Origin of the sequence: Brevundimonas sp. NPDC058933 (assembly GCF_049315965.1) — a bacterium.
Lineage (GTDB): Bacteria > Pseudomonadota > Alphaproteobacteria > Caulobacterales > Caulobacteraceae > Brevundimonas.
Window position 1 is genome coordinate 53396 of sequence record NZ_JBMOSL010000008.1, and the last position, 55331, is coordinate 108726.

Annotated in this window: 61 protein-coding genes (2 of these 61 running past the window's edge); 37 read left to right on the forward strand and 24 right to left on the reverse strand. The window is 63.4% G+C overall.

Features of this window, described 5'->3' with window-relative positions:
• The 3 genes from ACOZBP_RS13160 to ACOZBP_RS13170 all read right to left on the reverse strand — a co-directional run.
• Nucleotides 1-693 carry the 5' end (the start) of a strawberry notch-like NTP hydrolase domain-containing protein gene (locus ACOZBP_RS13160; protein ID WP_422676834.1) on the reverse strand. 3654 nt of this gene lie to the left of the window's left edge, so the window shows 693 of its 4347 coding nt (coding positions 1-693); its start codon is at nt 691-693; its stop codon lies beyond the left edge, outside the window.
• A gap of 219 nt (nt 694-912) precedes the next feature.
• Entirely contained in the window at nt 913-1368 is a 456-nt protein-coding gene (locus tag ACOZBP_RS13165) for a hypothetical protein (RefSeq protein WP_153923424.1), read from the reverse strand.
• Between the two features lie 368 nt (nt 1369-1736).
• A complete protein-coding gene (locus ACOZBP_RS13170; protein WP_153923423.1) occupies nt 1737-2222 on the reverse strand; it encodes a hypothetical protein in 486 nt (161 codons plus the stop codon).
• A 460-nt stretch (nt 2223-2682) separates the two neighbouring features.
• Between ACOZBP_RS13170 and ACOZBP_RS13175 the strand changes: the two genes are divergently transcribed.
• The 20 genes from ACOZBP_RS13175 (at nt 2683) to ACOZBP_RS13270 (ending at nt 23506) form a co-directional block, all read left to right on the forward strand.
• On the forward strand, nt 2683-3009 hold the full coding sequence (locus tag ACOZBP_RS13175) for a hypothetical protein (RefSeq protein ID WP_194943555.1): 327 nt from the start codon (nt 2683-2685) through the stop codon (nt 3007-3009).
• A 155-nt stretch (nt 3010-3164) separates the two neighbouring features.
• Nucleotides 3165-3449: a type IV conjugative transfer system protein TraL gene (gene traL / locus ACOZBP_RS13180; protein ID WP_153923422.1), complete on the forward strand. Its 285-nt coding sequence runs from the start codon at nt 3165-3167 to the stop codon at nt 3447-3449.
• Between the two features lie 2 nt (nt 3450-3451).
• On the forward strand, nt 3452-4051 hold the full coding sequence (locus tag ACOZBP_RS13185; RefSeq protein WP_316629594.1) for a TraE/TraK family type IV conjugative transfer system protein: 600 nt from the start codon (nt 3452-3454) through the stop codon (nt 4049-4051).
• On the forward strand, nt 4048-4773 hold the full coding sequence (locus ACOZBP_RS13190; RefSeq protein WP_153923420.1) for a TraK domain-containing protein: 726 nt from the start codon (nt 4048-4050) through the stop codon (nt 4771-4773). Before ACOZBP_RS13185 ends, ACOZBP_RS13190 begins: the two co-directional genes overlap by 4 nt.
• Complete coding sequence (locus tag ACOZBP_RS13195; protein ID WP_404419797.1) at nt 4770-6218, forward strand: TrbI/VirB10 family protein; 1449 nt, start codon at nt 4770-4772, stop codon at nt 6216-6218. The genes ACOZBP_RS13190 and ACOZBP_RS13195 overlap by 4 nt, the downstream gene beginning before the upstream one ends.
• Nucleotides 6219-6247: 29 nt before the next feature.
• Nucleotides 6248-6655, forward strand: a complete 408-nt coding sequence (locus ACOZBP_RS13200; RefSeq protein ID WP_153923418.1) for a hypothetical protein — start codon at nt 6248-6250, stop codon at nt 6653-6655.
• Between the two features lie 33 nt (nt 6656-6688).
• Nucleotides 6689-7552 carry a DsbC family protein gene (locus tag ACOZBP_RS13205; protein WP_153923417.1) on the forward strand — a complete coding sequence of 288 codons (864 nt, stop codon included), beginning with the start codon at nt 6689-6691 and terminating at the stop codon, nt 7550-7552.
• Complete coding sequence (locus ACOZBP_RS13210; protein WP_153923416.1) at nt 7552-7974, forward strand: TraV family lipoprotein; 423 nt, start codon at nt 7552-7554, stop codon at nt 7972-7974. The genes ACOZBP_RS13205 and ACOZBP_RS13210 overlap by 1 nt, the downstream gene beginning before the upstream one ends.
• A gap of 5 nt (nt 7975-7979) precedes the next feature.
• Entirely contained in the window at nt 7980-10568 is a 2589-nt protein-coding gene (traC, locus tag ACOZBP_RS13215) for a type IV secretion system protein TraC (protein WP_153923415.1), read from the forward strand.
• Entirely contained in the window at nt 10568-10936 is a 369-nt protein-coding gene (locus ACOZBP_RS13220; protein WP_153923414.1) for a hypothetical protein, read from the forward strand. The genes traC and ACOZBP_RS13220 overlap by 1 nt, the downstream gene beginning before the upstream one ends.
• On the forward strand, nt 10920-11423 hold the full coding sequence (locus tag ACOZBP_RS13225) for a TrbI F-type domain-containing protein (protein WP_153923413.1): 504 nt from the start codon (nt 10920-10922) through the stop codon (nt 11421-11423). The genes ACOZBP_RS13220 and ACOZBP_RS13225 overlap by 17 nt, the downstream gene beginning before the upstream one ends.
• Nucleotides 11424-11427: 4 nt before the next feature.
• Entirely contained in the window at nt 11428-11691 is a 264-nt protein-coding gene (locus ACOZBP_RS13230; RefSeq protein WP_153923412.1) for a hypothetical protein, read from the forward strand.
• On the forward strand, nt 11691-12200 hold the full coding sequence (gene lepB, locus ACOZBP_RS13235) for a signal peptidase I (protein WP_153923411.1): 510 nt from the start codon (nt 11691-11693) through the stop codon (nt 12198-12200). Before ACOZBP_RS13230 ends, lepB begins: the two co-directional genes overlap by 1 nt.
• Nucleotides 12197-12829: a type-F conjugative transfer system protein TraW gene (gene traW / locus ACOZBP_RS13240; RefSeq protein ID WP_153923410.1), complete on the forward strand. Its 633-nt coding sequence runs from the start codon at nt 12197-12199 to the stop codon at nt 12827-12829. Before lepB ends, traW begins: the two co-directional genes overlap by 4 nt.
• 76 nt (nt 12830-12905) lie before the next feature.
• Nucleotides 12906-14018 (forward strand): conjugal transfer pilus assembly protein TraU, encoded by a 1113-nt coding sequence (gene traU, locus ACOZBP_RS13245; RefSeq protein ID WP_228763675.1) that lies wholly within the window; start codon nt 12906-12908, stop codon nt 14016-14018.
• Between the two features lie 11 nt (nt 14019-14029).
• The gene (trbC, locus tag ACOZBP_RS13250) at nt 14030-14878 is read left to right on the forward strand and encodes a type-F conjugative transfer system pilin assembly protein TrbC (RefSeq protein ID WP_153923409.1); all 849 of its coding nucleotides are present in this window, start codon (nt 14030-14032) and stop codon (nt 14876-14878) included.
• Nucleotides 14879-14902: 24 nt separating this feature from the next.
• Nucleotides 14903-18061, forward strand: coding sequence for a conjugal transfer protein TraN (gene traN, locus ACOZBP_RS13255; protein WP_219352618.1), 3159 nt, complete (start codon nt 14903-14905; stop codon nt 18059-18061).
• Between the two features lie 35 nt (nt 18062-18096).
• Entirely contained in the window at nt 18097-19038 is a 942-nt protein-coding gene (locus tag ACOZBP_RS13260; RefSeq protein ID WP_153923407.1) for a conjugal transfer protein TraF, read from the forward strand.
• Between the two features lie 13 nt (nt 19039-19051).
• Nucleotides 19052-20518, forward strand: coding sequence for a conjugal transfer protein TraH (locus ACOZBP_RS13265; RefSeq protein ID WP_153923406.1), 1467 nt, complete (start codon nt 19052-19054; stop codon nt 20516-20518).
• Between the two features lie 9 nt (nt 20519-20527).
• Entirely contained in the window at nt 20528-23506 is a 2979-nt protein-coding gene (locus ACOZBP_RS13270; RefSeq protein WP_404419792.1) for a conjugal transfer protein TraG N-terminal domain-containing protein, read from the forward strand.
• A gap of 68 nt (nt 23507-23574) precedes the next feature.
• On the opposite strand, the gene ACOZBP_RS13275 is transcribed toward ACOZBP_RS13270, so the two are convergent.
• On the reverse strand, nt 23575-23913 hold the full coding sequence (locus tag ACOZBP_RS13275; RefSeq protein WP_153923404.1) for a hypothetical protein: 339 nt from the start codon (nt 23911-23913) through the stop codon (nt 23575-23577).
• 158 nt (nt 23914-24071) lie between these two features.
• Here ACOZBP_RS13275 and ACOZBP_RS13280 point away from each other — a divergent pair, with 158 nt between their 5' ends.
• Nucleotides 24072-24722, forward strand: a complete 651-nt coding sequence (locus tag ACOZBP_RS13280) for a hypothetical protein (protein WP_422676835.1) — start codon at nt 24072-24074, stop codon at nt 24720-24722.
• 373 nt (nt 24723-25095) lie between these two features.
• On the opposite strand, the gene ACOZBP_RS13285 is transcribed toward ACOZBP_RS13280, so the two are convergent.
• Both ACOZBP_RS13285 and ACOZBP_RS13290 read right to left on the reverse strand, forming a co-directional pair.
• On the reverse strand, nt 25096-25584 hold the full coding sequence (locus tag ACOZBP_RS13285) for a Rap1a/Tai family immunity protein (protein WP_367118267.1): 489 nt from the start codon (nt 25582-25584) through the stop codon (nt 25096-25098).
• Nucleotides 25502-26452: a chromate resistance protein ChrB domain-containing protein gene (locus ACOZBP_RS13290; protein ID WP_176695932.1), complete on the reverse strand. Its 951-nt coding sequence runs from the start codon at nt 26450-26452 to the stop codon at nt 25502-25504. The genes ACOZBP_RS13285 and ACOZBP_RS13290 overlap by 83 nt, the downstream gene beginning before the upstream one ends.
• 157 nt (nt 26453-26609) lie before the next feature.
• On the opposite strand from ACOZBP_RS13290, the gene ACOZBP_RS13295 reads away from it, so the two are divergent.
• A complete protein-coding gene (locus tag ACOZBP_RS13295) occupies nt 26610-27866 on the forward strand; it encodes a chromate transporter (RefSeq protein WP_157105659.1) in 1257 nt (418 codons plus the stop codon).
• Between the two features lie 3 nt (nt 27867-27869).
• Nucleotides 27870-28844, forward strand: a complete 975-nt coding sequence (locus ACOZBP_RS13300) for an LppY/LpqO family protein (RefSeq protein WP_205751310.1) — start codon at nt 27870-27872, stop codon at nt 28842-28844.
• Between the two features lie 450 nt (nt 28845-29294).
• On the opposite strand, the gene ACOZBP_RS13305 is transcribed toward ACOZBP_RS13300, so the two are convergent.
• On the reverse strand, nt 29295-29876 hold the full coding sequence (locus ACOZBP_RS13305; RefSeq protein WP_165118089.1) for a class I SAM-dependent methyltransferase: 582 nt from the start codon (nt 29874-29876) through the stop codon (nt 29295-29297).
• Nucleotides 29877-29963: 87 nt separating this feature from the next.
• Between ACOZBP_RS13305 and ACOZBP_RS13310 the strand changes: the two genes are divergently transcribed.
• A protein-coding gene (locus ACOZBP_RS13310; protein ID WP_156796487.1) for an IS5 family transposase occupies nt 29964-30721 on the forward strand; the annotation gives its coding sequence in 2 pieces (ribosomal slippage) (nt 29964-30285 and nt 30285-30721; 759 coding nt in all).
• On the opposite strand, the gene ACOZBP_RS13315 is transcribed toward ACOZBP_RS13310, so the two are convergent.
• The 8 genes from ACOZBP_RS13315 to ACOZBP_RS13350 form a co-directional block, all read right to left on the reverse strand.
• Entirely contained in the window at nt 30652-31614 is a 963-nt protein-coding gene (locus tag ACOZBP_RS13315; protein WP_422676836.1) for a hypothetical protein, read from the reverse strand. The genes ACOZBP_RS13310 and ACOZBP_RS13315 overlap by 70 nt on opposite strands.
• 81 nt (nt 31615-31695) lie before the next feature.
• Nucleotides 31696-32946, reverse strand: a complete 1251-nt coding sequence (locus tag ACOZBP_RS13320; protein ID WP_205751311.1) for a type II restriction endonuclease — start codon at nt 32944-32946, stop codon at nt 31696-31698.
• A complete protein-coding gene (locus ACOZBP_RS13325; protein ID WP_165118093.1) occupies nt 32933-33403 on the reverse strand; it encodes a very short patch repair endonuclease in 471 nt (156 codons plus the stop codon). Before ACOZBP_RS13325 ends, ACOZBP_RS13320 begins: the two co-directional genes overlap by 14 nt.
• Entirely contained in the window at nt 33393-34661 is a 1269-nt protein-coding gene (gene dcm / locus ACOZBP_RS13330) for a DNA (cytosine-5-)-methyltransferase (protein WP_165118095.1), read from the reverse strand. The genes ACOZBP_RS13325 and dcm overlap by 11 nt, the downstream gene beginning before the upstream one ends.
• A gap of 125 nt (nt 34662-34786) precedes the next feature.
• Nucleotides 34787-35074, reverse strand: coding sequence for a hypothetical protein (locus ACOZBP_RS13335; RefSeq protein WP_165118097.1), 288 nt, complete (start codon nt 35072-35074; stop codon nt 34787-34789).
• Nucleotides 35075-35116: 42 nt separating this feature from the next.
• Complete coding sequence (locus tag ACOZBP_RS13340; RefSeq protein ID WP_165118099.1) at nt 35117-35737, reverse strand: hypothetical protein; 621 nt, start codon at nt 35735-35737, stop codon at nt 35117-35119.
• A 61-nt stretch (nt 35738-35798) separates the two neighbouring features.
• A complete protein-coding gene (locus ACOZBP_RS13345; protein WP_165118101.1) occupies nt 35799-36365 on the reverse strand; it encodes a recombinase family protein in 567 nt (188 codons plus the stop codon).
• A gap of 156 nt (nt 36366-36521) precedes the next feature.
• Nucleotides 36522-37700, reverse strand: coding sequence for a zinc-dependent alcohol dehydrogenase (locus ACOZBP_RS13350; RefSeq protein WP_165118103.1), 1179 nt, complete (start codon nt 37698-37700; stop codon nt 36522-36524).
• Between the two features lie 88 nt (nt 37701-37788).
• Here ACOZBP_RS13350 and ACOZBP_RS13355 point away from each other — a divergent pair, with 88 nt between their 5' ends.
• A complete protein-coding gene (locus ACOZBP_RS13355) occupies nt 37789-37947 on the forward strand; it encodes a hypothetical protein (RefSeq protein ID WP_165118105.1) in 159 nt (52 codons plus the stop codon).
• 36 nt (nt 37948-37983) lie between these two features.
• Here the strand turns inward: ACOZBP_RS13355 and ACOZBP_RS13360 are convergent, their stop codons facing one another.
• The 3 genes from ACOZBP_RS13360 to ACOZBP_RS13370 all read right to left on the reverse strand — a co-directional run bounded on the left by ACOZBP_RS13360 (nt 37984) and on the right by ACOZBP_RS13370 (nt 39074).
• Nucleotides 37984-38292 carry a plasmid stabilization protein gene (locus ACOZBP_RS13360; protein ID WP_165118107.1) on the reverse strand — a complete coding sequence of 103 codons (309 nt, stop codon included), beginning with the start codon at nt 38290-38292 and terminating at the stop codon, nt 37984-37986.
• A gap of 20 nt (nt 38293-38312) precedes the next feature.
• A complete protein-coding gene (locus ACOZBP_RS13365; protein WP_165118109.1) occupies nt 38313-38495 on the reverse strand; it encodes a hypothetical protein in 183 nt (60 codons plus the stop codon).
• A 102-nt stretch (nt 38496-38597) separates the two neighbouring features.
• Nucleotides 38598-39074, reverse strand: a complete 477-nt coding sequence (locus ACOZBP_RS13370) for an ATP-binding protein (protein WP_422676837.1) — start codon at nt 39072-39074, stop codon at nt 38598-38600.
• Between the two features lie 64 nt (nt 39075-39138).
• On the opposite strand from ACOZBP_RS13370, the gene ACOZBP_RS13375 reads away from it, so the two are divergent.
• From ACOZBP_RS13375 to ACOZBP_RS13405, 7 genes are all read left to right on the forward strand, one after another.
• On the forward strand, nt 39139-39906 hold the full coding sequence (locus ACOZBP_RS13375; RefSeq protein WP_066521070.1) for an IS6 family transposase: 768 nt from the start codon (nt 39139-39141) through the stop codon (nt 39904-39906).
• Nucleotides 39893-40705: a FecR family protein gene (locus tag ACOZBP_RS13380; RefSeq protein ID WP_422676838.1), complete on the forward strand. Its 813-nt coding sequence runs from the start codon at nt 39893-39895 to the stop codon at nt 40703-40705. Before ACOZBP_RS13375 ends, ACOZBP_RS13380 begins: the two co-directional genes overlap by 14 nt.
• 134 nt (nt 40706-40839) lie before the next feature.
• The gene (locus tag ACOZBP_RS13385) at nt 40840-43320 is read left to right on the forward strand and encodes a TonB-dependent siderophore receptor (protein ID WP_165118083.1); all 2481 of its coding nucleotides are present in this window, start codon (nt 40840-40842) and stop codon (nt 43318-43320) included.
• Nucleotides 43320-44522 carry a PepSY-associated TM helix domain-containing protein gene (locus ACOZBP_RS13390; RefSeq protein WP_165118081.1) on the forward strand — a complete coding sequence of 401 codons (1203 nt, stop codon included), beginning with the start codon at nt 43320-43322 and terminating at the stop codon, nt 44520-44522. Before ACOZBP_RS13385 ends, ACOZBP_RS13390 begins: the two co-directional genes overlap by 1 nt.
• Nucleotides 44522-44737: a hypothetical protein gene (locus ACOZBP_RS13395; RefSeq protein ID WP_062126525.1), complete on the forward strand. Its 216-nt coding sequence runs from the start codon at nt 44522-44524 to the stop codon at nt 44735-44737. The genes ACOZBP_RS13390 and ACOZBP_RS13395 overlap by 1 nt, the downstream gene beginning before the upstream one ends.
• Nucleotides 44727-45491, forward strand: coding sequence for an energy transducer TonB family protein (locus ACOZBP_RS13400; RefSeq protein WP_062126528.1), 765 nt, complete (start codon nt 44727-44729; stop codon nt 45489-45491). Before ACOZBP_RS13395 ends, ACOZBP_RS13400 begins: the two co-directional genes overlap by 11 nt.
• Nucleotides 45488-45928: a hypothetical protein gene (locus tag ACOZBP_RS13405; protein ID WP_062126531.1), complete on the forward strand. Its 441-nt coding sequence runs from the start codon at nt 45488-45490 to the stop codon at nt 45926-45928. The genes ACOZBP_RS13400 and ACOZBP_RS13405 overlap by 4 nt, the downstream gene beginning before the upstream one ends.
• Here the strand turns inward: ACOZBP_RS13405 and ACOZBP_RS13410 are convergent.
• From ACOZBP_RS13410 to ACOZBP_RS13435, 6 genes are all read right to left on the reverse strand, one after another.
• Nucleotides 45923-46195: a WGR domain-containing protein gene (locus ACOZBP_RS13410; protein ID WP_062126535.1), complete on the reverse strand. Its 273-nt coding sequence runs from the start codon at nt 46193-46195 to the stop codon at nt 45923-45925. The genes ACOZBP_RS13405 and ACOZBP_RS13410 overlap by 6 nt on opposite strands.
• 381 nt (nt 46196-46576) lie before the next feature.
• A complete protein-coding gene (locus ACOZBP_RS13415) occupies nt 46577-46840 on the reverse strand; it encodes a DksA/TraR family C4-type zinc finger protein (protein WP_024310576.1) in 264 nt (87 codons plus the stop codon).
• Nucleotides 46841-46967: 127 nt separating this feature from the next.
• Nucleotides 46968-47864, reverse strand: coding sequence for a bestrophin family protein (locus tag ACOZBP_RS13420; protein ID WP_062126538.1), 897 nt, complete (start codon nt 47862-47864; stop codon nt 46968-46970).
• 67 nt (nt 47865-47931) lie between these two features.
• Entirely contained in the window at nt 47932-48048 is a 117-nt protein-coding gene (locus ACOZBP_RS13425) for a DUF2474 domain-containing protein (protein ID WP_082824896.1), read from the reverse strand.
• Entirely contained in the window at nt 48048-49058 is a 1011-nt protein-coding gene (gene cydB, locus ACOZBP_RS13430; protein ID WP_205499249.1) for a cytochrome d ubiquinol oxidase subunit II, read from the reverse strand. Before cydB ends, ACOZBP_RS13425 begins: the two co-directional genes overlap by 1 nt.
• Nucleotides 49055-50470, reverse strand: coding sequence for a cytochrome ubiquinol oxidase subunit I (locus ACOZBP_RS13435; protein ID WP_205751450.1), 1416 nt, complete (start codon nt 50468-50470; stop codon nt 49055-49057). Before ACOZBP_RS13435 ends, cydB begins: the two co-directional genes overlap by 4 nt.
• A 285-nt stretch (nt 50471-50755) precedes the next feature.
• Between ACOZBP_RS13435 and ACOZBP_RS13440 the strand changes: the two genes are divergently transcribed.
• The 5 genes from ACOZBP_RS13440 to ACOZBP_RS13460 form a co-directional block, all read left to right on the forward strand.
• The gene (locus tag ACOZBP_RS13440) at nt 50756-51046 is read left to right on the forward strand and encodes a metal/formaldehyde-sensitive transcriptional repressor (RefSeq protein WP_062126547.1); all 291 of its coding nucleotides are present in this window, start codon (nt 50756-50758) and stop codon (nt 51044-51046) included.
• A 326-nt stretch (nt 51047-51372) separates the two neighbouring features.
• A complete protein-coding gene (locus tag ACOZBP_RS13445) occupies nt 51373-52293 on the forward strand; it encodes a LysR family transcriptional regulator (protein ID WP_062126550.1) in 921 nt (306 codons plus the stop codon).
• A 165-nt stretch (nt 52294-52458) separates the two neighbouring features.
• Complete coding sequence (locus tag ACOZBP_RS13450) at nt 52459-53736, forward strand: glutathione-independent formaldehyde dehydrogenase (protein WP_257903726.1); 1278 nt, start codon at nt 52459-52461, stop codon at nt 53734-53736.
• A 341-nt stretch (nt 53737-54077) separates the two neighbouring features.
• On the forward strand, nt 54078-55187 hold the full coding sequence (locus tag ACOZBP_RS13455) for an S-(hydroxymethyl)glutathione dehydrogenase/class III alcohol dehydrogenase (protein ID WP_017980840.1): 1110 nt from the start codon (nt 54078-54080) through the stop codon (nt 55185-55187).
• A 52-nt stretch (nt 55188-55239) separates the two neighbouring features.
• A protein-coding gene (locus tag ACOZBP_RS13460; RefSeq protein ID WP_062126553.1) for a VOC family protein crosses the window boundary here: on the forward strand, nt 55240-55331 show its beginning. It continues 307 nt past the right edge of the window; only the first 92 of its 399 coding nucleotides appear in the window; it begins with the start codon at nt 55240-55242; its stop codon lies beyond the right edge, outside the window.

Sequence of the window (55331 nt, forward strand, 5' to 3'; positions counted from 1 at the left end):
CCGGAAGTCTGCGCCCTGAGCCCGCCCAACGACATCTGGCGTGACGGAGAAGGGTGGGTTCATCACGACCAGGTTCGGCTGGACCGACGCAGGAAGGCGATCGTTGATCTGTTCCGCGTTCAGGCGGGTGACGGGCGTGTCGCGAAAGAGAGTGTCGAGCAACTCGGCGCGGCGCGGGTCCAGCTCGTTGAGGTGGACGCGCGCGCCGGCCATTTCGGCAAACACGGCCAGAAGGCCCGTGCCGGCGGAAGGCTCGAGGACCACGTCACTGGACCGGGTGTCGAGGGCGATGCTGGCGACGAAGGCGAGGTCGACCGGCGTGGAGAACTGCTGGAAGGCGACCTGGTTCTCCGACCGGCGCGTCTGGGACGGGGTGAGCGCCAGAAGATCGCGTAACTCCGCGAGAATCTCGAAGGGCGCGTCGCGCCGCCCAATCAGGGCGGAAGCCTGCCGGCGAAGGTAAAGGACCTGGGCCAGCTCCGAGGCCTCGTAGGCGTCCTTCCAGTCCCACGCCCCTTCGGCGTCGCTTGCGCCGAAGGTGTCTTCCAGGGTCGTGCGGAGGAGCCGGGCGTCGAGTTGACGACCCTTGCCCAGGGCGACGGCCAGCACCCAAGCGGCGGCGATCAGTGCATCTGTCCGGCTGGGGGCGTCGAAAAGCGAACCTGTGATCAGGCGAGCGGAAGCGTGGGTCATCGGAGGTCTCCGGAAAGGGTTGAACCGGACCGGAAGGGCTCTCTTCTCTCGCCCTATCGATCTTGCCCCTCTCGAATCCTCCTCTCCCTCTCGCTCTGTCCGCCTGCTCCGGCGGTTGACGATCGGCGCGGTCGGAACGGCGGCGTCAGGCCGGAAACCCAGACGCAAAAAGGCCCCGCTCCAGTTGCCTGGGCGGGGCCTTGTTGGGCCGGGCGGGTGTTAGATGGCGAGGCGGTGTGGCTCGTCGTAGATCGGTTCGTGAGAAATGACCTGGTCGGTGGCGCGTGTGCGCGGCACTGCGAGGGCTTGTGGCAGGAGGCGGCCGCCCGCGAGGCGGTCCTCATTGGTCGCACGGATGGCCAGCTGCTGTTGGGCGACCAGGACGCAGTGCATCATCGCCCAGAAGGTCGCCTCATCGGTCGAGTTCTGAGCGGCGTACATCACCTGGGCGAAATCGTCGCCGGTTGCGCCGAGAATGGCGAGGGTGATGTCTAACTTCTGAGGCCCGCCTTTCGACCCGTAATTGGGATCGGCGTAGGCGCTCACTGTATCTCGATTGAAGCCCGCCTTCTCGGCGATGTTCTTGATGCCCTGCTGGCGACACCGAACGGCAATCAAGTAGGCAACGCGACGCTTGATCTGATCAGGCGACGGCGTCTTGTCTTTCCACGGCATAAGGCCCCCAAAAAACTACTGGCCGCGCGCTGCGGCGTAACCCCAACTTATCTGGCCGAGTCCCCCCTCATCTAGGCCGCCCCCGCAGCAGAGGCGTCTGTGATGTGCGCAAGGCAGAGGGGTAGGTTGCTCAGCCTGGCTTCATTGGCGCTGGGGTCCGGGGCCGCGGATCAGCGTAGAGGCCATTCGTCCGCCAGTTGCAAATCAGCGGAGCCCTAGAATCACCAAATAGGCGAGCGGAAGCAAGCGGAAAGCGGAGCGGAGTCCGCACGATGCCCAAAAAAAGACGCATCCCGTGGCTGGAACGCCGCACAGACGCGGCTGGCGGGTCGTTTTAAGAGACTGAGGGGCCGCAACTTAAGGTATTGTTAAGGACGGTCGGGCGGCGGGAAGTCGTCCTTGCCGTAGGTCGATATCAAAATGGCACGGCAGGCGAGGCCGTACATGTAGAGGGCGACCAGCACGACGGCGCGCGTGGTTCTCCAATAGTGCCGGCGGTGTCCAGGGGCCGAACCGGTGCGACGTGCATCAGTGGCCATGAGGTGCATAGCGACCTCGTCGGCCAAGGGCTTGGTCGACAGCGGGAGCCGCAGCGTGCCCTTGCGCGAGTAGTAACCGATGTCGAGCGCTTCGAGACGCTTCGTCGCGATGGCGCCGGTGCGCTGCTTCAGGGCCTGGAGGGCTGGACCGACGAGGTCCAACGTCGACAGCTGCCGACCTTGGGTGACGCGGTGAAAAGCCTTGGCTGCGTCAACTGCATTCCAGAACACAGGATCGGCCGTGAGCGGGATTTTGAGGACCTGCGGCTCGCGCACGGGTTCGTCCCCACCCGATGAAATGGTGTCGTTGCCCAAAAGATATCCCGTCCTCCCCCCGGACCACTGTTCTTCCGCCCGGGGCACCAATGCGGCGTAACAGATTCCGCCATTAACCGCGCCCCCCGAATGCGGCCCGGACAACGCAACGCGCGGGGCTGAACGCGCGAAACGCAGCAACGCAGCAGTATTACGCAGGCCGAGGGCGGACGGATGCGGAAGCGCGTCCGCATGGCGCGGATGCCGACGGGCGAAAAGCGGGGAGGGGGCCGCATCGCACGGAGTCGCGCGGGCGGCGGGCGGCTTCGAATACGCAAGAAGCGGAAGTAAGACCGCAGCGTGTTAAGTAATCGGAAAGCAACAAAACGCCGATTTCAGGGCGCAACGCAATAAAAAGGATTGCGTTGCTATCCGAACCATGAGTTTTTAGGTCGGGCCGAGGCGGCCTAGCGCGTCGGCTCATCTAGGAACGAGGTTTATAACTATGAAGAGGAATGTGATGACGCTGGGTTCGGCCGCTGTGCTGTCCGACCCGAAGGTTATCCGCAACGTCGAGCGCGCCCTGCTTCTGGGCGCCGTCGCTGTCGCGGTGACCGCCACCGCCGTTGCCGGCACGGACAACACGTTCGACTCGACCGTCTCTCAGCTGACCGACTGGACCGAAGGTTCGCTCGGCAAGCTGGCGGGTGTGGCCGGTGTCGCCGTGGCCCTGGTCGGCATGGTGATGAAGTTCGACTGGCGTCTGATCGGCGGCGCAGCGGGGATCGGGCTGACAGCAGCCACGGGCCCGGGGATCGTCTCCGCTCTGGCTTCGGCCGTTTTCTAAGAGAGGGGAGCATCCCCCCTTTACTCTCAGAGCGATGAGGGCGGGGCGGCGTCGGAAGGGGTTCCACGTCGCTCCGCTCCCTAGCTCAGCAATCCCAAGTACAGCGCGTAGCTTGCAAACCGGCGCACTGTTCTTCGGGGCAACCAGTTAGGCCCATGAAAGACACATATATTCCGCAACACCTCGACGCGCCAGAGCGCTATTTGGTGTTTACTCCGGACGAGCTGGCCGTAGTCGTCGCTCCTCTGTTGATCTGCATTCTGGTTTTCAACTTCCTGGTCGGCCTCATCGTGGCGGGCACGTGCCTGTGGGCGCTGCGGAAGTTCAAACAGGGCAGCTCCCTCAGCCGACTGAAATGGGCGGCCTACTGGCTTCTGCCCTCGGACGTCTTCCGGCTGAAGGCGACGCCGCCCTCCCATCTTCGCGAGCTGGCGGGCTGACCATGAAAACAATGAACGTGAACAATCAGGCGCGTGTGCTGAACCGGCGCCTGACAGCGGTGTCGATTATGCTGGCCGCGAGCATCACCGCCAACGCCGCGATGGCGGTTTCGGTGGCGACGATGAACAAGGTGGTTCTGGTCCCCAGCCTGTCGGACTCGGTCGAGATCTCGGCGCACGGTGGCGTTGACCGTGACTACCTCGAACGTCTGGCGCGGGATGCGACCTACCTGTTCCTCAACAGGACGCCCGAGAGCGCCCGGTATTTCGAGCGGAACCTTGAGCGGATCACCGAGCCGGAAACCTATCAGGAGATCAAGGCGGCGCTGATCCTTGACCGCCAGGAGCGGCAGAACACGCGAACGTCGCAGACCTTCTATCCGAACGACTTCTTCGTCGACCCATCGAAGCTCTACGTCGAAGTCGTCGGTGAGCTTGAAACCAGCAACGGCACGCGGATCGTCGAGACCAAACGGGCGACCTACGGCCTGACCTTCAACAAGCGCGGTTCGATGCTTCGTCTCGCCAGCTTTGTCCCGGTCGAGAAGGACCAGGCGCAGGGCACCCGCGCTCCAGTTTCCAACAAGGATGAACAGCTATGAAGCGTGCGCTTCTCACGGGCGCCGCGTTCTGCGCCGCGCTGCTGGCGACCAACCCAGCCCATGCCGATCCCGTCCAGGTCCGCAACGGACAATTCGAAGCCGTTGTATCGGCCGACCAGATGTCCCGCATCGCAATCGAGGGCGACAAGATCGTCTCGGTGCGCTCGATCAGCGAACCTGACGGCCCTCAGATGATGGTCGAGGCCGAGGAGGCCACAGGTGATGTCTATGTCGCCTTTGACGGCGACGTCCTGGGGCGGACCTTCACCCTGTTCCTGGTCACGCAGTCAGGCCGAACGGTCCAAGCGACCCTCTCGCCCGCTGCGGTGGCGGGGCAGACAGTCACGGTGAATATGGGCGCATCGGCCTCGTCCGGTTCGGGGGAGACCGTCCAGCGCTCCGAACGCCGCAGCGGCTACATGGAAACCGTGACGGCGCTCTTCCGGCTGATGTTCAACGGAGAGGCCCCCGAAGGCGTGCGGCGCGAAGCGCGGGCAGGCCAGGCGACACGGGTCGGGCCGTTCGAACTCCGTGTGGTCGAGACTTACGAAGTCGCGAACCTGCGAGGTCAGGTCCTCGCGATCCGCAACGCCTCCGAGGCGACCGTCCCGGTCGTCGTGGACAGCTTCCTGGTCGCTGGGGTGATGGCCGCCGCCGCCGACCGGGTGGAGCTGCTCCCGGGCGCTGATGGACGGGTCTTCGTCGTGGAGGAAGTCCGTTGAGCCATGAAGTTGAACTGCCGGCGGCCGAGCCCGCCTTTGACGGTCCCATTCCCGGCGACTCCAATCGCGCGGCCAAGCGGCGCCAGACGATCATCTGGGGTGCGATCACCGCGTTGGTGCTCGCGGGCGGCGGCTTCGTAATCTACCAGATGCTCAAGCCGGTTCCTTCGCGGGATAACCCGGAGGCCGCGCGGCGTATTCTCGCAACGGCTGACCTGGCTCGCGGCCAGAACATGTCCGGCGAGGCGCAGGCCTCCGAGCTGGCTGTGCGTGTCCAGGAGTTGGATCGCCAGATCGCCGAACTAAATGGGCAGAACGTGCAATTGAGCGCGGAGGCCCAAGGCGCCCGGCAGCAGCTGGAAGACGAGCGCGCCGATGCCTTGCGCACGATCGACGCGCTGAACAATCAGATTCAGACTCGCGGTAGCAGTGCTCCCCCCGGGCCGGGCGGGGTTGCTGTGAACGCGGGAGGGGCCGCGCCGGCCATGCAAGCTAACGGCGTAGCTCCGGCTCCGATGGGTGGCGGTGATCCGTTTGCACCCGTCGGGGCTGGCGCGGGCGGACAGATGGCTCCCGGCGTCGCCGGGGCAGATTCTGGCGTCCGTCCGCGCCGGTCTCTTTCGACGGTCAGGGTGGCTGGCGCCGCTGGCCCAGGGGGCGCTGCGGGCGGCCCGACCGTCTCCACCTCGCGCACCTCCGGTGGCGCTGCGGGTACGCAGGCAGGCGGAACGGGCGGCACGGGGCAGGGACAGTACATGTCGAGCTCGATGCAGGTGTTCGACACCGAACGGTTCGTGCCCCCCAACGCCTACACCCGAGCGCGTGTTCTGGTCGGCGTGGACGCCGCGACTGGCGTCACCAGCACCTCGGACCCGAAGCCGGTCCTCTTTCGACTGACGGGCCCGGCGATCCACGTCGGCGCGGATGGCCGCTATCAACGCACGGATCTGACCGGCTGCCTGGTGAACGGCGCGGCCTATGCCGAACTGTCTTCGGAGAAGGTCTACATCCGGCTGCAGCGTATTTCGTGCCCGGCGGGGCCGCGGCAGTTTTCGGTCGCGACGGTCGAGGGTTACGCGTCCCACCTGGGCAAGGCCGGCGTGCGGGGCAATGTGATCTCGCGTGAAGGCGGGCTGACCGGCCGCGCCATGATCGCCGGAACGCTGCAGGGCCTGGGAAACAGTCTGTCTCGCTACACCGATCAGATGTCGAGCTCGATCGGCATCGGGGCAGGGGGGTCGCTGACCGCGCCGCCCCGTCTGGAAGCGGGTGACGTAGCGGCTGGCGCCGCCGGTTCCGGCGTCGCCAACGCCGCCGAGATGCTGGCCGACTACTACGTCAAGCGGGCCGAGCAGTACCAGCCGGTCGTGGAAATGCCGACCGGCATCGAGGTCGAACTCGTCTTCCTGAGCGGGTTCGAAATTGGCGGCCCAGCCCGCCGTTGAACCTGTCCTTCAAATCAGAAAGTCACGCCATGAAATACCTCCGTACCGCCGCCGCGCTTGCCGCGTTCGTCCTGACCGCCTCGCCGGTCGTCGCACAGGTCGCGACGGCCTGCGACTGCCCTCATCACGGGCAATCCGCGTCGTCTTCGCAGGTCTGCCCCGATAAGGGCGCTGGAAGCGCTGCGCCGAAGTCGGCCGAGGGTCACGCCCCGCACGACCATTCCGCCAAGGAAAAGACCACGCTGTCTGCCCCGACCGACGCGCCGGGCCAGAATGCCGCAGCCATCGCCATCAAGAAGGCCATGGCCTCGGTCGCCGGAATCCTCGCGTCGCTTCAGGGCGACGATCACTGCTGCGAGGACCCGGCGTGCTGCGACAAGGCCAGCACCGTCGCGGCTGAACCTGTCTGCCTAGACGCTGACGCCGTCACCGCCTGATCGTCCGTCTTCCATTCAAGAAAGCCAGATCTCATGAAAATCTCTCTCCAATCCCGCCGCGCGAAGATCCTCGCCGGTGTTTCCGGCCTGGCGGCGCTTGCCGTCATCGGTGTCGCCACCGTGGCGGTGGCCAGCGGCTTCGGGACTAGCCTGAAGGACAAGGTCCAGAAGGAATTCCCCAACACGCCGATCACCTCGGCGGACTGCGACAAAGGCCCCGCCAACCTGTGCGAAGTCGTCGCCGGTTCGAACGTCTTCTACGTCACTCGCGACGCGAAGTTCGCCTTCGTCGGGGCCGTCCTGGACCTCGAAAACAAGGTGGACGTGACAGACGTCCGACTTCGTGAGCTGGCGGCCGTGGGTCAGGCCGAAGCCCGCATTCGCGGCGCGGCGCCTGCCGCCCCGGGCGCAGCGGGCGCTCCGGGCGTGGAGCCCGCTTCTGCGCCCGCTGCGCCGGCGGACAGCCCGATCATTCGCGTGACCCTGCCGAAGGCCAACGCCGTCGTCCATAACCCGGGCGCGCCGCTGAAGATGACCATCTTCACGGACCTCAACTGCGGCTTCTGCAAGCGTCTGCATGATGATCTGAAGAACGTCCGCGACATCGAAGTCACCGAATATCCGATCGCGTTCATGGGCCCGGATAGCCCGGAGAAGGCCAAGCTCGCGCTCTGCGCCAAAGACCGCGTGGCGGGGATCGATGCGATCTACAGCGGCGGCGAAGTCGTCACCTCGGGGGATTGCGCGGCCGCCGAAGCTGCAGTCGCGGCCAACGTCGAGTTCGCCCGGCAGAACGGGATCAACGGCACGCCGATGATCGTGCGCGCGGACGGCCGGACCAACAGCGGTTGGATGCCGGTCAACGAGCTCCGGGCGTTCCTGGGCGGGGCCAGCTGATGCGGGTAGCGCTGATCTTGCTGGCAGGAGCAAGCCTCGCGGCTTGCTCCACCAACACCAAGGGCAGCTGGGCCTGCGGTGGAGTGGGCGAAGGTCAGACCTGCGCGTCGATCGCGCAGATCGACGGCACTCGCTCCTCGGGGACCGCCAACCCGGAATCGCCCGGTATCGAGAATGCCGTCCCCGTTCGCTGGTGGGAACCGCAACCGTTCGTCTTCTCGGACGGCACAGGCCCCCGCCGCGAAGGCGATCAGATCCTCCCCGTCGTGTTCGCGCCGTGGGTGGATGCGCAGGGCGACTATCACCAGCGGTCTGAGGTCTGGGCGGTGATGCGCCGCGGGGGTTGGTGGGTGCCCGCCCCGAACGCGCCGCGCCCCGGTCCGTCCGCCTCGGAAATCGGCCGCAACGCGGTCCAGGAGTAGCCGGTATGGCTGGCAAGATGGGGGACGCGGTCAAACGCGTTCTGGAACAGGTCGGACGGACGGTTTTCGAAGAGCCGCCGCCCCCTGACATGCCTCGGGGATACTTCTCGTCGGCGCGGTTGAGCGACTTCCTGCCCTACCGCAGCTACGACGAGACGAAGGGCCTCTACGAGCAGAACTCGACGATCGGCTGGATCCTTGAGGTCGTGCCGTTGATCGGCGCGGACGAGGCTACCAGCCGCAGTTTGGCGGAGCTTTTCACGCACAGCGTGCCGCAAGGCGCGACTGTCCAGGTCATCTCCTACGCGTCACCGAAGATCGGCGACGTGATCGATCCATGGGCGACCGAACGGGCGAAGCAGGGGGGTGTGTTCGACACGCTGGCCCGGCATCGGCGCAAGCACTTCCGCGACGCGGCGTGGCGGACGGCCTCAAGCCAGGCGCCCTTCTATTTCCGGGATTTCCGGATCTTCATCGCTGTCGAGATGGAGGGGTCGAACACATCGGTCGCCGCCGAACAGATGATCGAGGCGCGCGAGAAGTTCATGGCCGATATCCGGGCCATTCGGAGCGACTCAGCGATCGTCACGCCCCAGCAGCTGATCTCCCTGGTCGGGGATATTCTCAATCCGACGACCAACATCCGCCCGCGCGAAAACGTCTTCCGTGAAGACCGCTGGCTGAACGAACAGATGGTGGATGCGGAGACGACCTGGACCCGGTATCGGGATCGGATCGAAGTCCAGAGCCGCGCCCAAGGCGACGACCTTCTCCGGCCGGAGCTGTCGGACGATGTCGTGGCGCTGGCGCGTGATGGCGCCTCGCGGGATGAGCGTTTCCAGATCCGCGGCTTCTCGGTCAAGGACTACCCCGAACACTGGACCCAAGGGCTGATGTCCCGGGTCCTGGGCGACATGTTCAACGACCAGCTGCGGCTGATCGGCCCGACCGTGATGTGTCTCTGCTTCTCGCCGATGACGGCGGAAAAGACCCGGTCGACGGCCGAATTCAAACGCCTCCGGACCAACCAGGCGGTGAGCAATCCGATCGGACGCATGTTCCCGGAGTCGCGCAAGGCGGCCGAGGACTGGACGATGGTGATGGAGGACGTCGCGGAAGGCGCCCTCTTGGCTCGCATGGGGATGTTCATCCTGTCGGTCGCGCCGATCGCGGATGCCGAGCGGGCCGAGCGAAGCCTCCGCTCGGTCTTCCGCAACAGCCGGTTCGTGCTTCAGCGGGACGACGACATTCACCTGCAGACGGTTCTTGCCTGTCTGCCCTTGAGCCTTGGCGGCGGCCTGTTCGAGGACCTGGCGACGATGGGCCGGCTTCGTCGGATGCCCACGACGGTCGCGGCCCGCCTCGCTCCGCTGCAGGGCGAGTTCCTGGGCATGGATCTTCCGCACATGCTGCTGGTCGGCCGGCGCGGTCAGGTGATGACCTACAGCATCTTCGCGAACAAGGCGGGCAACCACAACACGGCCGTCGTCGGCGCGTCAGGCTCCGGCAAATCCGTGTTCATGCAGGAGACAGCGGCCTCGCTTCGCGGCGCCGGCGCCGAGGTCTTCGTCATCGACGACGGGGAGTCGTTCAAGAACAGCTCGATCCTGTTGGGCGGGGCGTTCGTGCGTTTCAATCTGGACAAGCGGACCTGTATCAACCCGTTCTCGATCATCGACCCGTCGCAGGCCTCTGAGGAAAGCGCTCAGGAGTATCTCCTGGAAGGCGTCGAGATGATCCGCCTCATGATCGAGCAGGCCGCTCGTGGGGCGCAGGGGTGCAGCGACGAGGAAAAGGGGGCGATCGAGAAGGCGGTCATGACCGTATGGGCCGACAAGGCCCGCGACGGCTCCTTCGCCGATGTGATTGACGTCCTCGCTCGGGACTACGGCGAGCGCGGCCAGAATCTGGCGCTCGCGCTGGGCGCCTACGGTCGCGACGGATCCTATGGTGGGTTCTTCAACGGCGCGACCACGCTGCAGATCGACAACCCCTATACCGTCTTCGAGATGAGCGATCTGGAGAGCAAGGCGGACCTGCGGGCCGTCGTCGTGCTCGCGATCCTCTTCCTCGTCCGCCAGCGTATGAAAAAGGGCGGCCGCGGGCTGAAGAAGGCGCTCATCATCGATGAGGCCTGGCAGCTCCTGTCGGACGGCGCGGCCGGGAAGTTCATCGAAGGGTTCGCGCGCCGTTGCCGCAAGGAAGGCGGCGCGATCATCACCGGTACGCAGTCGATCAACGACTACTACAAGACGGACGGTGCCCGCGCCTGCCTTGAGAACAGCGATCACCAGGTCGTCTTGCGTCTGAAGGAAGAGGCGCTGGAGCAGCTGCGGACGAACGACCGGATGAAGGTCGACGACGCCACCATGACGCTGCTGAAGTCGCTGAAGGTTGTGGACCGGGAATACTCGGAAATGGTGGTGATGGGACCGGACGCGCGCTTCCTGGCGCGCCTCGTCCTCGATCCCTACTCCGCGACGCTCTACTCCACGACACCGGCGGTCTTCGACAAGATCAAGCGCCTTGAGGCGAGCGGCGTGCCGCTGTCGGAAGCGGTGGCGCGAGTGGCCTACGAAGGTAGCCGTCGCTGATGGCCGCAGGACTTACAGCATGGGCGGCGGCGCTCGACGACGCGCCTGCGCTGAACCGGGTTCGCCGCCTAGTTCACGCGGCCGGTCGCCGGGTAGCGTTCGCCGTCGACTGCGCCTGCATCGCTGCCTGCGTGCTGGGGCTGCTGACCTTCTCCCTCGCGGGTTTCGAGCTCCCCACGGCTGCGCGGCTGTGGGGCGGTTTCTGGACCCACTACGCCGACGCCCCGCCCGCTGCCCGCGAGCCGGTGCTGATCTTCATGATGGCGGTGTGGCTGATCGCGACCGTGCTGGTCGGCTTCTGCCGCTTCCCCCGCAAACAAGCCGTCCTGAGCGGGACGGAAAGGAAAGCCGATGACAACCGAGCCTGAACACGAGACCGCCCAGCCCACGCCGCCTCCGCTGCCGCCGGCACGCCAGCCGACGATGCGCGAGAAGCTGGAAAAGTGGATGCCCACGAAGGGGCAGGCCGCCGTTGCGGCGATCGCTCTGTTGGCGGTCTCGAATGTGGCCGCATGGGTGAAGATCGTCCGCGAGGACCAGCCGATGATCGTCACCGTCGGCGTCCGCGAGATGAGCCAAGGCTACGTCTCCCGCCTGGCGCTCTCGGATATCACGCCGGAGGAAGCGCGCGTGAAGACCGAGATGTTCCTCGCGGTGACGCAGGACACAGTCAGGCGCGCTGCGGCGAGCAAGAACGTCCTTTTGCTGGCGCGGGAATGCGTGCTGGCCGGCGAGACGGCCGACATCACCAAGGAGGTGGGCGACGCCGTACAATTGGCGCTGGCGGAAGCCTCCGGAGGCAGCAGGCCGGCCGCACTGGCCGCCCCGACGCCGACTGCAGCGGGAGCGCCGTAAGAGAGTGGGCGAAGGCTGGGTTCTGGATAGCGCCGAGATGGCATTCCTGCGGTTTCATTTGACCGAACCTCTGCCGGAGGCGTGGCAGTTCGTGCCCACTACACCGGGGAGCGACGCCATCTTCCAGGCCGTGAAGGTCCTGGCCGATGGCAAGGTGGTGTCCGCTCAACTGCCGATCACGAGCTTCAGCCGGATCGAGACGTTTTTCGACGACGAGTACCGCGTCACCATGGCCGGTCGCCTTCTTCTGGACAGGGAGAACGCGTGATGCCGTTGGAACCTGACCCCAATCCGCCCTCATGGCGCCGGGTGGGGATGCTCGTCCTTTTCCTGGGCGGGGTGTTGGCCTGGAAGGGTGGCGAGGGCGTGAGCGCCCGCTACGGCTTCGGGATCAATGTGACGGAAAGCTTGCCGCATTGGGCCTTCATCACGGACCGGTCCGACAAGGCCGTGGCCCGTGGTGATCTGGTCGAGTTCGTAGCGCCGCCGACCCCCTATTACCCGGAGGGACAGCGCTTCGTGAAGCGGGTCGCCGGCGTGGCGGGCGACCGTGTCGAGACGCAGGCGCGGAATTTCTATGTCGCCGGAAAACTGGTCGGGGCGGCCAAGGAGCGAGCCCGGTCGGGCGAAGCCGCGCCGATCGGCCCGACTGGCGTGATCCCGGAAGGCCGCATCTTCGTCGTGGGTGACCACGTCGATTCCTTGGACAGCCGCTACGCGGCGATCGGCTGGATCTCGGCCGACCGGATCATCGGAAAAGTGGAGCCCATTCTATGAATCGTTTGCTGTGCGGTGCGGCCGCCGCGCTCTTCATGGCCGCTGCCTCGCCTGCGCTGGCCGGCGACCTCGGGACACATGGTCAGACGTTCGATATCGCCGAGCGCGACATTCTCGAGATGATCTCGGAGCAGCTGAAGCGCGCCGAGGCCTCGGGCCGGATGGGTCAGCTGCAGGATGAGTTCAAGCGGCGGGTCCAGGCCAAGGTGGAACGGCCGAACCCTGTTCCCGGGCTGGTGCGGACCGTTGAGCCGCGCAGCTGGCTGTTCGACCCGTCCATCATCGTGCCGCAGGACTTCTCAGACCATCGCGGGCGCGTCTTTGCCCGCGCGGGCCAACGGATCAATCCGCTGGAACGCCTGCCCGGGTTTGACCGCATCCTCATCTTCCTCGACGGCGACGACGCCGCCCAGGTCGATTGGGCTGTCGGCCAGCTGCGTGAGGGCGGCGAGCATCGTGTGCGGCTCATTCTGACCAAGGGCGCGCCGATGGAGCTGATGCGCCGCCGGCGGGTCCAGTTCTATTTCGACCAGGAGGCCAAACTGTCGACCCACTTCGGGATCCGACAGGTTCCGGCGCGCGTCGAGAAGGACGGCGACAAGCTTCGGATCTCGGAGGTCCGGCCGTGACCGGCGTCGAAATCGCATGGTGCGTTTTCGTCCTGGTCGGCTCCGCCGCCTTGGGCCCGGCGCTGGAGGCGTGGACATGAAACGCCTGTTCTCGCGAGTCGGCGCCGTAGCGGCGGCGACCCTGATGGTCTTTGCCCCGGTGAGCGCGGCCGCGACGGAAGGAAGCGCTCTGGCTGCTAGCGCGGCGGCGGTCGCCGCTGTCTCGGGGGCGGCCACGGCGGTTGCTGCGCAGGACCCGGCTGACGCGGCCCCCTGCGAAGGTCGCTTCGTCAATCCCATCACCGACGTGTGCTGGTCGTGCCTCTTCCCCCTGACCTTGGGATCCATTCCCCTGTTCAAGGGCGACAAGCCTGACACGCCGAATCCGTCGTCGCCCGTGTGCGCCTGTCCGGCCCCGCCGCCGCTCTTTCTCCGGATTGGGCTGTCGGTCGGGTTCTGGGAACCCGCGCGTCTGGCCGACGTGACCCAGCGGCCCTTTTGCTTCGTCAACCTGGGCGGAGTGAAGATTGATCCGGGCTTCGGCTATCCCGGCAAGTCGTCGCGCAAGAGCGACGGGGTGGCCGACCGGTCCGCGTATCACGTCCACTGGTACGTCTATCCGGTCATGGTGTGGCTGGAACTGCTGACCGACTTCCTGTGCGTCGAGCGGACCTCCTTCGATATCGCCTACATCACCGAACTGGATCCGCTTTGGCAGGACGATCACCTTTCGATCCTGATCCACCCTGAAGCGCTGATCTTCGCCAACCCGATCGCGACGGCCGCCTGTTCTGTCGACTGTGCCTCGACGACGGCCGGTCACGCCCGTCACGAGATGTTCTGGTGCGCGGGCTGTCAGGGGACGATGTACCCGATGAACGGCAATATCTCGGGTGAGTATTCGGACATTCAGGGCGCTCTGCTCGCGGCCGAACGCTTCGCCTTCAAGATGCACCGGCAACTGCTGGCCGACGGTACGAGCGGGCCGCAAGCGGTCTGCTCGAAATACAAGATGCCGATCATGGATAAGCGCCAGTACCGCTTCCAGCTGGTGAACCCCGTGCGCCACACGCGCGGCCCGTTCACGTGCCCCGCGATCGGCTCCTCAACGGTCCCCTACGAGAGCGGGAAGACCATCCCGATCAAGGGTGAGGACTACGGCTTCCTCGTTTGGCGCAAGCGGAACTGCTGCGTCACCGTCATTCCATAAGGGGCAGGACCATGCTCGATTCCATCTTACCGTCGTTCTCCGGCACGCTGGCGTGCTGGGCCGGTTTCATAGGCGTCCTGGCGGCCGCCATCACCTTCCTGTGCCTCGGTTTCCGTAACCAGTGGGTCGCCTTCTCCATGGCGGGCTCGCTGCTGGCCGGCGGGGCCGTGATGTGGGCTTCCACCCCGGCGTGGGCACAGGACCCGGGCGCGCTCGGAGCGGCCGCCCGTGAACTGATCGACCAGGCCGAGGCCCGCGGGCGCTCGGCCGAGGAGGCGCTTCAGGGCTGGGCCACTCAGGTCCAGGAGCGGGGGCAGGAGTATCGGCAGGAGGCCGAGACCCTCGCCGCGACGAACCGTCAGAACCTGCAGCGTGGGATGACGATGCTGAAGAATGATCCGTTCTTCGGCGATGCCGCCGAGATCGCTTCAGCGCAGCCCGAGGAGGAGGGAGCGCTCTACATCGCCGTGTCTCTGACGATGCCGAAGCCCGCACTGCGGCAGCTGGCGCTCGATGCGAACAAGGCCGGGGCCAAAGTCGTCATTCGCGGTCTGGTGAATGGGTCTTTTGAGCAAACGTTAGTTGCTGCGAAAGAGATTTTCGACGAGAATAGCATCGGCGGCGTGGCGATCGAGCCTCAGGTCTTTCGGGCCTTTGGTGTCGAACGCGTACCGACGTTTATTGCAGCCAAGGCTCCGGTCCAACCGTGTGACCAGGGCGTCGACTGCGATAGCGTGGCAACCCCTCACGACCGCCTCGCGGGGAATATCAGCCTCGCGGAAGCTCTGCGCCTGTTGGCCCAGGGCGGTGACCAAGCGCCCGACGTCGCGAGAGCGGCTTTGGCCCGGTTAGAGGGGTGATGGACTGTGTCCTATCGAGGTCTGTTGAAGCAGGCGCGTAGCGCCGTAGTAATCGCGTGCGGCGTCGCCCTTATGGGCGGCGTCCTGCCTGTTTTCGCTCAGACCACGACGTCGGGCGACGGGGGAGCGGGCGGGTTCGCCGGCAGCAATCCACCCCCGCCGCTCGGCGACCCCGGCCAGGTCGTGCCCGGCGCCGGGGGAGATACGACCGGCTGGTCTGGCTACAGCAGCGATCCCAACCGGCTGATCAGCGCCGGCGAGGCCAATGCGCCCGGCAACGAATACCTGCAGGTCATTGGCGGCGGCTCCGTGAACGCCGCCCGCTATGATCTGTCGAACAACGACGACTGGCTGAAGCGGTCGCTGGATTTGCTCGGTGATCCGGGCAACGAGGTTGGGGACCTGACAGGGGACGCGAATACGTCGTGCCAGCAGGAGACGACGCAGGTCACGCACGAGGAGAAAAGCCTCTACACCTGTGAGACCGCGACGCCGGTAACGAACCAGCCTCAGAGCTGCACGCGGATCTACAAGCCGGAATTCGACACGGACTACGTCTACCAGTGTCAGGCCGGTAACCAGTGGCGGTCTGAAACCCGGACCTGTGAGCCTGAGCGCGTCGTCACGGTCGACGAGGATTATGTCTACTCCTGCAAGACCGGGACGGTGTGGACGCACACGCCCGCGAGCTGCCAGCGGCGGCGCATCGTCGTGGTGGACGAGGACTATCAGTATGGCTGCGTTCAGACGTGGAACGGATCGACCCATGCCCCGAACGCCGCCTGTACGGCGAACGGTCAACCGGGATGCGTGGCCTCCGGCGGGCGCGTCTGCGCTGCGCCTTCGGGCCTGCCGTCCAGCTATGTCTGTCAGCAAGGCTATGCGGGGACTTCGGTCGATAAATTCTGCGATGTGAACCAGGTCGTGGAGATCTTTCCGACCGGGACCTTTGACGGTGAATCCTGGCGCGCGGTGACGACGGCGGCCGATGTAGCGGCCTACTCCGGGTGCACGATCAGCAACTACCGCAAGGAAGGCACGATCTGGAAATTCTCGGCCAACTGCCCCAACGGCCTCAACATCTCGGACATGAACAAGATCCTGGGCGACAGCTTCGGTCGGACCGGGTGGAGCTCCAGATCGACCAATCCCCACTGGCTCAAATTCTACGTCAAAACGGCGGGGCCGGGCAGAGACCAAGGCGTCAAAACCAACAACACCTGCGCGCCGCTTGAGGCCGACACGACCTGCCGGATGACCGGCGATGTCTGCACCGAGCCCGCCGGCAGTCGCATGATTGATGGGACGTCGGTCTATCGCGAATGCTGGAAGTATGCGCGGCGCTACACCTGCGGAAGCCGGACGGACTACGCGGGCTGCGCCGCCCCGGCCGGTATGGCGCTGACGGGTGAGCGATGCCTCGCCACCGATGCCGGCGGGACCTGCACAGGTTCGGAGCGCACCTACACCGACCCCTCGGGCGGCTGCGCCCGCTTCGAACAAGGGTTCCGCTGCGAGGACCAGGTCCCGGGCGCGGGGACGCCGAGCCAAGTCATCCGCGACGTCGTCTCCGACACCTGGGACAACGGCTGCAACGCCCTCGCCGGGAATGGCGCCTGCGTGAAGCAGGGCGAGGTGGTCATCGAAGGCAGCCAGACCCGGACGATCAATGGGCTGCAGGTGACGCGGAACCCGTGGACCGTCAGGGAAGACTACATCTGCTCGTCGTCCTCGACGGTGAACAGCTGCACGCCGTTCGTCGGCTGCGTTCAGCAGTCTCAGACGTGTGCATCGCAGGACAGGGCCGGAAACTGCACGGCCTATGACCGGACCTATCGGTGCGAGAACCCCGCCAACGGCGGGGGAACGCCTATCGAGACGCCGCGGGAGGTAGTCGGGGAATACTGGACCGACCCATGCGCCACGAACCGCAATGACCCGGCGTGCCGGCTGACGTCGAACGTGGTCGTCATCGGCAATGAGACGCGGGTGATCAATGGCCTGTCGGTGACACGTAATCCGTGGAAACGGCGCGAGTCCTGGACCTGTGATCGTGCGACGGCCGTCAACACCTGTGCGCCGGTGGCCAGCTGTCAGCTGATCGGGCAAAGCTGCGCCGGCACGGCGCCGGACGGCTCCTGCTCGCTGCAGCTGAACCGCTATCGCTGCGAGAACCCGGTGCCGAACGAGCCCGTGGTCGAGACGCCGATCGACTGGACGGGTGGCGGTATGCACGACAACGCCTGCCCCTCCCGGGGCAACGGCGCTTGCACGCTAACCAGCACGACCTGCTCGCAGCCGGGCGAAACCCGCATCGGGCCAAATGGCGTGCCCGTCACGCCGCCGTGCTGGGAAGAGACGGACACCTACACCTGCGAAACGATGGGCGAGCCCGGGAACAACTGCTCGCCGCCCTCCGGCTGCGAGATGAAGGAACAGGTCTGCCTCGACGATGTGCCCGCCGCCCAATGCCGGGCGTGGGAGAACGTCTACGAATGCAAGAAGGAAGTGGTCACCGAAGAAACCCGGAATTCATGCCAGACGCGGGTCTGCATCGGAAACATGTGCGTCGGGAACGAAGATGAGGGCGACACCGACATGCCGGACGCCCTGGCCGCGCTTCTGATCGCTCAGATGGCGGGCGAGGACTACGAAAAGGACCTGACGATCTTCAAAGGCCAGCCGATGCGGTGCCGCAAGGCCGTCCTCGGCTTCCGCAACTGCTGCAAGGACAGCGGTTGGGGCGTCGATCTAGGCCTGACGCAGTGTTCTGAGGAAGAGAAGACCCTCATGACGCGTCAGGAGGCGAAGGCGACCCATTATGTCGGGACATACTGCTCTCAGAAGTCGTTCTTCGGGATCTGCACCGAGAAGGCCATGCGCTACTGCGCCTTCGAAGGGACGCTAGCGAAGATCGTCCACCAGGCGGGCCGCCCGCAAATCGGCAAGGGTTGGGGCACGCCGAAAGACGCCGACTGCTCCGGGTTCACGGTCGAACAGTTCCAGCAACTGGACCTGTCGAACGTCGACTTCTCCGAGTTCACGGCGGGCCTGATGGATCAGATCTCGACGCCCGACGCCGGCGGCACTGTCGGCCGGATTCAGCAGAGCATCGAAAGCCTGATGGGCAACGGCTCGCCCGGGCCCGGCGAAACCAACGAAGCGGGCGGGGGCCAGCCGTGAGCGTCCGCCAATCTCCCCACAACCAGGTAGACTCCATGATCTCGTTCTCGATCCCGCAACGGTTCGGCTTCGCGATGGCGGCTGGCCTTGCCGCCTCGCTGATGCTGACCGGCCCGGTCCGGGCCCAATCGCCGTATCAGACGCAGCCCGCGCCAGCCGCGAGCGGCGCTTCTGAAGAGTATTGCGGTCGCGACTTGGGCATGTGGTTCTACTGCCAGCGACCTACCCCGCCTGAGCCCGCCGAAGAGGCCGCGCCGCTACCGACTATCAGCGCCGCCACGCCGCCCGAAGTACGCGAGCTGGAGGAGTATCAGCGCCAGCTCGAGGAAGCCCGGTCGATTGCCGTCTGGCGGCCGACGCCAGAGACCGTCGAGCGCTACTACCGTCTGCAGCAGGTCGCCCTGGAACGGGGCGGCCTCTTCGCCGACCACTATAGGCGGCTGACGTGGACCAATCCGGATCTCGACTACACCGTGCGCCGGCCGGTGACAGAAGTGGCCAAGCATGGCTGGACCGATGACCGCATGGCGGATCGGGACCTGTTCTTGCGCGGGGTGTCGACCCGCGTCGGGGTCTTCTACGTCTACCGGGGCAGCTGCGGCGCCTGCACGATCGCCAGTCCGATCGTAAAGGCCTTCTCCGATCGCTACGGGATGACGGTGCGCGCGGTGTCGGCCGACGGCGCGCCGAACCCGCACTTCCCCGGCGCGGTGCGTGACCAGGGCCAGCTGGCGGCGTGGGGCGTGCGGCAAACGACGCCGGCGCTCCTGTTCTTCCAACAGTCCGACATGGATCCGCGCACAGGTCAGATCCGGCCGACGCGGGTCCGCGGGAGCAACGGTCAAATCCTCGAGCTGCTGCCGTGCCTCAAGCCCCAGGGTTGTCTGACCTACGCCGGGGCCGGTGTCATGGCGATGGACGACATCGCCGAACGTCTTTTCGTCCTGCTCTCCAAAGAGCCGGGCACAGATTTCTAAAGGAGCAACGCTCATGAAGCGCAAGAACGACCATCGCGCCCCCGGCGCTGATCCTATCGCCAAGTTGAAGGGCCGACGTCGGCGCCGGGCCGCGCTGGCCAGCGTCGTCGCGGCCTCCTTCACGCTCCTGTCGAGCGCAGCGCCCGCAAGCGACGTGAACAGCAGCATGGACACCTATTGGTCCAGTTCGCTGGGTTCGGCGAACGTCACCGGCCCGACTGCCTTCCAGGGGCAGAGCGCTGGCTATTACACGCTGGGCAACATGGCGGTGCGGACGCCGCAGGAAACGACCCAGATCGGGTCGATCCAGATGCCGTCCGTTCGCGCCGGCTGCGGCGGTATCGACATTTTCACCGGCGGTTTCTCCTTCATCAACAGCGACCAGCTGGTCGCCCACATGAAGTCGGTCGCGTCGAACGCGATCAGCTATGCCTTCATGCTGGCGCTGAAGAGCCTGTCCCCCATCGTGGCTGACCAGATCGAGTCGCTGCAGAAGCTGGCCAACGAGGTCAACGCCCAGAACATGAGCTCCTGCCAGCAGGCGCAGGCCCTCGTAGGCGGGCTGTGGGGCCGGAGCGACACGGCCTCCATGCAGGTCTGCACGGACCTTTCCACGTATCGCGGCTTCTACTCCGACCGGATTGCGGCCCGACATGACTGCCCGAACCGCCTGGCCCAGAACCTCAACAACCTTCCGGCCCAGGACAAGAAGTCGATCCCGGTCAACAAGAACATCGCCTGGGAGGCGACCAAGCAGCATCCGCTTCTGGCGGGCGACCGCGAGTTGGCCGAACTGATGATGACGTTGACCGGGACGATCATCTACCGCTGCCCGGACAACAACGGGTGCATCATCGACGTGATTCCGGCCGACGCCGACGACGACGGCGTCATCACCAAGCTGCTGGACGGCGGGAGCCTCCGGACGCACCGCTGCGACACGGTCGAACTCTGCCTGAACCCGGTCAAATACGGCGGCTCGCAGAACCTGGTGGCCAGCAAGGCGCTGAAGAACCGCGTTGAGGCCATGCTTCGGGGCATCGTGGGCAAGATCCAGGCGCGGCAGACGCTCAACGCGCAGGAACAGGACTTCCTGAACATGGTGAGCCTGCCCGTCTACAAGATGGCCAGCGTCTACACGGCCCAGCAAGGCGCAGCGGCCGCCGGCACTCTGGCGCAATACTCGGACATCATCGCGCTGGACCTCCTCTACACCTGGCTCAACCGGTCGGTGTCCATGGTCGAGGACGGGGCTCGCAACATGGTCGGCATGGACGAGGGCCAGCTGAACCAGTGGCGCGCGAGCATCGACACCGTCCGCCAGAACATCGGCGCCAAGCAGTCCCTCGTTGCAGAGAAGACGTCGTCGATCGAGGCGATGATCTCCCGCACTCAGCAGGCTGAACAGGTCCTGACCGCCCGCATTGGCACGCGGATTGGAGACGCGATCGCGTTCTCCGCTTCGCAGACCCCGAACTAAGGACACCCCATGGAAACGGTCGAGGTCATCACCTACGGCGGCGGGTCATACTACCGCGATATCTTCCAGGCCGTCGCCCTCTTGGCGGGGACGGGCGGAATCTCGTCGCTGATCCGGCTGGCGCTGGTCCTCGGCCTGATGATGGGCATCCTGAAGGCGGTCTTCGACTTCAACGTCGGCAAGATCCTGCGTTGGTTTCTGATCGCCTACATTTCCTACGGGATCCTCTGGGTGCCGAAGGTCCAGGTGCATGTGACCGACGTCTTCGACCCGGCGCTGACCGGCGCCGACGTCGCCAACGTGCCTCTCGGGGTGGGGATGACGGCCAGCCTCACTAGCCGGGTAGGTCACCGGGTGATCGAGCTGACGGAGACCGCCTTTGGCGATCCGGAAGCGACGCAATACTCCAACACCGGGATGATCTACGGCGCCAAGGTGTTCGAGCGGCTGCGCACGGCCCGGATCGCGGATCCCCGCTTTGAACAGAACCTGCACGCCTTCGTTCGCGGCTGCGTCTATTACGACATTCTCGACGGCCACTACTCGTCCGGAGAGCTGGCGCGCCAGAACGACTTGTGGACCTACATCACGGTCACCAAGGGCACGAACCCCGGCCGCTCGATCGAGTATTACAACCCGACCAGCCGTGAGATCGTTTCATGCACGGTGGCGGCGCAGCGCCTGAACGCCGACTGGACGGCCACCCTGAGTTCCTCGATGCGACTGTTCGAGCGGAGGCTGCGCCCGGAGCTGGACGAGAGCCAGCTGCAGGCCGCCTTCCAAAATGAGCTGGGCACGCTGCATCCCTACATGCTGGGCGCGTCGCGCGACGCGACGTCGACGTTCCAGCAGGTCCTTATGGCCAATGCCGTGCGACGTGGGGTGACGGGTTTCTCGGCCGAGGCCGGCGGCGATGCGGTCGCCGTCATGGCCGAGACGCAAGCCGAGGTTCAGACCCGCAACACCCAGCAGCTGCTGGGCGGCGTGGCCGAAAAGGCGATCGTGATCCTCAAGATCGTCGTCGATCTGCTCTTCATCGGTATGTTCCCGGTCCTGTTCCCCGCCTTCCTCCTGCCTGGCTTGGGGCCGCGCATGATTCAGGGCTACCTGACAGGGTTCCTGTATCTGCAGCTCTGGGGCCCGATGTACGTCATCGTGCACAAGATCAGCATGGGGACCGCCGCGACCAAGTCGGCCGCTGCAGCCTACATTCCGGACAGCGCACCGGGCATCAAGATCGCAAACCTTGAGGCGATCGGCTCCGTCAATGCGGACATCGCCGGCGTCGCCGGCGTCATGACCATGATGATCCCGGTTCTGGCCGGGATGCTGACCAAGGGCGCGATGGCCGTGGGCAGTCAGGGCGAGGCCTTGCTGTCGCAGTTCCGGAGCGGGGCAGAGGCAGCGGGTGCGGCCGCGACGACGGGCAACTTCTCCTTCGGCAACACGGCCTTCGAGAACGCGTCCTGGAACAACCGCAGCGCCAATCGCTGGGTGACCTCGGGCGAGATGGATCAGGGCAATTTCCGGACGACGGACGGCAATCTGAACCGCACGGAGTATGGGGCCAATGGCGCGCGGACCCTGACGTCCTCGATGTCGAATACGGCGTGGAACGCCCGCTTCAGCGAGGGCGTGAGCTCGGCGCTGGTGGAAGCCGCAGGAATGCGCCGTGAAGAGGCGCAGGCCCTGCGCCGCAGTGTGTCCGAGGCACAGTCGCGGGTGGCGTCGGAAGGTGTCGAGCGGGTCAACAGCTGGCTGCAAAGCGACAGCAAGACCCGCACCATGGGATCCGAGGAACGGGACACGTGGGGCTCCACCTATCAGGTGATGGACCAGGTCTCGCAGAACCTGCAGCGGACGCATGGCTACTCGGAGTCGACAGCCAAACAGGCCGTGGCCCGGGCGGCCGCCGAAGCCTTTGTTGAAGGATCGGTCGGAACACCTGGGCAAGGCGTGCTGGGTTCTGGTGTGAGGGCCGGAGGGCGCGCAACTGTCGGCGTCGAGGCGTCCGCCTCCCGGAACACCACTGAGACGGACCAAGTCCAAGCCGCTCGCACGGCCCTGTCCTCGGCAGGGTTCACGGACCGCGTGGATCGCACCACGGCCAACTTTGCGTCGAACACCTTCAGCCAGACGTCGACGGCGCAGTCGATGTCCTCGGAGAAGATCTCCGACACCTTCTCGTCGACCAGAAGCATCATGGACGCCGCCGATCAGTCGGAATCGCAAGCGAGGTCCTATGACCAGCGTGCGGACTTCACCAAGACCAACTCGGCAACGATCGACCAGAACCTCAACAACCAGTTCACCGAGTATGCGATGCAGCGTCTCGTGGGCCAGCGGGACGCCTACGGCGGCGTGATCGACGAGGAACGGGCCGCTTACATCATGTCCGGCCGCGGGTCGGCTGGCGAAACCGCGATGGTTCGCGAGCTTGAGCAATCCTTCCGTCAGGAAGAGGTGATGAAAATTGCTGCGCCGGAACAGGTCGTCCAGGGCCGGGAGATCGGCCAGACCGTCCGGCAGATGGAACCCGAACAAGTAAGGCTGCTCGAGCCCGGCGGGGACGGCAGCAGCCTCCGTCAGGGGGTGACCTTGGCGGGGCTGGGTCAACCCGGATCGGGAACCAGCGAGTTCGCGCCCGGCACGTCTGGATGGCAAGCCGAGCGGGAAGAGCGGGCGGAACGGGCGGCCGAAGCCCAGACCTCGCGCAGCGCCCGGGGGGCGGGCGACAGTGGTGACGGCGAGCCCGACGTCCGTAGTCGTGTGCCAGGCGGAGGCGTGGCCAACGACGCCGGCGAACCGGTACTGCGTCCGGTGTTCAATTCAGCTCTGCGTGACTCTATCCGCGAGGATGTCAGGGAGGGCGGCGGCGTGATCGATGCTCATCGACCGGCCGATACCTCGCTCTGGAACAGCCGGAATGTCGAGGACACTCAGCAGGAACAAGGTAGCGCCCGTCTGGGCCGCCGGTACGGCACGTGACCGCACAAGAAAACGGCCGCCCGGTGAGGGGCGGCCGTTCTATCGTCTGCGAATTCGTGGGAGCCGCTTCAGCCCTGCGAACGGCGAGCTTTCAGCAGTCGGTTCGCATTGAGGACAGTGATGTAGGGCACGGCGAGAAACAGAAGCAGTCCCAGCGAAAGCAACGCCAGTGGGTTCCCCGTCTCCAAGGCGTAGGAGATTCCCCAAAACACCGCCCCCAGGAGGGCCACGGTCATGATGGCGGCGAACACATAGGTCGCGACCGCCCCGGCTATCAGTCCCGGACCCGCGAGCGCGAAATTCAGCTGGGCCTCCAAGACGCGCTGGGCTTGCGGCGACAGGTTCAAAGACGAAGGGGCGGCTTGCATGGCATCGGTCTCCTTGGTGTTCTTGTTCGGTTCTACCACGACGGCCTCCATGCAACTAGGACGGCAACATCATCTCGCAGATCGCGCAAAACGCCAAGCGTGCCCGGATCTGTGACGCTGCACTTACGTCGACCACCCTCGACGTGGGATATTTCAACATCGTTTCCAAGTGAGGGTAGGGGTTCCCACCAATGAAGATGAAATCCATCGCGGCCGCCGCCGCCGCGCTCCTCGCAGCCGCCGGCATCGCCAGCGCTGCAGAAGCGCAAAACCGTCAGCGCAGCTATCAAGCCTACGCAATCATCGACATCGAGACGGAAGCCGCCAAGGGCGTGATTATCGACGCTGCAGAACGCGTCCTTGAGGGCTACGCCAGCGACTTTCAGTCGAACCGTCCGATCGCCGTCCAGACTCCGGAGCAACCCGGCCGCTTCGTGCTGTCGAACCCGCTGGCGGAGAGCCGCCTTGCCGGACTTGCCGCCCTGGGCGGGGTCAGCACTCAGCAGTTCATGGTCGCGACCTGCGACGGCGCTGTCTGGACCGCCCACGTCACGCGCCGGGTCTCGGGCAGCCAGGAGCTGCGCACCACGCTCTGCCTGTTCCCCTACGCGCGTGAGGACCGGCAGGGTTATCACCTGAACATGTTCGCCAGCGACACCGCGATGAGCGGTGGCGGCGTGACCGAACGCCTCGGCCGGGCTCTGGCCAACCGTCTGGTCGGGACGCCGCAGGAGTTCACGGAAAACATGCTCCGAGGGACGGTGCAGGCCATCGAAGCTCGCACCGGCGCCTCCGCAATCCTCATCGAAGGCGAGCCGGAAATCCCGGGTCTGGCCTGGAAGCGGTAACTCGCGTGCACACCGCCAACGAACTGGACTCCTGCGGTCAGAACGAGTGGGCGCCTCGAGCCACGCTGGGCATGTTTTTGGCAGTAGTGAACGGGCGACAGAGCTATTCGACAAAGCTCAGTCGCCCGTTCGCGGGATCGAACCGTAGTCAGAAGAAATCTTGGCGCTGATCAACTTACTTGGTGTCAGCTCTTGACGTTCGGAAGGTCCGCTAACGGCGCGAACAGAACCGGTGTATCAGCTCGCGCCAGCCCTCGGCCGCGCGGGCAACGCCTCGCGCAATACACGGATTGCCGACCGCAGGAAGATCAGGGCGATAATCCCGCCCACGCCCGTGTCGAGCATGCCCAAGTCGGCAGGCTCAAACAGGCCCTCAGCTGGAGCTGGGATCGATCTGCCGAGCGCAAGGCCACGCCTTAGTCAACGCCTCGTTGGCTCCGGCCGCCATGTGCTTGTCTCTGAGATAAGTCTCTGATTCGGCCCAGCGCAGATAAGCTTGGCGGAGACGCTGACGGTCATATCTCGGGGCGCCGCACACGGCGCGACGGACGATCAACTCATCGAGCATACCCTGCAGATAGGCTCCGCACTCGGGCGCCCCGCGTCTGCATTGCTCCAAAAGGGCGGAGCCGGTTGCGGAAGGCGGAACATCTTGAGTCACGCCCGATCCCGGTGAGACAACTAAGCTTGCGAGCGAAAAGTAGAAAATACCGAGGTTCATAATCTTCGGCCTCCTTGGGTCAAACCTGTTACGAGAACTTTCATGCAGAGCTCGCAGTTCACGCCTTTCGCCCTCTGCTGAAATAGGCGTAAAACTGTTCAAGCGCGGCGGTTCCCTCCGCCAGCCGTTCGTTGTCATCATCCGTTCGGGCGCAAATTCCGGCGATGAGGGCGCCCAGGCCGGCCGTCTCCGGCCGATTGAAGCGGCTGTCAGCGATGTCGAGGTCGTGAATGATTTCGCCGATCGCGACCAGCGCGGTATCATTGTCGAGTTGTGTCCGCACGAGCAGCGTCTCGAAGGTGCAGCGCTCGCCTTCGTGGGTGAACTCGGCATTCGCCATGTCAAACCTGAGTTCGTCCGCGGCAGGCTCGTAGCCTTGGCCGTCGACGAACTTGAAAGTCGCTTCGGGGTCGATGAAGCGCTGGATCAGCCAGGCCGACGCGATACGATCGACATGGATGCCGCGCCGGGTGATCCAGACCCGCTGTCTCAGGTCGGCGGTCGCGATCACCGCCTGACACGTCGAACTGACGTCAGGGTGCCGCGTCGAGCGCGTCACCAGGTCTGCGAGCGCCGCTTCGGCAGCTTGCCGGCCGTGGGTGCCGAAATAGTCGATGGCCGCGATTTCGGCCAGACGCGCGCGCAGGCGAACAATCTCGCGGGCGACCTGCCCGTCGTCGATCGTGCGCGCCTCGCGGGCGAGGTCCTCGTAATCGGAATCGCGAACCGCATCGAACAGGGCTCGCACGTCCGCGTCTCCCAAGCCACCGACCAGCGCAGCCTCCAAAATGATGGCCTCACCCCCGCCCTCGGTGATCTCGCGCAGCAGGTCGTCGAACAGAGCTGCCGTGTCGTCGCGAAGCGGTAGCGCGTGAACGGCGTTCTTCAGCGGAGTCGCCCCGATCGCCTGCAGCCGCCGCCAGACTTTGACGCGCAGATAGGCGGGCTTGGCGGGCAGTTGGTGGATCAACAGCAGCCAAGGGGCGCGCGAGCCGGGGAACGAAATCATATACAAGGTGTATCATTCAATGACCACAAATGATACAGGTGAACGAGCTAGCGAGTTGAGGAGGTGGTATGACCTGGGTCGCCTGCGATTGGTCACCTGAAACTGGAAGTTGGTCTGGTCGGAACGAGGTCCCTGGCGCGACTCCGGGCCTAGCGGCATGAGCGCCGGAACGGACATCAATACGACGGTCGATCTCTCGGAACCGCGCCCGGAGGCCGCGCCGCCCAACCTGACGCATGCGCAGTTGTTCATTCGGTTTCTAAGGTTCGGCTTGCTGGCCTGGGGCGGTCCGGTCGCACAGATCGCCATGGTGCGCCGTGAACTGGTCGACGACGAGCGCTGGATCTCCAGCGAGCGCTTCAACAGGCTGCTGGCAGTGATGCAGGTGCTGCCGGGCCCCGAGGCGCACGAACTCTGCGTCCACCTGGGGATGCGCGCCAAGGGAAGACTCGGGGGCATCCTCGCTGGCCTGGGCTTCATGCTTCCCGGCTTTCTCCTCATGATGGCGCTGTCATGGCTCTATTTCCGTATCGCCCTGATCGACACAGCGCTCGGCGCGGCGTTCCTGGGGATTCAGGCGGCGGTGATCGCGTTGATCGTCGCCGCCGTCCATCGGATCGGAAAGCATATCCTGCTGGACGGTCGCCTGTGGATGCTCGCCATCATCTGCGGCCTGGCAGCCTTCGCCGGCGCTCCGTTCTGGATCACCCTTCCGGCCTCCGGGGCGATCTACGCGCTATGGGCGCTCGGGCTGCGAGTATTCGCTGCGCTTGTCGCCGCCGGGGCGACGGCTCTGACGATTCTGGTAATGCTCTTGGCGCCCGATGCCGCAACGCCAGAGGTCCAAACGGCGATCGGTGACCCCGGCCAAGCGCCCGTTTGGCTGTTGTTCGTTTCCGGCTTAAAGGCCGGCCTCCTCACTTTCGGCGGCGCCTACACCGCGATCCCGTTCGTTCGCAACGACGCCGTGGGTCAAGGTTGGATGAACGATGGCCAATTTCTGGATGGCTTGGCGCTGTCGGGCATCCTGCCGGCGCCTCTGATCATCTTCGCAACTTTCGTCGGCTATTTCGGCGGCGGACCGCTCGGCGCCGTAGCCATGACCGTCGGAATATTCCTCCCGGCATTCGCATTTTCGCTGATCCTCTACGACCGTTTGGAATCGGTGCTGGAAGCCAAGCGGCTGCATGCCTTTTTGGCAGGCGTCTCAGCCGGCGTGGTTGGCCTCATCGCCGCTACGACGATCGACTTGGCGACGGTCACAGCCCAGCGCGTCCCGGATCTGATCATTGGCGTGTCTATCTTCGCGGTCGCTTTGGCGTTGCTCTACACATGGAAGAATAAGCTCAACGTCGTGGTCGCGTTGGCCGCCGCCGGGTTAGCGGGCTGGGTCTTTTTCGCTCCGGCGAGTTAAAGCGTGGCCGACTACAACTATCGTAAGTCCCCCAAGCATCGAATAATCAGTTACGAAACGGAGCGTGCGATGAACCGCAGACATATGGTCCAGATCCTGGCAGTCATGGCGCTATCGCCGACGGCGATAGCGACCAAGGGCGCTGCCCAATCCGACAAGCGGGAGGTCATCTCGTCCGCGGCCGGCGTCCAGGCGACCGTGGCTCCCGACGGTGTCGTGCGCATCGCCTGGTCGCGAACCGACGTCCCGGTGACAGTGGACGGCGCCCCCCTCGCGCCGGCCGCCGGTTTGGGTTCCTGGGCCGCTTTCAAAGCGCACGGCGACGACAATGTCATGCTGATGGGCGACACCGTGGTGTTCGAGGACGAGATCACGGCCGCCATGGACGCCGCCTTCGCCGCCGGGCTGCAGGTCACCGGCCTGCACAATCACTTCATCTTCGACGATCCGCCCGTCTATTTCATGCACGTCGGCGGCACGGGGCCGGCGCACGACCTGGCCACCGGGGTGAAGGCCGTGTGGGACGCCATTCGAGCCGTTCGTGCGGAGACGCCGACACCTCGACGACGCTTTCCTGGATCCACCCCGACCGTTGCCGGAGAGTTCGATGTCGCTTCATTGCGGCGCTATTTCGAAGTCGATCCCGAGCTGAACGGTGGCGTGGTCAAGTTCACCTTGCCGCGCACGGGTCGCATGCATGGCGTCGAAGTCGGAGGATCGATGGGATTGACGACGTGGGCGGCCTTCTCCGGAAGCACCGCGATGGCGACTGTGGCCGGGGACTTCATCATGACCGCTGAGGAGGTGCAGCCGGTGCTCCGGTCGTTACGGGCCGGAGACATCCATGTCGTGGCTTTGCACAATCACATGATTGGGGAGACCCCCGCGTTCTATTTCGTCCACTATTGGGGCAAGGGACCCGCAGAGGACTTGGCCCAGGGAGTCAACGCGGCGCTGGCCGTGCAGAAGGGCTCGTAGAAGGCATCTCGTCGTCCTCAGGCGACATCAATCTTCACTTGTATCACGCCTTTGATGGGGCGCGCCGTTCCTGTGAACTTGCTCCGGCCAGCCTCAACTGGGGGCGGTGATGAACGGGTGAAATGATGAGCTCTCCATGTGAACCGATCTCCGCGTTTGACGCCGAGGCCCTGCGCCTCCGCCCGCGGCTGTGTTCGGCTGTCGAGGGCTTGCGCGGTTTGAAAACGACGAGCGACATAGCGCTTTTATCTCCCCGCGCTGGCATATCGAGAGACAGATCGGGCGTGATCGAGCGACGTGGGGGAGGTTCGTCTTATCGCCGAAGGCGGGCGGCGAACAAGGGTGGAACTGGAGCACCGTCATCTCGACCGGCACGGCGAGGGCCGGGGCCTTGCCGCTGGCGTTCAGTCCGATCAGGGCCGAAGCGGCGCGCTGGGGCGGGTTGGCCTCTCACTCCATCCGACAGAGGCAATACATGAACTGCTGATTCGTACCCCAATGCGTCTCGTGCAACTCCCTAACGCTGTCCAGGAGACGGAACTTCGGCCCAAACTCGCCGTGAAGATGTTCGGCGTCGTAGCGGACTACGTCCAGGCCGCTGCACTTGTCCGGACCGTCCGGCCCGAACGTCGCGACAATCACGTGGCCCCCGGGCCTGACAGAGCGGGCGATCTGCCGAACATATGCGGCTCTGTCGCCTGCGCTGGTCAGGAAGTGGAAGACGGCCCGGTCGTGCCAGACATCGTAGCGAGCCGGTTCCAGCTCAACAGCCGTAATGTCGCCGGTGATCCAATGCACCGCGGCGGCGGACATACCCAGACGGGACTTCGCCACGTCAATCGCCGCCGGGGAGATGTCGAGGACCGTGACGTCGCTGTAGCCCTGCGCGACGAGATCATCGACCAGCGTCGCTTCTCCGCCGCCCACGTCAATGATCGCGCTGCTGGCGGATGGCGCAGAGTCTGCAATGAGCCGTAGCGAAACCTCAAGATGGGGTCGATACCAGCTGACCTCTTCCACCGCCTTGTTCATAAACGGTTTCCCAATGCGTTTGATTAGGCTCAGGACCCATTGATGTGATGTGCTCGATCTGATTCAGGCTCTGTAAGGAGACTGGATATGAGCGACCTCTATTGGCTGACGGACGAGCAGATGGCGCGGCTGCAGCCGCACTTCCCCAAGAGCCACGGCAAGCCCAGGGTGGATGATCGTCGGGTGTTGAGCGGGATCATCTTCGTCAACCGCAACGGGCTTCGCTGGCGTGACGCGCCGCCGGTCTATGGCCCACACAAGACGCTGTACAACCGCTGGAAGCGTTGGAGCGAGGCCGGGATCTTCATCCGGATGATGGAGGGACTGTCCGGCGCTCAGGCCGAACGGCGCACCCTCATGATCGACGCGACCTATCTCAAGGCGCACCGTACGGCTTCGAGCCTCGCGGTAAAAAAGGGGGTCTTGGGCGGCTCATCGGACGCACCAAAGGCGGCATGAACACCAAGCTTCACGCCGTAACCGATGCGAACGGACGCCCCATCAGCCTGTTCATGACGGCAGGCCAGGTCAGCGACTACACCGGTGCTGCGGCCCTGCTGGACAGCCTTCCCAAGGCCCAATGGCTGCTGGGCGACCGGGGCTATGACGCAGACTGGTTCAGGGACGCTTTGGAGGCCAAGGGCATCACGCCCTGCATCCCCGGTCGAAAATCCCGGACCGCGCCTATCCGTTACGACAAGCGCCGGTACAAAAGCCGAAACCGCATCGAAATCATGTTCGGCCGGCTCAAGGACTGGCGTCGCGTCGCCACCCGCTACGATCGGTGCCCGACCGTCTTCCTGTCCGCCATCGCCCTCGCCGCTACAGTGCTATTCTGGCTATGAGTCCTGAGCCTAGAAAAGTACGAAATATACTCAACCTCATCGAATATTATCGCGACTTTTTTATGGTCCGGTATTTGTTTGATTAATTTGGCTAGAGCCTCTGAAAGAAAGCGGTCGTCGGAGGGAAGTGGGTAACGCACTCCGATAACCTCGGAAAGGTCTTCCGCTATCTTTCTTAGTAGCTCACTTGACGTTCTCTGCCTGATAGACGTGGATTTACAATCATAAAACAATGTCACCACATTCTGCTGAGCCGCAAGATCCCTCATCAATTTATAAAGAAAAGAGGTTTTACCAGTCTTTCTTAGACCAAATACGCCACGATTCTCGCCGTTTTTAACTGAGTCCATAAAGGAGTGCAGCAGCGCTGAACGTCCGAAGAAGTAAGTATCTTTTTCTAACGGCAGCCTGTAATCAAACAGATTACGTGCAAATAACTGCGTGGCTACTCTGTTTCGCACATACCAAGCGTTGCTGCCGGATGCTACCAGATCGTTAGCAACGAAACCTACGGTTGTTCTTGACTCATTAGTAGAGGAGTACTCTGAAATCCAACGTTCGACATCAGAATCGTTTGATACTAGTATGGCAAAAAGCCGATCTACCCTGCCTCTAGCAGGGTCATCATTCATAAACTGCTCAATAGATTGAAGCGTTCTCGCCTCCAATTTATCATAAGGGCTATATACCAGTAGCACCTCGCGGTTTATTCCGAATGTTTCCTCGGTAGCCGGCTCTGGCTTAAGAAAGTACACCGAGTAGTCTGATCCATGAGCTCTCCTACGGTGAGCCCATGTGATATCGAACGCGCTCTGGAAGCGCTTTATCCAATCGAGCTCTTCGGGATGATTGCGCAGATGACCATTTTTGACCTCATCGTGGATTCTTCCCAATGCTCTATCCTCGGATTTCGATCTAATCGGGTTCGTAAGAAACAGGTGCGGATTGACTACTCTCTACAGCAAAGGGAACAGTTAAGCGTGCCCTGCTAGCGGCAACAGCCGCACGTCGCCGATGAAGCTTTCGAGCGTCTGGAGGTGAGGGCGAACGTCCTTCGGGAAGGTATCAGCAATACCGGCTGGTACGACGAGCTGCACGCCAGCATTGGTCATCTCGCGGAACTGCGACTCTGAAACACCCTCCTGCAACGTCAGCAGGTGCTTGGCGGGAATGCGATCGGCTTCGTTGAGGATTTGTCGCCAGCGATCCTTACATGTCGTCTTTACCGCCAGCATCCGGAGTCGGTCGGCCGGAAAGCTCGCATCGCGATAAGCGGCGACCGAGGGAAACAGGAAGTCGGGTCGCTTGCCGGGTTCGGATTCCGGCTGGTGAGCGAAGTGCGTGCCCTCGACCAGCCGTTCTTCAATAAAGATCGCGCGGGCATGGAGTTCCAGCGACCGGCCGGACCTCGCCTTGCGGCGCTGGAGAATGGTCTGGGCACGTGCGATGAAGTCGTCCACCGTCACGAACCCGGCTCGGATGAACGGCAGCTCGATCGCCTGCTCGACGCTTCGGAAAATCTCGAACTCGCAATCGCGGCGACGCACCAGCCGCTTGTCGGGGTCAAGGCCGGCATCGGCACGCAGCTCGACCGCCTTGCGGATGATATCGACGCCAGAGGGGAATTTGGTGCGCCACGCCGCTGGTATTTCATTATCCGCCAGCCAGCAGCTCGCCCGCACCGGCGGGGCCTGCAACAAGCCAAGCAACCCCTCCTGCGCAGGGGGCCACAACAGCCATTTGCCCGGCTCAACCGGCCCGACGCGATCTTCGACCAGATCCTCTTCCGTCTCATGGCGGCAGACCCAGACGTGACAGTCAGCTACCTCGGGAGGCTCAACCTTACTGAACGCAAAAATGGTCAGCGCCCCGGTGCTTTCCGGGTCGAGCAGCGCTGATGCTCCGCCTCCGAAGTTCGTGACCCTCGTTTCATCGCGGCCACGCTTCGCCGTCGTGTCATGATAGTGGTTGTTGTACCAAACCGCCCTCACCTCCCGGTGATCGGCATGAGAATCGACGTACAGGCTGAACCATACGTCGGGGTTCTTCACGTCTTTCCGGTTGAGCGCAGGAAAGAGCGGGAACAGCACCTCGCGGGGGATATAGGGACCGGCCTGATGGGTCTGGTTCGCCAGCGTGTCGTTGCCCGACAGGCGTTTCACGTACCAGACGAAGCCCGGGCCGCCATATTCGTCTAGCCATTCGACAAGATCACCTACCGGCACGCAGCGTTCCCCTGATCTCCCCCTGTTTCCGATCGGAGCGAAGCCAGTCAGCCGCGAGTGGCATGACGGCATCGGCCCCGATCCGGCCGGGGCCTTTCATCGAGCATTCCCAGATTTTCAGCACGCGCCATCCGGCATGGTCAAGCGCGGCTTCCACCTCAGCATCACGTTCCTGATTACGGCCGATCTTCTGCCGCCAGAAATCTTGGCGCGTGCCCGGCCACCGGAACAGCGGGCAGTCGTGCGCGTGCCAGAAACAGCCGTGAATGAAGATGACCGCGCGCCACCGGGGCAGCACCATGTCGGGCTTGCCGGACAGTGCGCGATCGTGAAGCCGGAACCGGAAACCAAGGGCGTGAAGGCCGCGCCGTACCACCAGCTCGGGCTTGGTGTCCTTCCCCCTGATCCCGGCCATCATGCGGCTGCGTGTCGCCGCATCGACTATATCACCCGGCAAGCGCCAGCTTCCGCTGGAGCCGTTCCGGCTCGATCTGCGCGCGATCGACCAGCCACGGCAGCATATGCTCGGCCACTGCCTTCACCACCGGCACGACAACGGCGTTGCCGAACTGGCGATAGGCTTGGGTGTCGGACACGGGGATGATGAAATCCCGGCCGCCAGGTTCATCGAACCCCATCAGCCGGGCGCATTCACGCGGGGTAAGCCGGCGGGGATTCTTCCCTTTCTGCTCGACAAGAATCTCCGAACCGTCCTTGTAGTAGCGCGCCGACAGCGTGCGGGCGACGTCGCCGGGCCCGACCAGCCCGAACCCGAACCCGTTGCCGGCGGCCTTATGCTTGGCCGCGTAGCCCTGAAGGTAGCGCCACAGGTGATCGGTGAGCGTGTACTTCTCCGACACCGACGCGATGTTGCCGCGGGTATAGGGCGCGTCCAGCTCTTCGGTGCCGTCCTCGGGATGCAGGATGGTGCTGAGTTTCGGACCGTTGAGCATGTCGGGCAGCACGAGGTCGGCAAAGGTGAAGTCATTCGGATCGCGGAAGCCGACGATGAAGATGCGCTCGCGCTGCTGGGGCACGAACGCCTTGGAATTGATGACCTTCCAGTGGACCTGATAGCCCAGCTCGGCCGTCAGCGTGCGGTGGATCACCTCGAACGTCCGCCCCTTGTCGTGGTTGACCAAGTTCTTGACGTTCTCCAGCAGGAACGCGCGCGGGCGGTGATGCTGGATGATCTTTGCCACGTTGAAGAACAGCGTGCCCTGCGTCTCGTCGGCAAAACCGTGCGGCCGGTTGAGCGCGTTCTTCTTTGATACGCCCGCGATCGAAAAGGGCTGGCAAGGGAAGCCCGCCAGCAGCAGGTCGTGCGGCGGGATGCTCTCCACCGACACCTTGGTTATGTCGCCGGTGACCTCATGCTCGCAGTCATAATTGGCGAGGTAGGTGGCCTGCGAGTATTTGTCCCACTCGCTGGTGAAGACACATTCGCCATACTCATCGAAGCCGCGGCGCAGGCCGCCAATGCCCGCGAACAGGTCGATAAAACGGAAAGCCTTCGTGCTGGCTGGCACCGCCGCCTGTCGGTGTTCGCGGATCAACGTGTCCAACATCCGCATCGCCGCCTTGCGGGGCAGTGTCTCGCCGCGTTCCCAGCGATATACGGTACGGCGCGAAAATCCCGAACTGGCCGCGAATGCGTCGATGCTGACACCGGCGCTGGTGCGGAGGCGGGAAAAGTCGGAAACGGATGATCGCACGGCAACCTCTGGGAATATTTGTGCCACTCTGTCGTGGCGTTTCCCTATTTTCAAGAACAAAACACGAATTGCGGTGAACTGAGCGAGGTAGTCAGGCAGGTGTTCGGTTCTTGAGGGGTCCGCTGTTATCGGCCCGGATCGGGTGCCATGACGTACAAGGTGCCGCTTCCGCGGGCACGATAGACCACCAATTCCGCTGCATCGCCGCCGCTCGCTATCTGTAGCCAGACAGGCCCCCGACCTGGATCGGGGGCCTGATAGTCGGGCGAGGACTCCAGCAATGCCTGCATTTCACTGGGCAAACGCCGAAACTGCATCGTGCTGGCAGGATGCAGGCCGGTGATGAAGGGCAGCATGTCATGTCCGCTGTGAAGCGTACGGGTGATCGTTTTCAGCTCATCATCGTCGATCATCTGCCGCACCTCACTCCTTCGCGTGCAAAACACAAGGCGTGGTCAGGACAGCGCAGATGACGCCAGTGCCCAGCGCCCCGCTTGGTATCGTTGCGGACGATAGGAAGCTGCGCGTCGTGCCGCAGGGCCGAGGCTTCTGCTGAACCCGCTGCGACGGCCGACAATGCTGCCTTGTGGTGACGGGCGGATTTTCCAGAGACGCGCAAAGTGCGGGTCCATACCCTTCAGGATGTAACGCTTGGCTCCAACGACACGGTAGATGCGGCGGTGCTTTATCGCAGTGGCGCTGTCGATGGCTCCCGCAGTGGCCGCCACCCATTCAGGTACTTGGCGCCAGAACTCACGGATCAGCCCCCGCGGTATATGCACCAGCCAGTGTACGGCGATCTGCCCGCCGGCCGCCTCAAATGCGTAAACGTAGGCCGGCGGTACGCCCTTCCTGTTTTTGGGATGCCGACGAAGCCAACGTGCAAACCAGTCCGACAGGAGGTTGCGGAAGGTCGCGGTCGCGTCGTCGGCCGGGCACTGCGTCTTCGAGTAATTGATTGTGACAAATTGGTTTAGCGGACAACCGATCTGCTCGGCCAGTCGTGTTGCATGATGAATGTTGGCTGCCGGCTTTCTTCCAATCTGGGCCGTTACCCGCTTGCTGCTGTCTTCCACGACCCTGACTCGCTGAGGTTCCCGACCTGTTCCTATCTCAGCCATCTATACTATTGAAGCGTCAGCCTTGCTCCCGATGCTTCCGCAACACGCGCTGCACGGTCGAGCGGGACACGCGGAACAGGCTGGCGAGCTGGGCGGGGGAACCTTGGCCGGCTTCCGCCTTGGCGATGATCTCGGCGCGCTGCTGGCCGGTGAGACTCGGTCGACGGCCAAGGTGCCGGCCGGCGCTGCGTGCGTGTGCCAAGCCGTTTATGGTCCGCTCCCGGATCATGGCGCGCTCGAACTCGGCGAACGCGCCCAGCATCTGCGTCATCAGCCGGCCTGGCGCGGTGGTGGTGTCGATCGCCTCGGTCAACGATCGGAAACCAGCACCGGCCGCGGTGATCGCCTCCAGCGTGAACAGAAGGTCGCGGAGGGATCGCGACAGTCGATCAAGCTTCCACACCACCAACACGTCGCCGGGCTTCAACGCGCCGATCGCGCGCGCCAGCTCGGGACGGTCAGCTCGGCCGCCCGATGCCTCCTCCTGATAAATGGGATCGCACCCCGCATCGCGGAGCGCGCGAAGCTGAGGGTCTATGTCTTGGGAGTCACCTCGGGACACGCGAGCATAGCCAGTTTCCATGCCGTCATTCTGACATGGGGTTTTGACACCTGCAAACCCTTGAAAAAGCTGGGGCAGGGTGCCGGTGTCAAAACCGACCGGTTATGACACTCGCCAAAACCACGGCTCATAAGGAAGCCCGCGCACCGCTTGACGGTACGCGGGCTCTAAGTCATTTCAACCGTGCGGGCGCATCACCACCTTGATGACGCCGTCTTCCTTATCCCGAAACTTTTTGTACATCTCGGGAGCGTCCTCGAGACTGGCCGGGTGAGTAATTACAAAGCTGGGGTCAATTTCGCCAGCTTCAATGCGTGCCATCAGCGGCGCGGTGTAGGCTTGGACGTGGGTCTGGCCAGTTTTGATCGTCAGCCCCTTGTTCATCATCGCGCCGAGCGGGACCTTGTCGCCCATCCCGACATAGACGCCGGGGATCGAAACGGTGCCGCCCATCCGGCAGCTCATGATCGCTTCTCGCAGCACATGGATGCGGTCGGTGGCAAGGCCGACCGTGGCCTTGGCCTTGTCGAGAACCGCATCGACCGAGCCATGCCCGGCAGCTTCGGCGCCCACCGCGTCGATGCAGCTGTCAGGCCCGCGGCCCTTGGTGCGGAATTGCAACTCGTCATAGACATTGTCGACTTCGGCGAAGTTGATCGTTTCGGCACCGCCGGCTTCAGCCATGGCGAGGCGTTCGGGCACTTCGTCGATCGCGATCACGCGACCGGCACCGAGCATCAGCGCCGAGCGGATCGCGAACTGGCCGACCGGACCGCAGCCCCAGATCGCGACGGTGTCGCCTTCCTCGATATTGGCATTCTCGGCGGCCATGTAACCGGTCGGGAAGATGTCCGAGAGGAACAGCGCCTGCTCATCGGTGACATTGTCGGGCACTTTGATCGGGCCGAAATCGGCCATCGGCACGCGCAGATATTCGGCCTGGCCACCGCAATAGCCGCCCAGCATGTGGCTGAAGCCGAACAGGCCGGCGGGCGAATGGCCCATCGCCTTGATCGCCATTTCGGCATTGGGGTTGGTCGTGCAGCAGGCCGAAAACAGTCCCTTCTTGCAGAACCAGCACTCGCCGCAGCTGATCGTGAACGGCACCACCACGCGGTCGCCGATTTTGAGGTTCGTCACCTCCGAGCCCAGCGCTACGACCTCGCCCATATTCTCATGGCCCAGAATGTCTCCGCTCTCCATGGTCGGCTGATAGCCATCGAGCAGGTGGAGATCCGATCCGCATATCGCGCAGGCCGTAACCTTGATGATGGCATCCCGAGGATGCTTGATTTCGGGATCGGCAACGGTGTCTACCCGAACGTCACCTTTTCCATGCCAACATAGTGCGCGCATTATTGTTCTCCGACGTTATTACCGAAGAACGCTCAGGATCGGCGATCGTTCCGGTCTGCCGGGATCGATCGCCACATCATCCTGGAAGGTGCTTACCTACGAAACCGATCAAGGCGGCTATGTCGTCGATCTCGACAAGGACATGCTCGAAAAGGCGCCGTCCTACCGCTCGGGCGACGAACCCCGCTACGACCGCGCCTATGGCGAGCAGGTCAACAGCTACTACGGCGTCGGCGGCTACATTTGATCTTCGCAGGGGCGGCGGTCATGCCGTCGCCCCGCTTCATTTCTTCTCGGCGTTCCGCTTGCGGGTCGCTGCGCCCTTCTTGGCTGATGCAGAACGATCAGCGGCCGACCGGTGCGCCGATGCTTCGCCGCCCTTCTTGCCACCCTTCTCGGAGGACTCGTGCGTGTCGGGCTTGCCACGGCCGGACCCGGACTTGTTGCCCCCGCCGCTCTCCTTGTTGACAGTCGCCCAGGCGCGACGCTCGGCTTCGTCCTTAGGAGTGCCGCGATCCTCGTAGCCTTCCTCGATATGCTCGGCTTTGCGCTTCTGCTTGTCGGTATATTTGTCCTTGTCGCCCTGCGGCATCGTCCCTGTCCTCCCTATTATCAGCTTGAACGAATTGTCAGCTTCGGACGAGTCTGAGCTAGACGCAACTCGCGCGCCTGAGCCTCATATTCGATCGCGAGCAGCCGATGCGCCGATGCAGCCTCGGTACTGGCGCTGGCTTCAGCCGCTGCGGCTTCCTCGCGGGCGCGGCGTTCATAGTATTCAAGGTTATCGTTAGTCATAAAGGCTCCGGCATTTATCCATTACAAGGTTCAACTGCTGGTTCTCTAGGATGCGTTTCGCTTCGCCTGACAGGTCCGGCCTGATTGGCTGTTCCGGGAGCATCAAGCTCCACCAGATTGGACGGCCACCCTGATCTCGAACACTTTCGATCCGGGAGGGGGCGGAATGAACAACCCCCCGATCGATGCCACCAATCGCTTCACCAGCCCAAGCCCGAGACCATCACCGCTGCGGCTCGTAGCTTCGGGGAAGGGAAGACCATCGTCATCGACCATGATCGTCACCTCACGGCCGGGACTTCCGCCGGCCGTGATGCGGATGTGCCCGCTTTTCCCTTCCTCGAACGCGTGCTTGATGGCGTTCGTCGCCAGCTCATTCACGACAAGCGCCAAGGTAGTGATCTGGTGGGGGGAAAGGCCGTGAACCTCTTGTTCGACCTGCATCGAAATCAGGATGGAGCGCGGCTCGGCCTGCGCGTGCAAGGCCTCGCACACCTGCCGCAATGCTCCGCCGATCGACGGCTGACGGTCCTGGCTCAACGCGCTGCGCGCGCGCGCAAGAATGGAAACGCGCTCCATGAGGCTCTGTTGCAAACTGATCCGATTTTCGGTGATCTGTCTTGCCGAGAGTGAGGGTGGCGCGATGTCAGGGTTCAAAGGGCGGCATTTTGAGGGTGAGATCGTGCTTTGGGCGGTGCGATGGTACTGCCGGTATGGCATCAGCTACCGGGATCTTGAGCAGATGATGGGCGAACGTGGCGTGAATGTTGACCATTCCACGATCTACCGCTGGGTTCAGAGATACGCCCCGGAGATCGAGAAGCGGCTGCGCTGGCAATGGCGCCGCCCTGCCTCGACGAGTTGGCGGGTCGATGAGACCTATATCAAGGTTCGTGGTGCCTGGACGTATCTGTATCGCGCGGTCGACAAGGACGGGAACACGATCGATTTTTATCTCTCGCCAACGCGGAATACGAAGGCTGCGAAGCGTTTCCTGGGCAAGGCGCTGGGCGGGTTGAAGGACTGGGAGAAACCCGAGATCATCAATACCGATAAGGCGCCGACCTACACCGCCGCCATTGCTGAACTGAAAGCGGAAGGCAAATGTCCCAAGGATACCCAGCATCGCCAGGTGAAGTATCTGAACAACGTCGTTGAGGCTGACCATGGCAAGCTGAAGCAGCTGATCCGGCCGGTGCGGGGTTTCAAGACACTGAAGACGGCGTATGCGACGATCAAAGGCTTCGAGGTGATGCGGGCCCTGCGCAAGGGACAGGCAGCTGCCTTCAATCTCACCCGCGACATTTGCGGCGAGGCGCGGCTGGTCGAGCGTGCCTTCGGCCTCGGCGCTTGCGCCCTCACCGAAGCCATTCAACTCATCGGCAAACGGATGGAACTTGAAGCAGCCTAATGGGCACCGCTCGAACAGCCATGAGACGAACTGCGCCCGTCATCACAGTTTGCAACAGAGCCCGCGCCGGCGTATCCACCAATTCGCCGGGGGCGCCATCGCCGCCTCCCTGCTGATGCTCGCGACCGCTCCGCACCTTCTGCTGCTGATGCGCGCTGATTATCGGACCGGAACCGGCCAGCGTCAGGAGGCTTCGCTGCCTGATGGCTCGCGTGTCGTGCTGGACACCGATTCCGCGATCGCGCTCGCTTACGACGGGAATGAACGGCGGATCAAGCTGCTGCGCGGCCGTGCCTGGTTCGATGTGCGGCATGATGACGCCCGCCCGTTCCGTGTCGCGGCGGAGGGGGGCGTCACCCAAGACGTGGGGACGGCCTTCGCGGTCGAGCGCGATGACGATGGCGTGGACGTAGGGGTCAGCGCCGGCGTGGTGCGCGTGACGGCGCCGGAGGGCCAAGAGGAGGCTACCACGCTCAGGGTTGGCGAGCGGCTGCATTATCGGCCGGGAGGTTCGTCCGAACGGCTCGCCTCGACGGACAGCGCCAGCATCGCCGCATGGCGCTCGGGCGCGCTGCTGCTGCGCGACCTGCCGCTGTCCCGCGCCATCCATGAAATCGGCCGCTATCGCTCGGGGCCGATCTTCACCTTCGGCGATCTCGACGCGGCGCAGCCGGTGAGCGGCGCCTTCCGCACGGATCAGCCCGACGACGCCTTGGCGACGCTCGCGGCGATGCGCCAGCTCCGCATTCGTGCGCTGCCTGGGGGCATCTTGATCGTGCAGCCCAAAGCCCCCTCCTAAAAATATTTTCGTGCTGCCTTTGGGTAAGGGCCTTCGAGAACAGTCATAGGGGCGTCCCAAGCGAGTTGCGATTGCGTCGCAGGGGCAAGAAGCCCGCCTTCGGTGGGTTGGACAACCGCTCGGGGGATTACCGAATGTCGCTTTCTACGCCGTCTGCCAACCGTTCTGTCCGTGCTTTCTCTCGCCGGCTGCTCTATGCCGCGAGTGCGTTGAGCCTCGCCATCCCGGCAGCGGCCTGGGCGCAGGCCGCCCCATCGGCCACCAGCGCCAGCCATGATTTCGCGATCCCCGCTCAACCGCTCGAAGCGGCGCTACGCGAGTATATGCAGCAATCGGGCGTGCAGGTCGGCTATGAGAGCGGGGATGTGGCAGGGCGCACCAGCGCGCCGGTCAACGGCGCAATCGGCGCCAGCGAGGCGCTGTCCCGGCTGTTGACCGGCACCGGCCTCACCTATCGTTTCACCGCGCCCACAGCCGTCCGGCTCGAACCCGCCCCTACGGCCGAAGCCGGCACGGTGCAGCTCGGCCCGGTGCGCGTCGAGGGCGACAACGGTTCACAAGCCAGCACCTATGCCAACGGGTATGATCCCAAAGCCAGCGATCCCTATGCGAAGATGTCTAATCCGCCGACGACGGTGGGCAGCAAAACCCCGCTGACCCAGCGCGAAATCCCGCAAACGATCACGGTCATCACGCAGGAGCAGATTCAGCAGCAGAATATGCAAACCCTCAATGACGCCATGCGTTGGACGCCTGGCGTAACCATTGGCAACACCGACTCCGAACGAACGGACTTCTACTCGCGTGGTTTCCCGATCACGACATGGATGTTGGACGGGATGCCGACAACGCAGAATCTGTCCTCAATCGCACCAAATCTTGCGATGTTTGATCGGGTTGAAATCCTGCAAGGCCCTGACGGGCTCATGAACGGCTTCAGCAACGAAGGTGGTGCTCTCAATATGGTGCGCAAACGCGCGCCGAACACCTTCCAACTCAAAGCTGAGGCCCTCGCTGGGACATACAACGACTTTGGAGGCACCCTCGACGTGGGCGGCCCGCTCAACAGTTCCGGTTCCATCCGGGCGCGCGTGGTTGGCAACATTCAGAGCCAAGACCTGATGTGGGATACGAGCTTTCGCCACGACAAGCTCATTTACGGCACGCTTGAGGCTGATTTGACGCCGACTACGCTGCTCCGGGTGGGTGGGAGCTATACCGACATAAATGAGAGGGGGAACTGGGAAGGGGCCTTGGCCTACGACACGCCAGTAAATGGCGAATATATCCTTTACGGCAACAGATCGACCAATACCGAGGCGCCGTGGAGCCATAATACCTATTCATACAAGACCGCGTTCGCCGAGCTGGATCAAAAGCTTGGCTCAGGCTGGTCCGGCAAGCTCGCCTTTAACTATTTGGGCAGTCACTCGGTCGTTCTTCAAGGGCTCGCCCAAGGGTTTCAAAACAACTCGGACCTTACAGACTATATAGCCGAGACGTGGCACCAAACCGACAATCAAGAGTCGGTCGATGCGTTCGTTACCGGGCCGGTGCACCTGTTCAATCGCACCCACACTCTAACATTTGGGGCAACCTATCAGCGGGAGGATTTCGTCGACACGGCATATCGGTGCGGGCCAACTGACAGTGCAGGCGGCGGAACCTTTTGCCAAGCCGAAGAGCCATTGTCCTGGGTGCAAAATGCACCGGAGCCGGCCTTTAACTCACCCACTACCTTTCATTATACGACGGCGATCAATCAATACGGTCTCTATGGCAATGCACGTATCAGCTTGGCTGATCCGCTGACTCTCGTGGCCGGCGCACGCGCAATATGGTGGGACACCAACAGCCAGGGTAATGTCACCGCCTCAAATCGAGTCTCGGGCAAGGTGACTCCTTACGCTGGCCTTATCTACAATATCAGCAAGAACTATTCCGCATATTTCAGCTACGCTACAATTTATAATCCGCAATCTTCTAGAAACGCGGAGGGCAATGTTCTGCCTCCTCTGGAGGGCGTTCAGTATGAGGCTGGCGTAAAGGGGGAATATCTTGATGGTCGGTTGAATGCCTCGGTTGCTCTGTTCCAGCTAACGGAAGAGAATCGAGCAATTTCTGACCCGAGATACCCGGACCAAGGTTATTATATCGCGACGGGGCGCGCTAGAAGCCGTGGCGTCGAGGTAACGGCAACCGGCCACTTAACAAACAATTGGATCATATACGGCGGATACACATACACGGACGCAAAGTATCTCGACTCCAGCGAGAACGCCAGCGGCGTTGGATTCGCCAGCATTGCTCCGAAGAATCTTTTTAAGCTGTCAACGACTTACACTCTGCCCGGAAGCCTGAGTAAGTTCAGTGTGGGCGGCGGAGTTTATGTTAGTAGCGGAATCTATGCCACCGATGGCAACGGAAACTATTTGCGCCAAGGTGGATATGCGACACTCGACCTGCGCGCCGCATACAAGATTACGGATCGGCTCACAGCGTCTGTGAATGTGACTAACGTAACCGACACCCATTATCTGATCCTAGAAAGTCCTTATGGTGGCTTCTATGGCGATCCTCGCAAAGCGCTGTTCTCCCTGCGCTATAGCATGTGATGGGTAGCCAGGCCGTGCGGTCACATGACAAGATTCGCGCTTGGGCCTCGATCCATAAGTGGGCGAGCTTGATCTGCACGGCCTTCCTGCTGCTGATCTGTCTGTCGGGGCTTCCGTTGCTGTTCAGTCGGGAAATCCATCATCTGACCGATACGGCCGTCTATGCGGAGATGCCGGCCGGCGCCCCCCGCCAGTCGCTCGATCGACTGGCGGGGCAGGCAAAGCGCATGTTTCCCCGCGAGATCGTCACCTCGATCTATGCCGACGATGAGGAGCCGCAGGTCTATGTCTGGATGGCGCCGTCCTTCGCGGCACAGCAGGCCAATCCGAAGGTCGCGCACTTCGTCCGCTTCGACGCTCATACGGGCGGGGTTATTGGTCGATCGACCCCGCCCGGTCAGCAGCAACGGACCTTTATGAACTGGATGCAGGGGCTTCACGAAGACCTGTTCGCCGGCTTGGTCGGCGAGCTGTTCCTTGGAACGATGGGCCTGCTGTTCGTCATTGCCATCGTCTCCGGCGTCCTTCTCTATGGTCCCTTCACCCGAAAAATGGATTTCGGCGCGGTGCGAACCGGGCGCTCCCGCCGCGTGCGCTGGCTCGACCTTCACAACCTGCTCGGCATCGTCACGCTAACCTGGGTGTTTGTCGTCGGCACAACGGGCGTGATGAACGAACTTTCGACGCCGCTGTTCGCTATATGGCAGCGGACTGACGTGGCGGCCATGCTGGCGCCCTGGCGGGGGAAGCCAACGCCCCGGCCTGATGAGCTGTCCTCGCCGCAAGCGGCGGCCGATACCGCGCTACGCGCGCTACCCGGCATGATCGTCACCAGCATCACTTTTCCCGGCGACGACTATGGCAGCCCCTATCACTATTTGCTTTGGGCGCATGGCAGCACGCCGCTTACCGCGCAGCTATTCAGCCCGGTTCTGGTCGATGCCCGCACCGGCAAGCTGACGGCTGTGGTGAAGATGCCGTGGTATCTGCGCGCCCTTGAGATTTCTCGCCCGCTCCATTTCGGAAATTATGGCGGGATGCCGCTCAAGATCATCTGGGCGCTGCTCGACCTCGTAACGATCGTGGTGCTGGGGAGCGGCCTCTATCTGTGGGCGGCCAAGCGCAAGCGCGCGCCGGCCGAAACGCAACGCGATCCGCACGCGCCGGCGCCCCCCCTCGATCTGCTAGAGGCGGCCGAGTGATGAAACGGCATCGCTCCACCTTTCGCCGTCAATGGTCGTGGCCGATCGCCCTCGCGGCGCTGACCCTGTTCGGCTTGCTCTCGGCGCTGTTCGGCGAAGGCGGCATCTGGTGGTGCCTGTCGTGGGCGGCGCTGGCGATCCCGCTGCTGGTGATCGCGCGCCACGTCCTGCGACCGACAGGGAGGCCGCAACACGCTCGCCACCATGCGCCCTGACGGCGACGACGCGCGCCAGGCGCGCGACGATGCCGAAACGCTGCCGATCGTGCTGCCGCTCCCGGTCGAGCGGCATCCCTATGCCCCGCCGCCCGAACACAAGATATTCGGCTTTCTCGGCACATGCCTGGTCTTTGCCGTGGCCTTCGCCGGCCTGCTCCTGACGTTCGAGCATCATTTCAACCCGCCGCCGCCCTCGGCGCCGCTGGTGGTGAGCCTGCTTCCGCTCGCCTCGCCGCCCGAGACGCCGCCCAAACCGAAAGAGGCGCCCAAGCCGGTCGAGAAGCACCAGCGCCAGCCCACGCCGCAAAAGGTCGTGCCGGTCGAGCGTCCGATCATCCCGGTCCCGACGATCGCGCCGCCCCCACCCGCGCCAGCGGTGAAGCCCGTCGATCCGACGCCCCCGCAACCGGAAACCGCCGCGCCCAAGACGGCGCCGGCGCCCCCCGCGCCGCAGGTATCGAGCAACGCGCCCGATACGTGGGAGGGCCGCGTTCTCGCCCGCTTGCAGAAATACCAGCGCTATCCCGGCGCGGCGAAGAGCGCCCGCCAGCAAGGCGTCGCCTATATCCGGTTCCGGATGAACCGCGACGGCCATGTGCTATCCTCGTCGCTGGTGCGGAGTTCCGGCTTCCCGGCGCTCGATCAGGCCGCGCTCGACACGCTGCGCCGCGCTGATCCGCTCCCCAAGATTCCGCCCGAACGGCCCGACGAAATCGAGCTGGTAGTGCCTGTGGAGTTCCTATTACGTTGAGCGCGCCCTTCTCCCCGATCGCGCTGCGTCGCCGCCCCGCGCTCGAACGCCGCGCCCTCGCCATGCTGCGCGGCGACGAACAGCATTTCCATGCCGATGAAGATGCCCGCGCCTCGGAGCCGTCGCGCCAGGCCGCGAAGTCGCAAGCGCTGTTCTTCGCCGAGCTGCGCCGCGTGGCGGCCCGCCACGGCATCACCGTGCTGCCGCCCGGTTCCCGCCTCGTCGGCGAGGGCGAAATGCTGCTGCTGACGTGGCTCGCGCAGGAACAGCGTATCACCAGCCACGGCCGCGCCATCCCGGCCGATCCGCTGCTGATCGCGGCCGTCGCCCGCTGCGCAGGCCTGCTCGATGCGCTCGGCATCCATCTCGGCCCGAATACCCTCTATGGGGCGCGGCTGCGCGGAAATCACGCGAGCGGGGCCGGGTCCGCCCTATAGCGGCCGATAGGCGACGCCGATCCGGTTCTCGGCCGAGTTGCGCCGGCGCAAGGTCGCGGCGATATGGCGCTCGGCCGCCTCGCGATCGGCGAAGGCGTGGGAACGGGCCTGACCGCGCGCGCCGATCCGGCCCCAGCGGGTTTCCACCAAGATCATGCCGAACAGGTCGAGGCTCGCGGTGATGCTGTAGCCGCGCCGGACGTTGCGGGCCGGGTCAAGCGCCACCAGCTCGATCGGATCACAAAGCGGGAGAGCTGCGCCATTCATGGCGCAAAGCCTACAAAATCAGGCCCGCGAAGTCCGGCGACATTCCTGAATCAGTGCGGGGGCGGTGATTCACAAAAGCGATCAGCGCGCCCGTGGTGCAGATTTCGATACACCGTGTTCAGCCGTTGAACACCGCCCGATCGGCTTGCCCATGACCGAGATGGCGAAGCCTGCTAGAAGATCGATGAAGCTGCGCGAACGGAGGGCGGCACATGGTTCAGGGCATCGTCATCGTCGCCATCCTGGCCGGCGCCGTTTGGTTCCTGATCCGGCATTTCAAGCGCGGCTGCTGCGACTGAGGTTCGGCCTCGCTATTGGGCGGCCTTCAGCTCCGTCGTACAATACACCGGATTCTTGGCCTTGGCCGCCCTCCATTCGTCATCAGCGCAACTGGCTGTCCTTGCTGCCCCGGCGATTGATGCCGGTGAAGGTGGGGCGCTTATCGCGTTCGCTTTGACAGGCGACACAGGTTCTTACGCCGGGTATGGCCGTGCGGCGTTTCGCGGGGATTTCGTCGCCGCACACCTCGCAGTCGGTGCTACCCTCGCCGGAAGGCAGACGCGATCGGGCGGCGAAAACCGCGTCCATGATCGTTGCATCAATCTGGTCCTGCACCGCACTATCGGGTGCCCATCCATTTGCCATCGCCGCAAGCTCCTCGATTTTGACCTTGGGGGTCAGATAGTCGGGGGCGCATGGGCCAAGCACGCGACTATCCAGCACAGCACCCGAATATAGGGTACTCCCTGCCAGTATCAAGGAGTGCGCAAATTTAGCTCAGGACGGATTTATGGGGTTCCAGTGGAGCGGGTAGATCTTCTTCGCCAAGCAGCGACAACATATCCCGCTCGATTGTCCGCTTCATCGCATAAAGCGGCAGACAGTTGGGCTCGACGCCGAACGGGTCTTCCAGCTCGTGTCCCAGCGCGTCGAGGCCGAAAAAGGTATAGGCGGTAAGGAGCACCGGCAGGAGCGTCCACCAGTCGAGTGATCCTGCGAGCGCGAAGGGAAGCATCACGCAAAAGATAATTGCGGTGCGATGAAGCAGCAGAGAATATGCGAACGGCACGGGCGTCGTGGATATCCGCTCGCAAGCGCCCTGAACCTTGCCGAAGGATCGCATGTCTTCTGCCACGACGGCATAGTGAATCGGCGTAATGACGCCAGTCTGCTTCAGGTGGAGCAGCCTACGCCCCATACGATCGAGCACGAGGTTGGTGACGTTCGGGCTCTTTGTCGCCGGGCCGATTTCGACCCACGGCGCAATAGCGGCGATTTCGTCCTCGCCGCGAAGGCGTGCGGTGAGGCCGCAGGCAAAGCCACATATGCTGTGGAGCAACGCTCGCCGATCCTCGTCAGGGAGAAGCGATGTCTCGCGCGCGAACGAACGGGCCGAGATAATCAGCTCGCCCCATAGCTGCCGCCCCTCCCACCATCGCGCATAGCAGGCATTGTTGCGAAAGCTCATGAAGATCGAGAGCGCGATGCCGATCAGGGTGAAAGGGATCGTCGAGATACGCGCGAAAATGCCGGGATGGGCTTGGGCGGCCAGGATGGCGATCACACTGACGATCGCTATCGCCGCCAGCCTCCGCGCGATGCGCGGCAAGATCGAGCCATGCACGGTGAAAATGATATCTTGGAAGCTCGGTTGCGATCGAACGATCATGGTCCGTGGAATGTCCTTCGCCTGTTTGCCGGCATTTCCCTCGGCAGCTCGTCGAAACGAGCTGCCGTCAGGGTTTGAGGATGAGGCGAATGACCTGCGCGACAGCCCCCAGCGCCAAAACGCTGGCCGCCCAGATTAAGACCATCCAGGCGAGCCGTCGACCGAGCGGTTTTTGCTCATCCATCAGTGATAGCCGTGGGCGCCGACCTTACCGCGGAACACCCAATAGGCCCACGCGGTATAGCCGAGAATGATCGGAATGATGATGGCCGCACCCGCCAGCATGAAGAGCTGGCTTTGCGGGGGAGCGGCTGCATCCCAGATCGTGACGGCGCGGGGAACGACATAGGGATAGATGCTGATCCCCAGCCCAACGAAACCGAGAAAGAACAGGCCAAGCGCCATAATGAAGGGCAGACGCTCCGCGCCGCGCTTCAGACTCCAGAAGAAGGTTGCAGCGCAGATTGCCACCAGCAGAGGAACCTGCGCGGTGAGAAGCACGCCGGGCATCGCAAACCAGCGTCGCCAATAGTCATAGGTCAGGAACGGCGTCGCCGCACTGACGGCGAAAAGCGCGAGTAGCGTCGCACCGCCGAGCCAAAATGCCAGTCGACGGGCGCGTTCCTGGCCCGGCCCTTCGGTTTTCCAGACCAGCCAGGCCGCGCCGAGAAGCGCATATCCGATTACGACTGCCGCGCCGGTCAAGAGGCTGAACGCGCTCAGCCAATCCAGCCATCCCCCGGCATAGGCATCGGCCTCGACCCGCACGCCTTGCAGGATCGCGCCCAGCGTGATCCCCTGCGAGAACGCCGCGAGAACGGACCCAAAGCTGAAGGCGACATCCCAGAAGGGACGATGGCGTGGATCTCGCCAACGAAACTCGAATGCCACCCCGCGGAACACGAGACCGAGCAACATCGCGATGATGAGCGGGTAGGTCGCGGGAAGGATGATGGCGTAGGCAAGGGGAAAGGCCGCGAAGAGACCGCCTCCGCCCAGCACCAGCCATGTTTCGTTGCCATCCCAGACCGGCGCGATCGAGTTCATCGCCTGATCGCGCTCCCCTCCGACCGAAAGGCTCGGGAAGAGGATGCCGATCCCCAGATCGAACCCGTCCATCACGACATAGGCGAAGACAGCAAAACCGATGATACCGGCCCAGATTATGGTGAGATCGAGGTGCTCCATGTTCATGCCTCCCGTCCGGTCGATGCCACGACGCCGCTCGCCGGCGTAATGCCCGCCGCGCGTTGCGGCACCTTGGACGGTTCCGGCTCACCGGCTGCGGGCGGCTTTGCCATCATCCGGAGCAGATAATAGGTGCCGGCCCCGAAGGCGCCGAAATAGACGAGGATGAAAGCGACGAGGGACGCCGCGACGGCGGGTGCGGCCAAGGGGGAATGGGACTCTGCGGTTCGCAGCAGGCCGTAAACGGTGAAGGGCTGTCGCCCAACCTCCGTCGTGACCCATCCTGCTATGACCGCGACGAAACCTGACGGACCAAGCGCGACAGCGGCGCGGTGAAGCCAGTGCCAGTCATAGAGCTTGCCGCGCCAGCGGGCGAGCAGGCTCCAAAGTCCCAGCCCCAGCATGGCGAGGCCCATCGCCACCATGATCCGAAACGACCAGAAGACGATCGGCGTGGGCGGCCAGCGATCGCGCGGGAAGTCGTTGAGGCCGGGGAGGGGCGCTTTGGGATCGTGCTTGAGGATAAGCGATCCCAGATAGGGGATTTCGACCTTGCCGTGGACCACCGCATCCTTGTTGCTCGGGAGGCCGAAAAGGATGAGCGAAGCGCCGTCGGGGCTGGCCTCATAATGACCTTCCATCGCGAGAACCTTCGCCGGCTGATGCTCCAGCGTGTTGAGGCCGTGCTGATCGCCCGCGAGAATCTGGATCGGAGCGACGAGCGCCGCCATCCACATCGCCATCGAGAACATCTTGCGCGCGCCGGGATTCGCGCGGTCGCGCAGAAGGTGCCATCCCCCGACCGCACCGACGACCATCGCCGTCGTCAGATAGGCCCCGATGACCGTGTGAACGAGGCGGTATGGAAAGCTCGCGTTGAAGATGATCGGAAGCCACGAACCTGCGGGCACGAACTGGCCCTTGGCATTGATCGCATAGCCTGCCGGCGTCTGCATCCAGCTATTCACGGAAATGATCCAGGTCGCCGAGATGAGCGTCCCGACGGCGACCATGCAGGTCGCGAAAAAGTGCGGCCCTTTGCCCACCTTGTTGATTCCGAACAGCATGACACCGAGGAAGCCCGCCTCAAGGAAGAACGCGGTGAGAACCTCATAGGCCATCAACGGGCCGATGACGGGGCCGGCTTTGGCCGAGAAGACCGACCAGTTCGTCCCAAACTGATAGGACATGACCACGCCCGAGACCACGCCCATGCCGAAGGCTACGGCGAAGATCTTGAGCCAATAGCGGTAGAGGTTGGCGTAAACGCCGCTCCCCGTTTTCAGCCACAACCCTTCAAGCACCATCAGGTAGCTTGCCGTGCCGATGGAGAAGGCCGGAAAAATGAAGTGGAAGGAGACCGTGAACGCGAATTGCGCGCGCGCCAGGATTACCGGATCGAGATTCGCAAGCACCAGATTTTCTCCCTGACTTTCGGCCTCCTCAACTGCGACCAGCGTTGTGGTGCTGCGGCGCGTGCTCGGCGAAAGGTGGAACAGCCTTGCGCACTTTAATACCATACTCCCCACCAGTATCAAGGGGGCAGGGAACCATAGATCAGCTCCTGATGTTTGGAGGGGGAAAGCGGGCCGTTGCAGCTATGAATCGGCAGAGGCCGTCGACGAGCCGCGACCCTTAATTCACAAGCGGCTTGAAACTCCCCCCCTGTATAGTATGTAGTGGTGATCTTTCAGGAAAGCGCGATGCCACATTCACCAGAGGACAAGAAGCGGGCCATCACACGCCTTCGCCGTATCAAAGGGCAGGCGGAAGCGCTGGAAAGGGCGATCGAGGCAGGTACGGACTGCGCACCCCTGCTCCAACAGATCGTGGCAATGCGGGGAGCGACCAACGGATTGATGGCGGAGGTGATGGAGAGCCATCTTAAAGAGACGTTCGGACCCTCAAGCAAGGCGATTGGGGGGCAGGACGGTGACTCTTACGATAATGACATGGAGGGGGTCATGAAGATATTGAGAACATATCTCAAATGAGCGCGGCCAAGATCATCCCGTATAGGTAATTATCTGGATATCTGATGCGTATGTATCGGTAATGTGGTGGTAATAATGAAGATACGACCAATCTTCGCTTGGTACGATTTGTGGGTTGGCGTTTTCATAGATCGTCCGAAGAGGCGGATATATATTTTTCCGGTTCCGTGTCTTGGATTGATGATTCAGCTTCAACACGCCGCCGCATCCTGACCGATCTATCTTCCAAGGGTCTCAGTGCAGGATTGCCGCCGCCATGCCCGAGCGAGTCGAGCGCAATTGCGAATTGTCGCTGCGCCGGATGCCGCAGGCAGATGGGATAGCATATGATCGTCAAGAATTTCGAATATCTCATAGCGCTCGATCGCGAGGGTCACTTCGGGCGGGCCGCCAAGAGCTGCAACGTGTCGCAGCCGACGCTTTCGGCGGGGATCAAGCAGCTAGAGGAAGATCTGGGCGTCGAGATCGTGCGGCATGGCCGGCGATATGACGGTCTCACATTGGAAGGCGGGACAGTGCTCGCCTGGGCCAAGAAGATCGAACGGGACTGTGACGGGCTGGAGAGTGACCTGTCGGCCCTCAAGCGAGGGCTGGAGGGCCTGTTCCGCTTGGGCATGGTATCAGGCACTTCGGCTGTCGGCGCGATCGTCAGCGCCGCTCTTGCGGATCAAATCCCCTTGCTGGGGCAAACCGTGACGGCGAGTGGCACTGCTTCGCTGTTGAGATCCTTGCTGGATCACGAAATGGACATGGCGCTGACCTATCTCGGCGAGGTTCCGAAGGACGAGTTCGAGACCCATCATCTCTACCGGGAACATACGACCCTGTTCCAGATGAGCAAAGAGCCGCAGCCCAAGCGAGTCGCGTGGGATCATGTCGTGAGCCTGCCGCTTTGCATTCTGGCAGGCGCGCTCCCCAGCGAGGCACAGTTGCAGCTCGCGCACTGCTCGGCCGCGACGATCAACACGGACACGATCGACATTCTGGCGGCGCATCTGGCCACAGGGCGTTACGCGGCAGTCTTGCCCCAATCGCTTGCGACCCGCCTCGCCCACATTCCAAACCTTCAGGCTTCAGCACTGACGGGTGCGGGCGCGCACGCAGATGTTGGATTCGTCAGCGTCAAGGGGGAGGCAAAGTCGCCGCCCTCGGCAGCCCTTCTTGAGCTGGTCCACACTCCCAAAGTCGTGTCTCCTTTGCAGGAAATCCTTGCATTGCATCGCCAATTTCAGCCTCGAAAGGGCTGAACCGGCAATGTTGCGGTGCGAAAAACGCTCATAGGAATTTCCTATCTCAAGATAGAAACTTCGAGTTTGCTGTCACATGCAGCCAAAGCCATTCTGCATGGACGATAATGAAGAGGTCTGGATCGCCAAAGGCGTATTGTGTTGATTTAATTCAGCGCAGCTCCTTTGGCGCGTCCGGTAGAAACTTCAACATTATTGAGGGGTGGCGGACGAGAGCTAGGAGATAATTCGATGGCTACCGGAAACAGGATCGTCACATTCGAGAAGCCGATGGAGATGAAGGTCAACACCTTCAAATTCCCGGAGCTGATTACGCCGCAGGGCAAGAAAGCCCCCCACGGCGCCATTCTCAAGATCGTCACCACCAACATCTGCGGCAGCGACCTTCACATCTACCGCGGTTCGTTCGAAGTCCCCAAGGGGATGACGATGGGCCACGAGATGACCGGCGAGGTGATCGAGGTCGGCTCCGACGTCGAATATATCAAGGTCGGCGATATCGTGTCCGTTCCCTTCAACGTCGGCTGCGGACGCTGCTACAACTGCAAGCACATGCGCTCGGACGTGTGCGAGCACACCAACCCCGAAGTCGATTGCGGCGCCTACGGCTTCAACCTGGGCGGATGGACCGGCGGTCAGGGGGATTACCTGTTCGTGCCCTATGCAGACTTCAATCTGCTGGCCTTCCCCGACAAGGACGCGGCCATGGCGAAGATCCGTGATCTGACGCTGCTTTCGGACGTGCTGCCGACCGCGTTCCACGGGTTCGCCGCGCCCGACTGGCCGGCGCAGCCTGCGTATATCGTCGGCGAGAACGTGCTGATCTTCGGCGCGGGGCCTGTCGGTCGCGCGGGCGCAGCCTGCGCGAAGCTCCTCGGTGCCGGCGCCATCATCGTCGCCGACTTCATTCAGGAGCGGCTCGATCTGCTCAAGCCGCACGGCGTCGAGACCATCAACCTGTCGGACGGCATTCCGATCGAGGATCATCTGGAACGGATCACCGGCAAGCGCGAGGCCGATCGCGTCATCGACTATGTGGGCCTCGACTGTCGCGGGTTCGGGGCGGAGTCCGACCAGATCGTCGAGAACGCCGTCACCAACGCGCTGCTGAAATATGTCCGCTTCGGTGGGATGACCAGCACGGTCGGCGTTTACTGCCCCAATCCGATCTCCAAGAATAGGGACAACAAGAAGGGCAGCATGGAAGTCGATTGGGCCAGTGGCTGGATCAAGTCGCCGCGGATGTCGGCAGGCCAGTCGCCGACGGCGAATTACAACCACGCCCTCATGCGGGCGATCCTGAACGATCGGATGCCCTATCTGACCCCGATGATGAACACGAAGATCATCAAGCTGGAGGATGCGCCGGCGGCCTACAAGGAGTTCGATGACGGATCGGCGTTCAAGTACGTCATCGATCCGCACGGCTCCGTAGCGGCCTGATCTTCTTCTAACCCGGAATATCCCCCGGTCATGACCGGGGGATATTCTGAGTCGTAGGGGGCGGACTGCTTTCCGCACGAACACCCCCTTCCGGCTTGTCGATCTAACTCCCCCCCGGATCGGCAAGCCGCCCCTTTCCGGAAACGCAGCATCAACGATCGCGCTGCGCTTTCCCAAGCCATGACGTCCTGTCAGGCGCCTCCATCCCTCAGTCGATATCCCTCTTGCATACTGGCTAGGAGTATATTAGACATACTCCCGCCAGTATGTGTTTGTCCGAGAGTCGCGCTTCGCCGGGCTTCACAACCGGCGGTCCGATTCAACCAACGAGGGAAATCAAAATGAAATCTCGCGCCGCCGTAGCCTTCGAGGCAGGCAAGCCGCTCGAAATCGTCGAGATCGATGTCGCACCGCCCCAGAAAGGCGAAGTGCTCATCAAGGTCACGCATACCGGGGTATGCCACACCGACGCTTTCACGCTGTCCGGCAACGATCCGGAGGGCATTTTCCCGGTCGTTCTCGGTCACGAGGGCGCGGGCATCGTCGTCGAGGTCGGCGAGGGCGTCACCAGCGTCAAGCCGGGCGATCACGTCATTCCGCTCTACACCGCCGAGTGCGGCAAGTGCGAGTTCTGTCTGTCCGGCAAGACCAACCTGTGCGTCGCGGTCCGCGAAACGCAGGGCAAGGGCCTGATGCCTGATGGCACCACGCGCTTCTCCTACAACGGCCAGCCCCTCTATCACTACATGGGCTGCTCGACGTTCAGCGAATACACCGTCGTCGCCGAAGTCTCGCTCGCCAAGATCAACCCGGAAGCGAACCCCGAGCATGTCTGCCTTCTGGGCTGCGGCGTCACCACCGGCATCGGCGCGGTCCACAACACCGCCAAGGTGCAGCCGGGTGACTCGGTTGCCGTGTTCGGTCTGGGCGGCATCGGTCTCGCCGCGATCCAGGGCGCGCGTCAGGCCAAGGCAGGCCGCATCATCGCGATCGACACCAACCCGACGAAGTTCGAGCTGGCACGTCAGTTCGGCGCGACCGACTGCATCAACCCCAAGGACTATGACAAGCCGATCCAGCAAGTGCTGATCGAGATGACCGGATGGGGCATCGACCACACGTTCGAGTGCATCGGCAACGTCCATGTCATGCGGGCCGCGCTGGAATCCGCGCATCGTGGCTGGGGCCAGTCGATCGTCATCGGCGTTGCCGGCGCGGGCCAGGAAATCTCCACCCGTCCGTTCCAGCTCGTCACGGGCCGCGTCTGGAAGGGGTCGGCCTTTGGCGGCGTCAAGGGGCGCACCCAGCTTCCCGGCATGGTCGAGGACGCCATGAAGGGCGAGATCGATCTGGCGCCCTTCGTCACCCACACCATGGGTCTCGATGAGATCAACGAGGCGTTCGACCTGATGCACGAAGGCAAGTCGATCCGCACCGTGATCCACTACTGATCCGACAGATTACGCCGTTTAGTTTCAAACACTAACCTCAAGGAAGAATATCATGGCTGACCCCGTTATCTCCGGCAACGGCGTGTTCTCGCACGTCTTCATCGGCGCTGCCGACGTCGAGCAGTCGTCGGCGTTCTATGACGC

Coding starts and splice junctions, on each gene's coding strand:
- ACOZBP_RS13165 (WP_153923424.1), bottom strand. CDS start 1,368: ATGCCGTGGAAAGACAAGACGCCGTCGCCTGATCAGATCAAGCGTCGC.
- ACOZBP_RS13175 (WP_194943555.1), top strand. CDS start 2,683: ATGACGCTGGGTTCGGCCGCTGTGCTGTCCGACCCGAAGGTTATCCGC.
- traL (WP_153923422.1), top strand. CDS start 3,165: ATGAAAGACACATATATTCCGCAACACCTCGACGCGCCAGAGCGCTAT.
- ACOZBP_RS13185 (WP_316629594.1), top strand. CDS start 3,452: ATGAAAACAATGAACGTGAACAATCAGGCGCGTGTGCTGAACCGGCGC.
- ACOZBP_RS13190 (WP_153923420.1), top strand. CDS start 4,048: ATGAAGCGTGCGCTTCTCACGGGCGCCGCGTTCTGCGCCGCGCTGCTG.
- ACOZBP_RS13200 (WP_153923418.1), top strand. CDS start 6,248: ATGAAATACCTCCGTACCGCCGCCGCGCTTGCCGCGTTCGTCCTGACC.
- ACOZBP_RS13205 (WP_153923417.1), top strand. CDS start 6,689: ATGAAAATCTCTCTCCAATCCCGCCGCGCGAAGATCCTCGCCGGTGTT.
- ACOZBP_RS13210 (WP_153923416.1), top strand. CDS start 7,552: ATGCGGGTAGCGCTGATCTTGCTGGCAGGAGCAAGCCTCGCGGCTTGC.
- traC (WP_153923415.1), top strand. CDS start 7,980: ATGGCTGGCAAGATGGGGGACGCGGTCAAACGCGTTCTGGAACAGGTC.
- ACOZBP_RS13220 (WP_153923414.1), top strand. CDS start 10,568: ATGGCCGCAGGACTTACAGCATGGGCGGCGGCGCTCGACGACGCGCCT.
- ACOZBP_RS13225 (WP_153923413.1), top strand. CDS start 10,920: ATGACAACCGAGCCTGAACACGAGACCGCCCAGCCCACGCCGCCTCCG.
- lepB (WP_153923411.1), top strand. CDS start 11,691: ATGCCGTTGGAACCTGACCCCAATCCGCCCTCATGGCGCCGGGTGGGG.
- traW (WP_153923410.1), top strand. CDS start 12,197: ATGAATCGTTTGCTGTGCGGTGCGGCCGCCGCGCTCTTCATGGCCGCT.
- traU (WP_228763675.1), top strand. CDS start 12,906: ATGAAACGCCTGTTCTCGCGAGTCGGCGCCGTAGCGGCGGCGACCCTG.
- trbC (WP_153923409.1), top strand. CDS start 14,030: ATGCTCGATTCCATCTTACCGTCGTTCTCCGGCACGCTGGCGTGCTGG.
- ACOZBP_RS13260 (WP_153923407.1), top strand. CDS start 18,097: ATGATCTCGTTCTCGATCCCGCAACGGTTCGGCTTCGCGATGGCGGCT.
- ACOZBP_RS13265 (WP_153923406.1), top strand. CDS start 19,052: ATGAAGCGCAAGAACGACCATCGCGCCCCCGGCGCTGATCCTATCGCC.
- ACOZBP_RS13270 (WP_404419792.1), top strand. CDS start 20,528: ATGGAAACGGTCGAGGTCATCACCTACGGCGGCGGGTCATACTACCGC.
- ACOZBP_RS13280 (WP_422676835.1), top strand. CDS start 24,072: ATGAAATCCATCGCGGCCGCCGCCGCCGCGCTCCTCGCAGCCGCCGGC.
- ACOZBP_RS13285 (WP_367118267.1), bottom strand. CDS start 25,584: ATGATGACAACGAACGGCTGGCGGAGGGAACCGCCGCGCTTGAACAGT.
- ACOZBP_RS13290 (WP_176695932.1), bottom strand. CDS start 26,452: ATGATTTCGTTCCCCGGCTCGCGCGCCCCTTGGCTGCTGTTGATCCAC.
- ACOZBP_RS13295 (WP_157105659.1), top strand. CDS start 26,610: ATGAGCGCCGGAACGGACATCAATACGACGGTCGATCTCTCGGAACCG.
- ACOZBP_RS13305 (WP_165118089.1), bottom strand. CDS start 29,876: ATGAACAAGGCGGTGGAAGAGGTCAGCTGGTATCGACCCCATCTTGAG.
- ACOZBP_RS13335 (WP_165118097.1), bottom strand. CDS start 35,074: ATGATCGACGATGATGAGCTGAAAACGATCACCCGTACGCTTCACAGC.
- ACOZBP_RS13345 (WP_165118101.1), bottom strand. CDS start 36,365: ATGGAAACTGGCTATGCTCGCGTGTCCCGAGGTGACTCCCAAGACATA.
- ACOZBP_RS13350 (WP_165118103.1), bottom strand. CDS start 37,700: ATGCGCGCACTATGTTGGCATGGAAAAGGTGACGTTCGGGTAGACACC.
- ACOZBP_RS13360 (WP_165118107.1), bottom strand. CDS start 38,292: ATGCCGCAGGGCGACAAGGACAAATATACCGACAAGCAGAAGCGCAAA.
- ACOZBP_RS13365 (WP_165118109.1), bottom strand. CDS start 38,495: ATGACTAACGATAACCTTGAATACTATGAACGCCGCGCCCGCGAGGAA.
- ACOZBP_RS13370 (WP_422676837.1), bottom strand. CDS start 39,074: ATGGAGCGCGTTTCCATTCTTGCGCGCGCGCGCAGCGCGTTGAGCCAG.
- ACOZBP_RS13375 (WP_066521070.1), top strand. CDS start 39,139: ATGTCAGGGTTCAAAGGGCGGCATTTTGAGGGTGAGATCGTGCTTTGG.
- ACOZBP_RS13385 (WP_165118083.1), top strand. CDS start 40,840: ATGTCGCTTTCTACGCCGTCTGCCAACCGTTCTGTCCGTGCTTTCTCT.
- ACOZBP_RS13390 (WP_165118081.1), top strand. CDS start 43,320: ATGGGTAGCCAGGCCGTGCGGTCACATGACAAGATTCGCGCTTGGGCC.
- ACOZBP_RS13395 (WP_062126525.1), top strand. CDS start 44,522: ATGAAACGGCATCGCTCCACCTTTCGCCGTCAATGGTCGTGGCCGATC.
- ACOZBP_RS13400 (WP_062126528.1), top strand. CDS start 44,727: ATGCGCCCTGACGGCGACGACGCGCGCCAGGCGCGCGACGATGCCGAA.
- ACOZBP_RS13410 (WP_062126535.1), bottom strand. CDS start 46,195: ATGAATGGCGCAGCTCTCCCGCTTTGTGATCCGATCGAGCTGGTGGCG.
- ACOZBP_RS13415 (WP_024310576.1), bottom strand. CDS start 46,840: ATGGCAAATGGATGGGCACCCGATAGTGCGGTGCAGGACCAGATTGAT.
- ACOZBP_RS13420 (WP_062126538.1), bottom strand. CDS start 47,864: ATGATCGTTCGATCGCAACCGAGCTTCCAAGATATCATTTTCACCGTG.
- ACOZBP_RS13425 (WP_082824896.1), bottom strand. CDS start 48,048: ATGGATGAGCAAAAACCGCTCGGTCGACGGCTCGCCTGGATGGTCTTA.
- cydB (WP_205499249.1), bottom strand. CDS start 49,058: ATGAACATGGAGCACCTCGATCTCACCATAATCTGGGCCGGTATCATC.
- ACOZBP_RS13440 (WP_062126547.1), top strand. CDS start 50,756: ATGCCACATTCACCAGAGGACAAGAAGCGGGCCATCACACGCCTTCGC.
- ACOZBP_RS13445 (WP_062126550.1), top strand. CDS start 51,373: ATGATCGTCAAGAATTTCGAATATCTCATAGCGCTCGATCGCGAGGGT.
- ACOZBP_RS13455 (WP_017980840.1), top strand. CDS start 54,078: ATGAAATCTCGCGCCGCCGTAGCCTTCGAGGCAGGCAAGCCGCTCGAA.